The sequence below is a fragment of the Sphingomonas sp. 1F27F7B genome (genome assembly GCF_005503355.1).
Taxonomy (GTDB): Bacteria; Pseudomonadota; Alphaproteobacteria; order Sphingomonadales; family Sphingomonadaceae; genus Sphingomonas.
This window is the reverse complement of record NZ_SCMK01000007.1, coordinates 170913-218302: the sequence shown is the minus strand read 5'-3', so window position 1 is coordinate 218302 and position 47390 is coordinate 170913. Positions and strand designations below refer to the sequence as shown.

General features: G+C 64.1%; 47 protein-coding genes and 1 pseudogene (1 of these 48 only partly in view). 29 read left to right on the top strand and 19 right to left on the bottom strand.

The window, feature by feature from the left end:
• Window positions 1-378: 378 nt before the first annotated feature.
• On the top strand, window positions 379-858 hold the full coding sequence (locus FFS08_RS09200; protein ID WP_137863016.1) for a hypothetical protein: 480 nt from the start codon (window positions 379-381) through the stop codon (window positions 856-858).
• A 222-nt stretch (window positions 859-1080) separates the two neighbouring features.
• Here FFS08_RS09200 and FFS08_RS09195 read toward each other — a convergent pair whose 3' ends face one another.
• From FFS08_RS09195 to FFS08_RS09180, 4 genes are all read right to left on the bottom strand, one after another.
• Window positions 1081-2142, bottom strand: coding sequence for an AI-2E family transporter (locus tag FFS08_RS09195; protein WP_137863015.1), 1062 nt, complete (start codon window positions 2140-2142; stop codon window positions 1081-1083).
• A gap of 295 nt (window positions 2143-2437) precedes the next feature.
• Complete coding sequence (locus tag FFS08_RS09190; protein WP_137863014.1) at window positions 2438-4402, bottom strand: oleate hydratase; 1965 nt, start codon at window positions 4400-4402, stop codon at window positions 2438-2440.
• A 222-nt stretch (window positions 4403-4624) separates the two neighbouring features.
• Window positions 4625-5257 (bottom strand): trimeric intracellular cation channel family protein, encoded by a 633-nt coding sequence (locus tag FFS08_RS09185; protein ID WP_137863013.1) that lies wholly within the window; start codon window positions 5255-5257, stop codon window positions 4625-4627.
• Between the two features lie 497 nt (window positions 5258-5754).
• Complete coding sequence (locus tag FFS08_RS09180) at window positions 5755-6480, bottom strand: SDR family oxidoreductase (RefSeq protein WP_137863012.1); 726 nt, start codon at window positions 6478-6480, stop codon at window positions 5755-5757.
• A gap of 149 nt (window positions 6481-6629) precedes the next feature.
• Between FFS08_RS09180 and FFS08_RS09175 the strand changes: the two genes are divergently transcribed.
• Window positions 6630-7526 carry an AraC family transcriptional regulator gene (locus FFS08_RS09175; protein ID WP_137863011.1) on the top strand — a complete coding sequence of 299 codons (897 nt, stop codon included), beginning with the start codon at window positions 6630-6632 and terminating at the stop codon, window positions 7524-7526.
• Window positions 7527-7767: 241 nt separating this feature from the next.
• On the opposite strand, the gene FFS08_RS09170 is transcribed toward FFS08_RS09175, so the two are convergent.
• The 5 genes from FFS08_RS09170 to FFS08_RS09150 all read right to left on the bottom strand — a co-directional run bounded on the left by FFS08_RS09170 (window position 7768) and on the right by FFS08_RS09150 (window position 10986).
• Entirely contained in the window at window positions 7768-8556 is a 789-nt protein-coding gene (locus tag FFS08_RS09170) for an HvfC/BufC N-terminal domain-containing protein (RefSeq protein ID WP_137863010.1), read from the bottom strand.
• A complete protein-coding gene (bufB, locus tag FFS08_RS09165) occupies window positions 8553-9383 on the bottom strand; it encodes an MNIO family bufferin maturase (RefSeq protein WP_137863009.1) in 831 nt (276 codons plus the stop codon). Before bufB ends, FFS08_RS09170 begins: the two co-directional genes overlap by 4 nt.
• A 63-nt stretch (window positions 9384-9446) precedes the next feature.
• Window positions 9447-9725 carry a BufA2 family periplasmic bufferin-type metallophore gene (gene bufA2 / locus FFS08_RS09160; protein ID WP_137863008.1) on the bottom strand — a complete coding sequence of 93 codons (279 nt, stop codon included), beginning with the start codon at window positions 9723-9725 and terminating at the stop codon, window positions 9447-9449.
• An 83-nt stretch (window positions 9726-9808) separates the two neighbouring features.
• On the bottom strand, window positions 9809-10450 hold the full coding sequence (locus tag FFS08_RS09155) for a DUF1109 domain-containing protein (RefSeq protein ID WP_137863007.1): 642 nt from the start codon (window positions 10448-10450) through the stop codon (window positions 9809-9811).
• Entirely contained in the window at window positions 10447-10986 is a 540-nt protein-coding gene (locus FFS08_RS09150; protein WP_137863006.1) for a sigma-70 family RNA polymerase sigma factor, read from the bottom strand. The genes FFS08_RS09155 and FFS08_RS09150 overlap by 4 nt, the downstream gene beginning before the upstream one ends.
• 208 nt (window positions 10987-11194) lie before the next feature.
• Here FFS08_RS09150 and FFS08_RS09145 point away from each other — a divergent pair, with 208 nt between their 5' ends.
• Window positions 11195-11473 carry a BufA1 family periplasmic bufferin-type metallophore gene (locus tag FFS08_RS09145; protein WP_137863005.1) on the top strand — a complete coding sequence of 93 codons (279 nt, stop codon included), beginning with the start codon at window positions 11195-11197 and terminating at the stop codon, window positions 11471-11473.
• 56 nt (window positions 11474-11529) lie between these two features.
• A complete protein-coding gene (locus FFS08_RS09140) occupies window positions 11530-11994 on the top strand; it encodes a DoxX family protein (protein WP_137863004.1) in 465 nt (154 codons plus the stop codon).
• Here the strand turns inward: FFS08_RS09140 and FFS08_RS09135 are convergent.
• On the bottom strand, window positions 11954-12763 hold the full coding sequence (locus tag FFS08_RS09135) for a Crp/Fnr family transcriptional regulator (RefSeq protein ID WP_137863003.1): 810 nt from the start codon (window positions 12761-12763) through the stop codon (window positions 11954-11956). The genes FFS08_RS09140 and FFS08_RS09135 overlap by 41 nt on opposite strands.
• A gap of 177 nt (window positions 12764-12940) precedes the next feature.
• Between FFS08_RS09135 and FFS08_RS09130 the strand changes: the two genes are divergently transcribed.
• The 3 genes from FFS08_RS09130 to FFS08_RS09120 are packed head-to-tail and all read left to right on the top strand — an operon-like array spanning window position 12941 to window position 16259.
• The gene (locus FFS08_RS09130; protein ID WP_137863002.1) at window positions 12941-13891 is read left to right on the top strand and encodes a ferritin-like domain-containing protein; all 951 of its coding nucleotides are present in this window, start codon (window positions 12941-12943) and stop codon (window positions 13889-13891) included.
• Between the two features lie 25 nt (window positions 13892-13916).
• Window positions 13917-14909 carry a ferritin-like domain-containing protein gene (locus FFS08_RS09125; RefSeq protein WP_137863001.1) on the top strand — a complete coding sequence of 331 codons (993 nt, stop codon included), beginning with the start codon at window positions 13917-13919 and terminating at the stop codon, window positions 14907-14909.
• A gap of 3 nt (window positions 14910-14912) precedes the next feature.
• Window positions 14913-16259, top strand: a complete 1347-nt coding sequence (locus tag FFS08_RS09120) for an Nramp family divalent metal transporter (RefSeq protein ID WP_137863000.1) — start codon at window positions 14913-14915, stop codon at window positions 16257-16259.
• 240 nt (window positions 16260-16499) lie between these two features.
• Here the strand turns inward: FFS08_RS09120 and FFS08_RS09115 are convergent, their stop codons facing one another.
• From FFS08_RS09115 to FFS08_RS09085, 7 genes are all read right to left on the bottom strand, one after another.
• Window positions 16500-17060, bottom strand: a complete 561-nt coding sequence (locus tag FFS08_RS09115; protein ID WP_137862999.1) for a fasciclin domain-containing protein — start codon at window positions 17058-17060, stop codon at window positions 16500-16502.
• Window positions 17061-17140: 80 nt separating this feature from the next.
• A complete protein-coding gene (locus FFS08_RS09110; protein WP_137862998.1) occupies window positions 17141-17842 on the bottom strand; it encodes an anti-sigma factor in 702 nt (233 codons plus the stop codon).
• Window positions 17835-18401: a sigma-70 family RNA polymerase sigma factor gene (locus FFS08_RS09105; RefSeq protein WP_137862997.1), complete on the bottom strand. Its 567-nt coding sequence runs from the start codon at window positions 18399-18401 to the stop codon at window positions 17835-17837. The genes FFS08_RS09110 and FFS08_RS09105 overlap by 8 nt, the downstream gene beginning before the upstream one ends.
• Window positions 18402-18982: 581 nt before the next feature.
• Window positions 18983-19375, bottom strand: coding sequence for a hypothetical protein (locus FFS08_RS23815; RefSeq protein ID WP_212741978.1), 393 nt, complete (start codon window positions 19373-19375; stop codon window positions 18983-18985).
• A gap of 36 nt (window positions 19376-19411) precedes the next feature.
• Window positions 19412-20329 (bottom strand): pentapeptide repeat-containing protein, encoded by a 918-nt coding sequence (locus FFS08_RS09095; protein WP_137862996.1) that lies wholly within the window; start codon window positions 20327-20329, stop codon window positions 19412-19414.
• Window positions 20326-21597, bottom strand: coding sequence for a hypothetical protein (locus FFS08_RS09090; protein ID WP_137862995.1), 1272 nt, complete (start codon window positions 21595-21597; stop codon window positions 20326-20328). The genes FFS08_RS09095 and FFS08_RS09090 overlap by 4 nt, the downstream gene beginning before the upstream one ends.
• A gap of 14 nt (window positions 21598-21611) precedes the next feature.
• On the bottom strand, window positions 21612-22700 hold the full coding sequence (locus tag FFS08_RS09085; RefSeq protein WP_137862994.1) for a hypothetical protein: 1089 nt from the start codon (window positions 22698-22700) through the stop codon (window positions 21612-21614).
• Between the two features lie 471 nt (window positions 22701-23171).
• Here FFS08_RS09085 and FFS08_RS09080 point away from each other — a divergent pair, with 471 nt between their 5' ends.
• From FFS08_RS09080 to FFS08_RS09065, 5 genes are all read left to right on the top strand, one after another.
• The gene (locus tag FFS08_RS09080) at window positions 23172-23540 is read left to right on the top strand and encodes a BlaI/MecI/CopY family transcriptional regulator (RefSeq protein ID WP_167301600.1); all 369 of its coding nucleotides are present in this window, start codon (window positions 23172-23174) and stop codon (window positions 23538-23540) included.
• The gene (locus FFS08_RS09075) at window positions 23540-24934 is read left to right on the top strand and encodes a M56 family metallopeptidase (protein WP_137862992.1); all 1395 of its coding nucleotides are present in this window, start codon (window positions 23540-23542) and stop codon (window positions 24932-24934) included. The genes FFS08_RS09080 and FFS08_RS09075 overlap by 1 nt, the downstream gene beginning before the upstream one ends.
• A 72-nt stretch (window positions 24935-25006) precedes the next feature.
• A complete protein-coding gene (locus tag FFS08_RS09070; RefSeq protein ID WP_137862991.1) occupies window positions 25007-26389 on the top strand; it encodes a serine hydrolase in 1383 nt (460 codons plus the stop codon).
• Between the two features lie 564 nt (window positions 26390-26953).
• Window positions 26954-27133 carry a hypothetical protein gene (locus tag FFS08_RS23425; RefSeq protein WP_137862990.1) on the top strand — a complete coding sequence of 60 codons (180 nt, stop codon included), beginning with the start codon at window positions 26954-26956 and terminating at the stop codon, window positions 27131-27133.
• Between the two features lie 76 nt (window positions 27134-27209).
• Window positions 27210-27647 carry a hypothetical protein gene (locus FFS08_RS09065; RefSeq protein ID WP_137862989.1) on the top strand — a complete coding sequence of 146 codons (438 nt, stop codon included), beginning with the start codon at window positions 27210-27212 and terminating at the stop codon, window positions 27645-27647.
• A 233-nt stretch (window positions 27648-27880) separates the two neighbouring features.
• On the opposite strand, the pseudogene FFS08_RS09060 reads toward FFS08_RS09065, so the two are convergent.
• Together FFS08_RS09060 and FFS08_RS24005 are read right to left on the bottom strand one after the other, a co-directional pair.
• Window positions 27881-28830: pseudogene (locus FFS08_RS09060) on the bottom strand (IS481 family transposase).
• A 36-nt stretch (window positions 28831-28866) separates the two neighbouring features.
• On the bottom strand, window positions 28867-29337 hold the full coding sequence (locus FFS08_RS24005) for an SWIM zinc finger family protein (RefSeq protein ID WP_249341103.1): 471 nt from the start codon (window positions 29335-29337) through the stop codon (window positions 28867-28869).
• A gap of 207 nt (window positions 29338-29544) precedes the next feature.
• On the opposite strand from FFS08_RS24005, the gene FFS08_RS09050 reads away from it, so the two are divergent.
• The 17 genes from FFS08_RS09050 to FFS08_RS08970 form a co-directional block, all read left to right on the top strand.
• On the top strand, window positions 29545-30372 hold the full coding sequence (locus FFS08_RS09050) for a hypothetical protein (RefSeq protein WP_137862988.1): 828 nt from the start codon (window positions 29545-29547) through the stop codon (window positions 30370-30372).
• Complete coding sequence (locus FFS08_RS09045; RefSeq protein WP_137862987.1) at window positions 30369-31607, top strand: hypothetical protein; 1239 nt, start codon at window positions 30369-30371, stop codon at window positions 31605-31607. The genes FFS08_RS09050 and FFS08_RS09045 overlap by 4 nt, the downstream gene beginning before the upstream one ends.
• The gene (locus FFS08_RS09040) at window positions 31604-32497 is read left to right on the top strand and encodes a glycosyltransferase family 2 protein (protein ID WP_137862986.1); all 894 of its coding nucleotides are present in this window, start codon (window positions 31604-31606) and stop codon (window positions 32495-32497) included. The genes FFS08_RS09045 and FFS08_RS09040 overlap by 4 nt, the downstream gene beginning before the upstream one ends.
• Entirely contained in the window at window positions 32494-33663 is a 1170-nt protein-coding gene (locus FFS08_RS09035; RefSeq protein ID WP_137862985.1) for an AMP-binding protein, read from the top strand. The genes FFS08_RS09040 and FFS08_RS09035 overlap by 4 nt, the downstream gene beginning before the upstream one ends.
• 301 nt (window positions 33664-33964) lie before the next feature.
• The gene (locus FFS08_RS09030; RefSeq protein ID WP_212741977.1) at window positions 33965-35158 is read left to right on the top strand and encodes a TetR family transcriptional regulator; all 1194 of its coding nucleotides are present in this window, start codon (window positions 33965-33967) and stop codon (window positions 35156-35158) included.
• A gap of 63 nt (window positions 35159-35221) precedes the next feature.
• Complete coding sequence (locus tag FFS08_RS09025) at window positions 35222-36541, top strand: MFS transporter (protein ID WP_137862983.1); 1320 nt, start codon at window positions 35222-35224, stop codon at window positions 36539-36541.
• 227 nt (window positions 36542-36768) lie between these two features.
• Window positions 36769-39036, top strand: coding sequence for a TonB-dependent receptor (locus FFS08_RS09020; RefSeq protein WP_249341102.1), 2268 nt, complete (start codon window positions 36769-36771; stop codon window positions 39034-39036).
• A gap of 67 nt (window positions 39037-39103) precedes the next feature.
• The gene (locus FFS08_RS09015) at window positions 39104-40318 is read left to right on the top strand and encodes a Ca2+-dependent phosphoinositide-specific phospholipase C (protein WP_137862982.1); all 1215 of its coding nucleotides are present in this window, start codon (window positions 39104-39106) and stop codon (window positions 40316-40318) included.
• Between the two features lie 502 nt (window positions 40319-40820).
• On the top strand, window positions 40821-42512 hold the full coding sequence (locus FFS08_RS09010) for a phage tail sheath C-terminal domain-containing protein (RefSeq protein ID WP_137862981.1): 1692 nt from the start codon (window positions 40821-40823) through the stop codon (window positions 42510-42512).
• 18 nt (window positions 42513-42530) lie between these two features.
• Window positions 42531-42929 carry a hypothetical protein gene (locus FFS08_RS09005; protein WP_137862980.1) on the top strand — a complete coding sequence of 133 codons (399 nt, stop codon included), beginning with the start codon at window positions 42531-42533 and terminating at the stop codon, window positions 42927-42929.
• Between the two features lie 39 nt (window positions 42930-42968).
• Window positions 42969-44183, top strand: coding sequence for a hypothetical protein (locus FFS08_RS09000; protein ID WP_137862979.1), 1215 nt, complete (start codon window positions 42969-42971; stop codon window positions 44181-44183).
• Complete coding sequence (locus tag FFS08_RS08995) at window positions 44183-44854, top strand: hypothetical protein (RefSeq protein WP_137862978.1); 672 nt, start codon at window positions 44183-44185, stop codon at window positions 44852-44854. Before FFS08_RS09000 ends, FFS08_RS08995 begins: the two co-directional genes overlap by 1 nt.
• Window positions 44851-45864 carry a hypothetical protein gene (locus FFS08_RS08990; RefSeq protein ID WP_137862977.1) on the top strand — a complete coding sequence of 338 codons (1014 nt, stop codon included), beginning with the start codon at window positions 44851-44853 and terminating at the stop codon, window positions 45862-45864. Before FFS08_RS08995 ends, FFS08_RS08990 begins: the two co-directional genes overlap by 4 nt.
• The gene (locus tag FFS08_RS08985) at window positions 45861-46520 is read left to right on the top strand and encodes a phage baseplate assembly protein V (protein ID WP_137862976.1); all 660 of its coding nucleotides are present in this window, start codon (window positions 45861-45863) and stop codon (window positions 46518-46520) included. The genes FFS08_RS08990 and FFS08_RS08985 overlap by 4 nt, the downstream gene beginning before the upstream one ends.
• Window positions 46520-46915, top strand: a complete 396-nt coding sequence (locus FFS08_RS08980; RefSeq protein WP_137862975.1) for a PAAR domain-containing protein — start codon at window positions 46520-46522, stop codon at window positions 46913-46915. Before FFS08_RS08985 ends, FFS08_RS08980 begins: the two co-directional genes overlap by 1 nt.
• Window positions 46915-47367 carry a DUF2634 domain-containing protein gene (locus tag FFS08_RS08975; RefSeq protein ID WP_137862974.1) on the top strand — a complete coding sequence of 151 codons (453 nt, stop codon included), beginning with the start codon at window positions 46915-46917 and terminating at the stop codon, window positions 47365-47367. The genes FFS08_RS08980 and FFS08_RS08975 overlap by 1 nt, the downstream gene beginning before the upstream one ends.
• Window positions 47364-47390: the 5' end (the start) of a baseplate J/gp47 family protein gene (locus FFS08_RS08970; RefSeq protein ID WP_137862973.1), read on the top strand. It continues 1692 nt past the right edge of the window; 27 of the gene's 1719 nt are visible here — the first part of the coding sequence; the start codon lies at window positions 47364-47366; its stop codon lies off the right edge, out of view. The genes FFS08_RS08975 and FFS08_RS08970 overlap by 4 nt, the downstream gene beginning before the upstream one ends.

The window sequence follows — 47390 nt, the reverse complement described above, 5'->3', positions numbered from 1 at the left end:
GGCAATCCGCCGCCCACGAACGCGCAACAGGATCTCGCCGCCAAAGACCTCGCCGCCGCTCAGATGGCTCGGGGAACGGCTCGGATCGGCGCCCAGGCCGGTCATTCAGCCGCCGCGATGAGGCCGTTTCCGGCGCCAGCATCGTCGGAAGGGCGGAACTCGCCCAGCTCCTGTCGGACGCAAGTTCGCATCGGCGTCCGAAATGGCCGGGAAGCCCGATCCCTCGGCCTCACCGCAGCGCCCTCCAACTTCCATCGCCTGCTGACATGCGGGCAGTGTGGCGGAGATTTCTGCCACACGGGGCGCGAGCGATATGGCTGTGTGGAACATTATCGCCGCAAGTCGTGCAGTAACGGCAGAACGGTACGGCGACGGGCGATGGAGAAAGCTGTCCGGGATGTCCTCGACGAAGCGGCTGCCCAGATAATCCGGCACGAAGATGCATTTCTTGACGACGAGCGGAGGACCACCGACGCGCAGCGCCGTCAGATGGAGGCAGACCGGCTGCAGTTGGAGGGTATCGACCGGCGGCTTCAAGGGCACATGTCTGCGATCGAAGACGGTCTGTACACGGCAACCTTGAAGGCGCGCTTCCTGCAACTGGAGGACCAGGCCGAGAATCTCCGGGCGAAGCTACGGATCAACGGAAGGGCGATGGAGAACGCACGAGAGCAGCCCGCCTCGCGCAGGAATCACCTGCGGCTGCTCATCGCCAAACTACGGACCGGCGATATCGAGGAGGACATCCTGCAGTTCCGCCGGATGCTGGGCGCGATAAATGTCCTTCCCGAACCGTCCCGCGATACTTGCAGCTTCTCCCCGACCTGGCGCCCTCCTGGAAAGCGAGCAAGGGATTAGCTGGTTCGCCATCGCCTGCATCGGGCTGCCACATCGTCGCAGACAGGAAGAGATCTTCTTCTCCTATGACCGCAATGCGCCCTAATAACAGTCGTTCAGCGCGTCGAAGCTTTGCCCGAAAGCCGCAGTTTATTCATGGCTCGTCAATATTCGGCTTTCACGGCTGATGTCGGGCTGCCCCACTGCCCGATCTTGGACCACCCCGCGTCTTATGTGTTGTGATCAAACATCGGCTGGCGCGTCCAGCGACCCCTCGTGGAGAGCTCGGCCCAACGTGTCCTTGACGTAGAGGTGGCGGACCAGGACATAGCCGGTCACCACAAGCGGACCGCCCAGAAGCACGCCGGCCGGGCCCAGCAGCGCGCCGATCGCGAACAGCATGAACAAGGTCATCGCCGGCGGCAGGTTCACCGTGCGCTGCATGATCAACGGCTTGATGACGGAGCCGACAAACTGCTGGACGACGAAATAGAGTGCAACCGCCAGCACCATCTTCTCGCCACCGACCGTCAGTGCCACCAATATGCCTGGCAATGCCCCGAGCAATGGTCCGATCAGCGGCACGAAGGCCATCACTCCGGCGATCAGGCCCAGCGCGAGCGCCGTGGGTATGCCGATCGCTACCAGGCCTGCGGTGATTGCGATGGCGGTGATTGCCATCGCGAAAAGCTGCCCGACCAACCATGCCCTGAGCGCCGTGCCCGTCGCATCCATCGCCTCTTCGATGCGACTGCAATAGCGATCGGGAACCAGCAGCAGGAAACCGCGCCGATAGACTTGCGGCTGTGCGGCCAGGTATATCCCGCCGAGAAGGGCAAGCCCGATGCCCGATACCGCGCTTCCGATTCCACTCAACAGGAAGCGGATCGCGCCGAATATCGTTCCGCCGGCTGGGAGTGCCCTCCCAAGCTGTTCGTGAAATTCGGCGCTGATGCCCGCGGCATCCGCTTCGCGTTCCAAAGCTCCCCAGGCGGTGGGAAGCTGGCCCAATAATTGTCGAAGCTGGATCGTGACTTCCTGACCGAAGACCCAGATCACCGCCCCGGTGATCGCCAGGATCAGTACCGAGGCGATCACAAGCGACGCACCGCGCCCTAGTGAACTTGTCTTCCGGACCGAGTGTGCGGCCGCATCCAAGATGATGGCGGACAATATTCCAGCGTAGATTAGCAGCAATACTTCACGGAGCTGCCACAACATCAATGTTGCGGCGATGAGTGAGAGCGTGATCAGCACGCGCCCAACGAAGCGCACGGCATCGGCTCGATCGGAATCGCCTGTCACCACCTGATGTCCAGAGAACCTCTCCGTCCGGACGTGTCGCTCATCACGATCTCTCCCGATTCATTGGAAAATCATGCTAGTGAACGCGAAAACCTCCGGAAAGGAAATAGCATGAGCCGCGGGTTGTCATTCACCATCGTCAATCCGGATACGCTGAAGGGTAGCGGTTGCCTGATCGGCCGGGTTGGTTGCAGATCCCAGATCTGGACGCGGATCGAGTAGATCCGGTTCGCATCGTTCGAGGGCACGCCGCGAGAGAGCGGTTGCCTTCAAATGCCCAAGCCAGCGATGCCCATCAGGTCTTGCGATCGATCAAACTTTCCCGAACCTTCTCCAGCCAGCCCAGGACCGCGGCAAGCGCCTGATTGCCCTTGCCCAAGAGGCTTGCAAGTTCTTCCTCGGCCGTTTTGCGCCTTGCGGAGGAAGGTTCGGGCAGTGGCGGCAGGATGTGGGCGAAATAGGTCTTGTCCAGCAGTCGGTGCAACAGGCGCTCGCCCGGGAACGGTTCGCCGTTGTTCAGCGCCCTGGCGGCCTTCAGCAAGGTGCGGATGTCATATTGCACCGGGCTGATGTCCGGCACCTGCTTCCGCAGATTCAGCAGCGTGTAGACGCCGACCCGCGCGGTTCGGATCGAGCTGTCCATGGTGAAGATGATGTCGTTCGAGGTTTCGACGAACTGGCCCATCAGGGCGAGGTTGGTGCAACCCGCAGGCACGACATGGGGCCTGTCGCCCGCGGCGCGCGGCATGAACATTGCGGTGATATAGGGCATCAGCGCCAGGCGGGTCTTGGTGTTCGCCACCACCTCGTCGAGCTGGTCCTCGATACCCAGATGATAGCAGAGCTCGGCGAGTATCTCACGGCCGGTGCAGGCCGGCATCGGCTTTTTGACGAAGTTGCCGTCCTTGTCCATCAACAGGGCATAGACCCAGATCACCAGCACGTCGTCGGGCTGGGTCGGGAAGTGCGGCTGGCGATTGCAGGTGAAGCTCATCACCCAGTTCGAGTCAGTGAAGGTGATGATGCCGCCGGTCACCGTCTTGCCCGAATAGGGATCGTTGACCGCAAGCTCCTTCAGCTTCTCGACAAAGGGGGATGGCTTGCAGGTGAGGGTGACCGATTCCCACATCGAGCCGTCGACATCGCCATAGAATTTTTCAGGCTTGCCGAAGACGGGCGACTGCTTCGCCAGATTCTTCCATAGCGCCCAGTCGCTCTCGTCGCCCGGATCATTTTTGCCGCGATCGAGTATTGGGGGATTGTCCATGTCGCCATAGGCAGTGCCCTCGGTCATCGAACCGGTCAGCGCAAAGACCACATCCTTCGGATCGACGGAAATGGTCGTGGCAACGCCTTTGACCTTGGCGCGGATCGCGGTGACCGTGCGGGTATCGCCCTCGACGCGCATGTCGAGATCATAGGCGCGCGTGTCGAACTGCACCTTTACGCCGCGCTCGCGAAGATGCGTCACCAGGGGGCGGACGAAGCTGTCATACTGATTGTACTTGGGGAAAACCAGCGCCGACAGATCCGTCAGCCCGTCGATCGCATCGAGGAAACGGTGCATGTAGAGCTTCATTTCGAGAAGGCTCTGCCAGTTCTCGAATGCGAACATGGAGCGCCACAGATACCAGAAGTTGGTCTCGAGAAAGCCGGGGCTGAAATATTGCTCGATGGTGAGGTCGTCGAGATCCTCCTTGCGCTTCAGCATCAGGCGGATCAGTTCCCATTGCTGTGATTTCGACAGACCCAATGTCGAGAAATCGCGGATCTGGCCCTGCTTGTGCATGAGCCGCGCCTTGGAGAAATTCGGATCATTGTCGTTGACGAGACGATATTCGTCGAGAACGCTATAGCCCTTGGGCAGTTCTAGTGCCTGGACATCCTGGAACATGTCCCACAGATTGTCGTAATTCCAGTTCATCTCGCGGCCGCCGCGAATGATATAGCCGTCCTCCGGATTGCCCGCGCCGTCGAGCGACCCGCCCTCGATATGCATCGCGTCCAGGATGGTGATGTCCTCACCCGCCATGCCGCCGTCCCGGATCATGTAGAAGGCGGCGGCTAGGCCGGCGATGCCGCTGCCGATGATCCAGGCCCTACGGCCCTCGACAAGATTGTTGGGAACCGGACGGTTGCGCATGTACGCGCCCATCATGTCGGGCGGCGGGAGGGTGTTCTGGGCGCTATGGTGCCAATAGCCGGCGGTGGCGTCGGTCTCGACCCTGAATGTCTTGCCGGTTTCGGTGGTATCGGTCATGGCGGTCTCCAGAGTTACAGGCAGCCCGGTCGTTCCGAATTATGATGGCCGGCATCATGTGCCAAAGGAAATCAAAGCTAAATAGTTCTTTCCCTTTTCCAGTCGGGTACCGCGTCGGTGATTGACGGCACACATATGCTGTTCGATGGAAATCCGCGAAGCCCGGCGGGTCAATTGTGGTCAGCCTATGCTCGGTCTGTGCACCGGCCGAGGCTTTGATGATCAGCTGCCGACGAGGTGCGGGAGTTGCCAGTTAAAGGCGACCGCGGCAATGCGTAGAACAAAGCAAGCGCTCGCCGCGAGAATCGCACCCAGTCTGGGATCGCGGTGGGTAGCATGGGTGAGCGCGACCATGGCCGCGGCAAGGAAAGCGGCGCTCGCGTAAATGTCGACATGCAGGATGCGCGGCACATCGCCTAGAAGCACGTCGCGCATGGCACCGCCGCCCACTGCTCCGACCGTGCCAAGGAAAATTGCCGGCAGCGGATGAACGGCATGATCGAGCGCCTTCTGCGTCCCCGCAACCGCGAACAGCGCGAGGCCCGCCGCGTCGAGCGCGATCATCAACCAACCCTGTGTCGCTCCAAGGAGCGAGTAGCCGATCCAGGCAGCCGATGACGCGCCGAGCACAATTGCCGGATAATGCCAATCGGCGATAGCAGCCGGTCTCGCCGCGCCGATCAGTACATCGCGGACCATACCGCCGCCAACCGCGGTGAGGAAGGCAAGAGTGAGGACGCCGACCGGGTCAAACCCCGCACGAATTCCGGCGAATGCACCTTCCACTGCGAAGACGAAGGTCCCCGCAAGATCGGCGACCCGGACGATGACTCGTCCATACCCTCCGTTGTTCATACGGGCTTCGCTCCATGCGTCGCCATGCGCAGGTTGCGGGGAGAACGCTTCGCCACCGCTTTGGTCTGCCATCCGAAACGGGCGGCGGCAAGCAGCGCCGGTCTCGCCTTCGGGGGCTGGGCTGTCTCTGCCGTTTCAGTGCTTCTAGATGCGCTTGGGCTAACCAGGAGCGTGTCCTACCGCTTCCAACCGCTCGGCGCTTTCCGTACGCGTTCCCTGCCAACCCCAGGCTGTGGCCCGGAAGCCGTCCGCTACGCCTATCAAGCTGCCGAGGGAATCGGCCTAGGCCATCATAGCGGGCGTGATAATCAGTTAACTACGAGCAGCCGCTCGAAGGCGGCGCCCAGTCGCGACGACTGCCCTTTGGGTCTACGAGCTAAAAGCGGACCAGCCACTTACGGCCCAAAATCGGTCCGGCAGCTACGCGCCCTAAGTTCCGAACTTTCGGGTAGCCGTCCGGCGCACCCGAAAGCCGACATTGTCGATTGCTCGCGAGCCTACATGTTGGCAGCGGTCGGCCGCACGATCACTTCGTTGACGTCGACGCCCTCGGGCTGTTCCAGAGCATAGCGGATCGCCCGCGCGATCGCATCGGGCCTGAGCGATTTCCGGCGCCATTCCTTGAGGGCGGATGCCACCTGCGGATCGCTGATGTCATCGCCCAGTTCGGTCGCGGTGACGCCGGGCGAAATGATCGTCGAGCGGATCTCGTCATGCTCCTGCCGCAGCCCTTCGGTGATCGCCCACACCGCATATTTGGTGCCGCAATAGACTGCGGCGGTCGGCAGGACGAGGTGCGCCCCCACCGAGGCGACGTTGACGACATGCCCTCGCCCTTGCGCGACGAAGCGCGGCAGCACCGCGGCGATGCCGTTGAGCACGCCGTGGATATTGACGTCGATCATCCGCCTCCATTCGTCGCGCTTCAGCGCGGCGAGCGGTGACAGCGGCATCACGCCGGCATTGTTGACGAGCGCGTCGATCCGGCCGAAGCGCGTGGCGGCCGCCTCGGCGAACGCGTCGAAATGCATGCCGTCAGTCACATCGAGCTGCCGCCATGCGACCGCCTCGCCGAGTTCCGCGGCCAGTGCAGCCAGCCGCTCGCCGCGGCGCGCGCCGATGAAGAGTTTTGCGCCGGTTGTGGCCAGTTCGCGCACGGTCGCCTCCCCGATGCCGCTCGATGCGCCGGTGATGAGCACGACCTTCTCGTTAAGTCCCGTCATGGTTGAGTTCCTTCTGTTTGGATGACGGATCAGGAAATGGGCCTGCATGATCTGCGAACGGTAGCGCGATCGACCGATCTGATTGCACGATCCTCCAATATTGGTCATCGAGCCTTGCCCCATCGCCGCGTATCGGCAATCGGGGCAACATGGAGAGGATTGTCCAACTCGCGCAGCTTATCCTGCGTCACGGCCCGGAAACCGGCATGTCGAGCACCGCGGTGCCGCGCCTCACGCTAATCCGCGCCGACCAGCCGAGCATGCCGACGCCCGCCGTCTATGAGGCATCGCTTTGCCTGATCGCCCAAGGTTCCAAGCGCGTCTCGATTGGCGACCACAGCCTCGTCTACGATGCATCCCACTATCTGCTGGTGTCGGTCGACCTGCCGCTCGTCGGCCATGTGCTGGAGGCGAGCCCCGACGCGCCCTATCTGTGCTGTAAGATCGACCTCGACATGGCGGCGCTCGCCGATCTGCTTGTGGCCGACGGACGCGGTCCGCCGCGAAACGACCTGCCCGTGCTCGCCACTTATCCGGGCGACCCTGATCTGATCGATGCTGCCTGCCGGCTGGTGAAACTGCTCGACCAGCCGGAGAGCATCGCCACACTCGCGCCGCTGATCGAGCGCGAGATTCTCTATCGCCTGCTCACCGGTCCGCACAGCGCGATGCTGCGTCACATGGCGTCGGGGGACAGCCATCTCGTGCAGGTCAGCCGGGCCATCGCGACGATCCGCAAGGGCTTCCGCGCGCGACTGCGGATCGACGAGATCGCTGCGGCGGCGGGGATGAGCGCTTCTTCACTCCACGCGCATTTCAAGACGATCACGCGGATGACGCCGCTCGAATATCAGAAGCAGTTGCGGTTGCAGGAAGCACGGCGACTGATGCTCGCGGGCGCGGCGAGCGCAGGCTCGGCCGGGTTCGCGGTCGGCTATGACAGTCCCTCGCAGTTCAGTCGCGAATATCGCCGCCTGTTCGGCGCGCCGCCGCGGCAGGATATCGCGCGGCTGCAGGAGGCGGGTGACTATGTCGGGGCGGTCTGAGGCATTCTCGGCAACTTCGTGCGCCATTTGTCGTCATTCGGTGTCAGGATCGTTGATCCCGAAACCTGCCGCTTGTTAAAATCGCGGCTTGGTGGGTTTGAATGGCCGGGCTTGGGACTCAACTGCCGGTCGGCGTCGGAGAAGCGGATCGCGATAGCTGCCGATCCAGCTCCACTCGCGATCGCAGGCCAATCAGGCCGCCCGATATCGACATTGATTTCCATCTTGAGTTCAGGGTGTTCTAGCAAGAGTTGGGACGCCGACGCGCTCCATCAACTGAATCGAACACGTCGACGATCAGGCCATCCGCGATCCATCGGCCAAGCATCCCGCCGGCGCGCGCGATCCCGTCTTCCTCGCCCAGCACGTCGACTAGCCCCGCGCACAGATCAGCGAAGGGCACGCCGACGCGCGCCGCGAGAAGCGCCTGTTTCTCCATCTGGTCGATCGCGCGGAATTGCGCGGCCTCGCCCTGACGCCAGATCAGGATCGCGCCGGCCTCGGGCAAGAGTGCGACGGCCGGCGGCTCGATACCGTCTGCCAGCGCCGACCAGATCGCCGGCGCGTTGGTGGTCAGGTCGAAGAGATCCAGCGTCGGGGTGAGTTGCAGCGCCGCCTGGTCCCAATCGACTTCCCGGAGAGCCGCGGCGGCCAGTGGCGCTGCATCGGGGCCGACAAAGGCTTCGGCGAGCGCGAGATCGATCCGGGCCAGCTCGGCGACCTCGGGATCGCCGGGATAGAGCAGCGCCAGCGTGGCCGGGAAGTCGCGCGGATAGGCGTCGAGCGTCCAGCTGCTCGGTGGTACCCGCTCGACATGGGCGGCCACGGCGTGGGCAAATGCGTCATGGCCGATCCAGTCGCGGGTGCGGGTGAAGCTCTCCTCCAGGCAGGCGGCGAGCGACGCGCGGAAGTTATTCCGATGGATATGGAGGCCCGCGGCCGCGTCCTCGCCGCCTAGCCGGATCGCGGCCGCGCCGTCCTCGCGCGTCAGCCAGGCGCGCATGTCGCGCTGGAGATCGATCAGGCTCATGCAGCGGCACGCGCGGTTCGGCCGGCAATTCTCCGGGCGATGCCCAGCTCCGCGAGGAGTTCGTGGAGCGGCGGGATCGCGTCGTCGCGCTCGATCATGGTCGCGACCGGGCCGAGTTTCGGGAGGACATGCGCATAGAGGCGCCACACCGGATCGGGCACCGGTTGATCATGGGTATCGATCAGCAGCTCGCTGCCCTGGCTGTGGCCGGCAAGGTGGATCTGGCGCACCCGAGCATGGGGCACGCCGTCGAGATAGGCGATGGGGTCGAAGCCGTGGTTGCTCGCGCTGACGAAGACGTTGTTGACGTCGAGCAGCAACCCGCAGCCGGTGCGCGCGCACAGCGCGTCGAGGAACGCCCATTCGGTCATGTCGGCCGGCGCGAAGTCGATATAGGTGGAGGGGTTCTCGACCAGGATCGCCCTGCCGAGCGCTTCCTGTGCGCGGTCGACATTGGCCGTGACCAGATCGAGTGCCTCGCGCGTATAGGGCAGGGGCAGCAGGTCGTGCGAATTGAACCCGTCGATCCGGGACCAGCTGAGATGGTCCGAGACGAACAGCGGGTCGGTCTCGTCGATCAGCGCGCGGAGGCGCGCGAGATAGGCCCCGTCCAGCCCATCGGCCGAGCCCAGCGACATCGAGACGCCGTGAAGAGCCACCGGATAACGCTCGCGGACTTCGCGCAGGATGCGGCGAGGCCTGCCGCCCGGGATCATGAAATTCTCCGAGATCACCTCTACGAAATCGACGGCGACCCGGGTCTCGAGGAACTCGGCATAATGGGGCTTGCGCAGACCCAGGCCGAAGCCGGCAAAGGGAGCGATCATCGAAATTATCCTCGATTGGAACGGGTCCGGCCCGGCGGTGGGGACGCCGGGCCGGGCAGACGTTCACTTCGGCGCGGTCAGGCTGCCGCCGGCAGCCTTGCATGCCTTGGCGGTGACTTCCTTGAAGCCCTGGCCCTTGCAGTCGTTCTGGCCCTTGCAGTCGTTCTTCGCGGTCTTGCAGTCTGAGGTGCCCTTGCAGGTGTTGATGCCATAGCAATGGACGACCTTCGCCGCGGTCGTGCCCATGCCGGCCTTGGCGATGGCGGCGGTCGGCGCGGCGGCGCTGATCGCGATGACGGCGGCGGAGGCGGCGATGCTGGCGCCGGTGCGGATAAGGGTCATTGGGATACTCCGAAAAGGGGTTCAGCCGATTTGGCATCCCCAGTTCGCAGGCTCTGGCCGCTCGGTTACAGGCCTCCGCGAATTTACCAGCGCAGCAGGCGCGGCCCGAGCAGCGCGCCGATCGAGGCGGCGAGCAGGATGCCGAGCGAATACCAGGTCAGCACGAAGATCGCCGAAACCTCGGGGCAATGGATGCAATAGACAGTCGCCGCAAAGGCGCCCGCCGCCAGTCCGGCTGCGGCGCCCGCCGCGCGCAGCCGCGTCGGCGCCAGGCGGCGGAACGACCAGAGCAGCCCGACGAAGATCGGCATGGCCAGCGCCAGCACCAGCCAGGGGCAGATCATCCAGCTATGCCCCAGCCACATCGCCAGCCACAAAGCGGGCGGCGTTCGCGCCAACTCCGCGACGCCGAGCCCGGTGAGCAGCACCACCGGCACCGCCAGCAGCCAGGTCCAGCGCAATCGGGCGCTGTCGGGGCGCGCCAGCTGCACGGTCATCACGATCGCGGCGAGGGCGAGCGAGAAGGTATAGCCCCATTTGATCCAGAAGGCGGTCCCGCGCATGGCGAGACCGAGATCCGGGCGGATGCCGAGCGCCAGCACCACCACCGTAGCCGAGACCAGCGCGCCAAGCAGGATGCCGAGCGCGAGCCGCATGACCGTGGCGCCTCGGCGCACCGGCGGCACATCCTTGGCGAGGCGGGTGATGAGATCGTCGGTATTCATCGCGCGCCTCCCTGGATCCGCGCGATCAGCATCTTCAACCCCCTATGCACTGAAACCTTCAGGTCGGATTCGCCGATGCCGCCGGCCTTTGCCGCCTCGGCGACGCTCAGGCCTTCGATACGCGTTGCCCGGATTGCGCGGGCCTGTTTGGGCGGCAGCGTCGACAGGAGATCTTCGATGTCCAGCCGGGCGGTCGTGGCATCTTCGAAGTCCTCTGCGAACAGGGTTTCCTCAAGCCCCTCGATCGGCTGGAGGCGTCGGGTACGGCGGAAATGATCCACCATCTTGTAGCGGGCGATGGCGAACAGCCATGCGGTGAAGGGGCGTTCGCGGTCGTAGGTCGCGCGGCGGGTGTGCACCGCGATCAGGGTTTCCTGCACCAGATCCTCGATATCGTCGTCGGAGCCGTTCGCGCGGCGCCGGTAGAAGCCGCGCAGCAGGGGCACGAGCAGGCGCAGCAATGCCGCATGGGAGGCGGCATCGCCGGCCAGCCCATCGATCATCAACCCGCGCAGCGCTTCCTCGTTCGCTCGCATTCCTGCTCCTCGAGCAAGAGTTCGGCATGGCCGGGCCGAAGGTTACACGCTTTCGCGGAAAATTTTCGAGGGCAATCTGTAACGCCGCAGCCGTCCGCGCCGAATTGGCGATGTGACCCGGGCTTCCGCCTCCTCCCCGGTCACCGCGCGGTTCGGCGCCCCCGGCCGGGCCGCGCGCTGGAGGCACCGCTTTCAAAGGATCACAGACATGCGTTCGACCAATGCCACCCTTGCCGCCACGCTAGCCATCGCCGCCGCCGGTGCCGCGCTCGCTCCCGCCGCCTCGGCCCAGACAAGGCCGGCCATGGAGAAATGCTATGGCGTCGCCCTCGCGGGCAAGAACGACTGCAAGGCCGGCGCCGGCACCAGCTGCGCCGGCACATCAAAGATCAACTATCAGGGCAATGCCTGGAAGCTGGTCAAGGCGGGCAGTTGCACCACGATCAAGACGCCCAAGGGCAATGGCTCGCTGACCCCCAGGGCCTGACGTGTCGGCCGGGGTCCGCCCTGCGTGCCCCGGCGCCGTTTCAACGGAGACATTCGATGACTTCCCCGCTCGCGATCCACGATCGCTTCGTTCGCCGGGTTTCGGCGCTGGTGCCCGACGCGTTTCTCCTGCTTGTCGCGCGCCTCGGCATTGCCGGCGTGTTCTTCCTGTCGGGGCGCAGCAAGGTCGATGGCATCCTCCACATCACCGATGGCACCTACGAGCTCTTCCGCACCGAATATGCGCTGCCGCTGATCCCGCCCGAGATCGCGGCGGTGGCGGCGACCTGGTCCGAGCATGTCTTCTCGATCCTGCTGGTACTGGGGCTCGCGACGCGCTTCTCGGCGCTGGCGCTGCTCGGCATGACTTTGGTGATCGAGATCTTCGTCTATCCCGATGCCTGGCCGACTCATCTGAGCTGGGCGGCGATCCTGTTGCCGCTGATCTTTCGGGGCGGTGGCGCCTGGTCGCTCGACGCGATCATGCGCCGACTCCGCGTGGCTGGAGAGGCGAGGGGATAAAGGCGCTGGATGCGCGCGGCCCACGGCCGACGATCGCCTTTCCGAAGGGCGCGATTTCCGTTCTGTAACGCGCTTCGACGGAACCATAGGCGCATCCGGCGACGCGCTCGAGCCGCGCTCTATCACGAACGACGAGCCGACCGCGCGTGGATCGCACGATCTGGTCACCCTCCAGAACATGAAAGCAGTCGGTGACGCTCGCACGCCGTACATAAAGAGCGCTGGCGATGTGATCGTGAGTCAGGTCGAGCGTGTCGCCCTCGTTGCGATCGTGCAACATCAGGATCCAGCGCGCAATCCGCCGCTCCACCGTGTCGGCTGCGTTCGAGCCGATGGTGGACGCCATCTGCATCATGAAATTACCGGCGTAGCGAAGCAGCGTGCCTCGCAATGTGTCGCTGGCGGCGCTCGCCTCCTGCACGCGGGTCGCCGAGATCGCGAGGGCAGTGCCGCCACGCATTTCCGCAGCCGCCAGGAAGGGCGAGCGTACAGCGCCAAGCAGCGAGCTCCAACCGGCCATCCCTTCCAGGCCGACAAGGCCGAGCGCCGGTTGGCGATCCCCTCGCATCGCATCGCGGACGCAGAGCACGATCGTCTCGGGAAAATAGACAGTGGTGAACGGAACATCGGGCGATACCACAATTTCGCCTGCCCTGAGTTCCACCCGCTTGAGATGCGGCACGAGCAATTGCGCATCGCCGGGCGCAAGCGATCGCAACAAGAGATTCCCGCGAAGGCTGGGCGCATAGATCGAGCTAGTGGTGAGCATGCCCCGAATAATCCTCGCCGGTATAAAGCACTAGCTTCGTCCGCTTCGAGCAAACGGATGCATTCGGCGTGAAATTCTTCTGCGCTGGGTACGACAGCGTACCGTGGCGCTGGCGAAACGGAACATGCGCCGATCGGGCTCTGTTCCCTCCCTGCTTCAACCAGGGAGGCGTGCCCCATGAATCACGACACCGAAGTGCTCGAGGTATTCGAAGCTCGGGCCCAGCGACGCGCAGAGCGCCGCGATTTCTTCAAGGCATTCGCAATGACGGCAGTGACCGGCGGCGGCTTGGCGATGGCGACGCGAATTCCGCGCGCCGATGCCCAGGCGACGCTGACGGACGGAGACGTCCTCAATTTCGCGCTGAACCTCGAATATCTGGAGGCGCAATTCTATTCCTATGCCGCGACCGGTGTCGGGCTGACGCCGGACCTGCTGACCGGCACCGGCCGTCCCGGTGTTGCACTGGGCGGGCGCCAGGTCGCGTTCAGCGACCCCGCGGTTGCGGCCTATGCGAACGAGATCGCTGCCGACGAGAAAGCGCATGTCGCCTTTCTGCGCAACGCGATCGGCGCGACGGCAGTCGCTCAACCGCAGATCGACGTCAGCGTCTCGCCGACCAGTGCCTTCTCCAACGCTGCACGGGCGGCGGGGCTGATCGGTGCCGGCGCGAGCTTCGACCCCTATGCGAGCGACGAGAATTTCCTTCTCGGTGCATTCATCTTCGAGGATGTCGGCGTCACCGCCTATAAGGGCGCGTCTCCGCTGATAACCAACAAGGTGTTTCTCGAAGCTGCGGCGGGCATCCTCGCGGTCGAGGCCTATCACGCCGCGCTCGTGCGCACGACGCTGGATGTAAAGGGCGTTGCCATGCCGGCTCTGATCGACGCGACCGAGGCGATATCGAACGCGCGCGATAGTCTGGACGGCTCGACCGACCTCGACCAGGGCATCCGGGCGATCGGCAACGCGAGCAACATCGCGCCGCTCGACGCGAACGGCCTCGCTTTCAGCCGCTCGGCGGGCCAGGTGCTCAACATCGTCTACCTCAACAAGGCCGCCGTCACTGCCGGAGGGTTTTTCCCCAACGGCGTCAACGGCACCATCGTCACCAGCGCCGCGAATTGAACGCGGGCTCCAACGGGAGGTTCACATGAATCATGACATCGTCCTCGAGGTGCTCGGCGCGTGCGACAAGCGTCGCGAAGAGCGTCGCGCCTTCATGAAGAATGCCGGGCTGGCGGTTGCGGGCGCCACGGTGCTGGCCGCATGCAGCAATAATGATGGCTTCGGCTCGGTCGTCACGCCGACACCGTCACCGACGCCGTCGCCCACACCCGCCCCCACGTCCAGCGATCAGGATGTGCTCAACTTCGCGCTCAACCTCGAATATCTCGAAGCGCAATTCTATTCCTTCGCAGCCAACGGCACCTCGATCCCGATCAGCCTGCTCTCCGGCACGGGTACGCCCGGCGCGCCGAGCGGAGGGCGTCAGGTGACGTTCACCGATCCGGCCGTCGGCCGTTATGCCCGCGAGATCGCCGGGGACGAGCAGGCGCACGTCGCTTTCCTGCGCAGCGTGCTGGGCAGCTTTGCGGTGGCCCAGCCGGCGCTCGATTTGTCTGCGGACGTGAACGGCGCCTTCTCCACTGCGGCGCGCGCCGCGGGGCTGATTGGCGCCGGGCAGGCATTTGATCCCTATGCGAACGACCAGAACTTCCTGCTCGCGGCCTTCATCTTCGAGGATGTCGGTGTCACCGCCTATAAGGGCGCGTCGCCGCTGATCACCAACAAGACGTATCTCGAAGCGGCCGCCGGTATCCTTGCGGCGGAAGCCTATCACGCCGGGCTGATCCGCACGACGCTTTACCGCAAGGGCCTCGCAATGCCTTCGCTCATCGATGCGACCGAGGCGATCTCCAATGCCCGCGACAGCCTCGATGGATCGAGCGACCTCGACCAGGGTGTGCGGAACATCGGCAACGCAAGCAACATCGTGCCGACCGACTCAAATGGTATCGCCTACAGCCGCTCGGCTGGGCAGGTCCTGAACATCGCCTATCTCAACAAGGCGGCGGTGGATCGCGGCGGGTTCTTCCCGACCGGGGTCAACGGCGCCATCAAGCTCAGCGCGGCGAGCGCCTGAACCATGCCGCCGTTCGAGGGGGACGCGGCGCGCTTCGCCGGCCGGGCTCCGCCCGCCAATGTCAGCCTTCCCGGCGCCTTTCGGACCATCGCGGTTCCGAAGGGCGCCGGCCTTTTCTGGCGCAAGCTCGGCGCCTTTGCCGGGCCAGGCTATCTGGTCGCGGTCGGCTATATGGATCCGGGCAACTGGGCCACCGATCTCGCCGGCGGCTCGGCCTTCGGCTATACCCTGCTCTCCGTCATCCTGCTGTCGAACCTGATGGCGATAGTGCTCCAGGCGCTGTCGGCGAAGCTGGGCATCGTCACCGGGCTCGATCTCGCCCAGGCCTGTCGCGCGCATTATCCTCCGCCTGTGCGGATGGCGCTCTGGTTGCTCTGCGAGCTTGCCATCATCGCCTGCGATCTTGCCGAAGTGATCGGCACCGCGATCGCGCTCAACCTGCTCTTCGGCATGCCGCTGGTGGCAGGCGTGATCGTCACGGCGGCGGACGTGCTGCTGATCCTCGCGCTCCAGCGTCGCGGCTTCCGCCAACTGGAAGCCTTCATCGTCGCGCTGCTACTCGTCATCGCCGGCTGCTTTGCGGTCGAGTTGGCCTGGGCGCAGCCGAGCCTGTCGGCGCTCGGCAAGGGGCTTATTCCCAGCCCCGAGATCGTGACCAATCCCGCGATGCTCTATATCGCGATCGGCATCCTCGGCGCGACCGTTATGCCCCACAACCTCTATCTTCATTCCTCGATCGTGCAGACCCGCGCGTTCGAGCGGACCGAGTCCGGCAAACGCGAGGCAGTGAAGCTGGCGACGATCGACAGCACGGTGGCGCTCGGCCTCGCGCTCTTCATCAATGCAGCGATCCTGATCCTCGCCGCTTCGACTTTCCATCGCTCCGGTCAGACCCAGGTCGCCGAGATCGGCGATGCCTTTGCGCTGCTGGCGCCCACGCTGGGCGTGGGGCTCGCCAGTACCCTGTTCGCAGTGGCGCTGCTGGCATCCGGGCAGAATTCCACGATCACCGGCACGCTCGCCGGGCAGATCGTCATGGAAGGATTCCTCGATCTACGCCTGCCGCACTGGCTACGGCGGATCGTGACGCGCGGCCTTGCGATCATTCCGGCCGTGATCGTCGCGGCACTTTATGGTGAAAGTGGCACGGCCAAGCTGCTGGTGCTGAGCCAGGTGGTGCTCAGCCTCCAGCTACCCTTCGCGGTCGTGCCGCTGGTGCGCTTTACCAGCGATCGGGCGATCATGGGCGGCTTCGCCAACAGCGGCTGGCTGCGCGCCGCCGCGATCCTGATCACCTTGACCGTAATCGGCTTGAACAGCGTGTTGCTGTTCCAGGTTTTCGGAGGCTGAGAGATGTCGAAGATCCATGCATATTCGCTTCGCTTCTGGATGGGCGCGGCAATCAATTGTGCCGGAATAGGCATACTGCTGCTTCGGGTGTTCTAACGCACCAGTGGCCGGCAAAAGGAAAGCCACTGCCCGGGCATGCAGGCAGTGGCTTTCACGATGCACTCGCCGGAAGCTGGCCGATGGGAACAGGCCCTCCGACGGGCGCGATCCGGCACGAGGGGGCTCGTGCCGATACCGGCTTCAGGGCATCAGGACGCTGTCGATCACATGGATCACGCCGTTCGACTGGTTGACGTCCGCGATCGTGATCTTAGCCTTGCCGCCCTTCGCATCGACCACCCACCAGGCGCCGTCCGGCCCCTTGGTGACGGTCAGCTTCTCGCCCTGCACGGTGGTCAACATCGCCTTGCCCATATGCTTCTTCGCATTGGCCGCGAGCATCGCCGCACTCATCTTGCCCGCCACGACATGGTAGGTGAGGATCTTGGTCAGCATCGCCTTGTTCTCGGGCATCACCAGCTTGTCGACGGTGCCTGCGGGAAGCTTGGCAAAGGCGGCGTTGGTCGGCGCGAACACGGTGAAGGGGCCGGGCCCCGACAGCGTACCGACCAGCCCTGCGGCCTTGACGGCGGCAACCAGCGTGGTGTGGTCCTTCGAATTCACTGCATTCTCGATGATGTTCTTGGTCGGATACATCGCGGCACCGCCGACCATCGGATAATGCTGGACGGCCGCGACGGCACCGGTGGCGAGCAGCGCCGAACCGGCAATCGTGAGGCTGAGCTTCTTGAGGCTGGGCATCTTGGCTTCCTTCTCCGGCACCCGGAATGCTGGGTGCAGGGAAGCTACGGTGCCGGTTGCCCGGCGGATGCAGTTGAGGCTCAGATCGTCGAGATTTTTCCGGCCGCGATCGGCGCGCTGCTCGGCGCCTGGTGGGGGGCGCCGTCGCGAGGCTCGAGCGTAATCGCCAACGTCGCCCCATCCTTGAGCAGCGTGCGGTGTGGTGCATCTACGGCAACCTTGGTCACGCCATCCGCGGCGACCAGGCCGAGCGAGCGCGGCACGCCATCCGCAGGGATCACCCACAGCTCCGGCGCAAGCTGGCTGGCGGGCAGGCGCATCGCCCGAATTCGCAGGACGCCGCCCTCGGGATCATAGGCCGCGGCAAGCAATGCGGGCGCATCGCCGCTGCCGAGCTGGGCGATGACTGCCCTGTCGGGGGCACGGACGATCTCTACCGGTGCAGGCACCGGGCGCAGCACCAGAATCGCGGCAAGCGAAGCGGCCAGCGCGCCGCTCGCAACCGCGCCGATCCGCCAGCGCTGGAGCGCGCGCTGGGTATGGCGGCTGTCCATACCGACCAGGCGTCGCTGGATAGCCGGCCATAGTGCGGGAGAGGGCTGCGTCTCGAACCGCTCGTACAATGGCTCGAAGCGCCCGTCCCAGGCCTCGACGGCCGCGGCGAAATCGGAGTCGGACAGGCGCAACCGCATAGCCTGGGCTCGCGCATCGCCTTCGAGCAGACCAAGTGCGAGTTCGGCGGCGAGCGCATCGCGCTCTTCGGGAGTCATCGGCTCAGGCATCGCCCAGGCACTCCCTGAGCTGGATCAGGCCGCGGCGCACCCAGCTCTTGAGCGTGCCGAGCGGCACCGCCATTGCCTCCGCGAGCTGCGAATAGGTGAGCCCATCGAAGAAGGCCGCGCGGATCGCGCGACGCGGGCGGTCTTCAAGAGCATCCAGGCATCCGAAGATCCGCGCGCGCAGCGCAACGGCGTCGATCACCTCGGGCGCCAGCGGGCTGTCATCGACGATCGCCGCCGCCGCGCTTTCGGGCAGATGCGCCGTTGCGCTGTTGGCCCGCCGCCAGTCGATCGCGGTGTTTCGGGCGATTGCGCATAGCCAGGTGATCGGGCTCGCGCGTTCTGGATCGAAGCGCCCGGCGCGGTCCCAAACCTTGAGATAGACTTGCTGCAAAACATCCTCGGCGGCTTCGCGATCTCCGGAGATACGAAGGCACACGCCAAAAAGCTTCGCGGCGGTCGCGTCATATACGGCGCGCAGTGCTGCCTGATCGCCTTCGGCGACTCGGGCGAGGCTGGCGACGAGCCTTTCTCTGCTTGCGCTGGCTGCCGTATCGATCATCGCTACAGAGCCTATCCGAGCCCGCGCGGACTGTCAGCCGCGCTTTTCGGCAACCGCGCGCACTGTGAGGCAATAGGCGGGCGGCAGAAATCGCGGTGAAGCGTCCAAGAGCTGCCAGTCCGCAATCGGCCCAATTTCAGGCATTGAGCTGACTACGTCGGAGGGCGCAGCCTAGCCGTTGTGAAGACCGTTGGCATGACCTTGCTCGGATAGGTCTAGGCAGCCGCGCGGAACAGCAAGCTCGTTTGTGGGAACGCACTTATTTTCCTGGCGATTTCCATAACATCGGCTGATCCGAGGAGGCGAGTGCTCGCCCGCAAGTAAAGGTGGTTGCATACTCCTGCAACCAACCGAAACACCCGCCATTCCAGTAGGATGGCGGGTTTTTTGTCACCTGCTGAGCAGCGCTGAAAACAACTCCGGAAGCATATCGGAAGCACTCGGACGGAAACTCCCCCGCGAAATCACGCGGAAACGGCCGCCGTTCTTTCCCGCATCCGACAGCGAGAGAAGGCGAACGGCAATCGGCCGGAGCCCAGATTGAAATCGAACGGCCACATTCTCGGCATAGTGCCGGGAAGTCAGGGCTCCGTGCTCTCGTCAAGACGGCCCTGGCACCCTCTCGTCGCCCGGCCTCCGTCTCGGACAGCTACGCGCCCTAATGGCGGCTGTTCAATCAGCTTCCGATCGATCTGAACGAGTTCCGCTTTGGCTGCCGCCAATTGCGCGCCGCCCTCCACGCGTAGTCTATTCATCTCCTCCGTGGAGGTATCGCAGAACCACGTCTTCGGGATCTCCCAGTAGCGTTTCGCCGAGGTCCAGGCGGGCAAGATACGGCGCCCGGCTTGGAGCCAGGCGCGGTTAGTGTCGGCGTAGGGAAGGCGCACGCGCAGAAACTCGCCCTTGCCGGTCCGGCGTAGAATCACGGGGATCTCGTGCTGGTTCCAGATCCTCGTGAGTGTCTTTCCGTCCATGCGTGATGATCTCGGTATCGATCGTCTGAGCGCTGATTAGCGTCTAATGGTGCTGGCGGCGTCTGGGCATCCAGATCGGCGGGGTGGTTCGCGGCCAGCTTTTAGCTCCGCTAGCGCGAGCATCTCGCGTATCAGAAACAGAACGCGCTCAATCGTTGGACGCGTTAGGAATTCGCGTTTGCTCGCGAGCCTCATGTCGGCGCTTCCTGCCCGAGAATCTCTTAGATCGTCAGGAACAATGTATCGATAGACCCCCGTTGGCATTCGGCTGCCACCGTTGAACGATGCCCCCCAGAAGGAGCAGCCGCGTTGATCGACGTCCTTCAAGTCCACGCTCGTAAACATGACCTCTTCGAACCGGCAGCGCACCAGGTGGGTCGTTGCGAATGATTGCTTGCCATCGTCGACGGTAATAGTCGCGCCACGGAGGTCGCAGCGATCGAGCAGGCAGTTTTCGAAGCGAACATTCATCAGCACGCAGCTTCGGAAGTCTATCGAGGTGAGGTCGCAATCCTTGAAGGTGAGATTGGTCAGCGTCGAAGGGTTCTTTCCCTTGTTGGAGAACTTGGTGCCCGACAGGTCAAGATCCTTGATTTCCAGGCCGGTAAAGGTTTGTCCCCACAGGGGCAGCATTCCGCCGTAGTTTGCAAGTTCCTCAACGAGGTCAATCATCCTGCCGCGCCGCCGACGCCGTATGATGGATTTTCGTTGTCTCTCAACCTCTTGCCAACGCGCTAGCCGGTTTGCGAAAAACCCTGCGATGCCACCGATAAGGACGGCATCAATTCCAGACCCCCCGATCTCCGGTCCCAGATTCTTGAGATAGGCCCAGTTCAGGCCGAGCCAACTCACGACGGTGGGGGCCTCCTCGGAGACGGTGAGCCACTGCCCTGCCAACAGCAACGTAGCGACAAGGGTCAGGGCGAGAACCGCAGTGGCGAGTCCTGCCTTCATTGATCTGTAATGACCTTAAGCGCGGCCGTCTTTCGCTGCCGGTTCAGGATGCCATCTGGTATCGACCAGATCTTCCGAAGCATCTGCTCGCCATATATTGCCTCTATCGCCTTGACCACTTCAGTGAACACGCTCTCTGGTTTCAGCGCGGCCTGCAATTTTTCAGTTTCGGCTTGCGGCGCGGGCGGTGTGATGCCGCAACTCGGGTCGCCTGAGGTTTGCGCGGCGTGAACCTGGTCGATAAGCGCCCCAAGGACCAGCTCGAAGCCCTGCATCCGCTTGAAGGTCTGCCTCGCGCCTGGGTCCACCAGCAATGTCTGGAAGATCGGCGGATGCTTCTGCCAGCCAGCGGCCAACGACGGAGAATCGGGAGTGGCATCCGTATCTCTTTCCAGTTTGGAGATTTCCTTGAAATATGAGGATCTCACGATCGTCGCGAGTAGCGATACGTAATAGATCGAATTCTCGTCGGCTGCCTTCTGTGACCTGCGGAGTAGATCGACGATACTCGTAATCCGCGAGGTCTGGCCGGTTGGTTGTACCACTGGGACACGGCGTCCCTTAACCCTCTGGACGATGTCGTCCTCATCGACCCCAAAGTGAACGTCGATGAATTCGCCGCGGTCCGGCCGCGAACGGGCGGATGTCCATCTCGGATGAAAGTTGCGAAAGAGGTTCTTGCAGCCCTGTGCGTCGAGAATATTCGCGGACTTCTCATCGATCCAGATACCGAAACCCTTGAAAGCGTCTAGGTCGAGCGCGAGCGAAATCTCGTCCTGATGAAATCCAGGCACTCTGTAGGCCTTGAAAAGATTTTTGATTTCCGCGGGTTCATCGGTATTGAAATGCTTGACTAGGGCGATTTTCGCCTTGCTCGCTCTTTGCTGGTCACCGGCATTGCTCGCCGCGAGTATTGGCGTCCAGACTTCGCGGAGGCTCTGAGCGCCAAGCTCCCCATTCGTCAGACAAAGTTTGAACGGCAGCTGCTTCTCAATGAGAAGCGATCGCAGATGCGTAGCGAATGATAATATGTCCTCGGCGTGCGCGAACTGGAAGAGCTTGGCCGCGCCGCCCTGCGTGACGATGCCGCGCTCTAGCATGGCCTTGGTGCGTCGACTTTCCGGTCCGTGGCGCCTCAGCGCTTCGGCGCAGGCGCGGAGAATGAGTTCTTCGAAGGTAATCGCGGCGGCGTGGACGTTGATATAGCCCAGGGGGTTCATGCTCGAGTGGCGTACCGTCAGGTCGACTATGCCGATGAAGTTCGACATCAACTTGTTCCTTCCTACTGCTTCTTGAGGAAGAGACGAATAGGTGTCACTAGCCCATCTCTGACGAGAGGCAGCATCTTGGCGTAACCTTTTTCATCCACGAGCTTGAATTTCTTCGGATTCTTCTCATACGAGTTTCGCCAGTCGAATACGGCGCCGATGCGATCCGCGCTGTCGCCGGGCGCCGTCAGCCAGAAGCAGAGGATGTACGAACCGTCGCTTCGGACCAGTTGATTGTCGTTGAGCGCATCTCTCAGTTGCGCTTCCTGCAGCATGCCGTGCTGATTGCGTGCGTCAGGCCGTCGCCCTGAGTCTGCGGTGAACTCCGGTTTCGAAGTCCTGAACCGCCCCGTCGTCACCAGCTTCACCGCCTCATCGACATCGAGAAAATGGTTGGAGAATTCCTCGATCAGAAATCGCGTCCAGAGCCTCGCGAATCCGGCGCGTTCGCTAGAGCTCATCATTTGTCCGAGGTTGGTGCGAGATATTGCCGCGAAGGAAGCATACGCGTCGGCATCGAACCGATCGAATAAGCCTCCCGCTCGTCCAGCAGCGACTTCGGTCGTAGCAAATGCCGCCTTCTTGGCGAAGAGAGCTGCGTTTGTGCCGCCAGCGGTTCGCCACTTTGACAGAACCGCTTGAACGCTGTCGTCGTTGGCCAGCATGATGTCTTGGAAGATATCCTGGATGGATGCTCCGACCTTGGCCCCGCGATGGTTGTCGTCAACGGTGATGACGGCGTTGACACCGTTTCTCCCGCGCTCCCACCCAAAGTGGCTGCCAGCGGTAATCTCGAGCACGAGGCCGAATGCCGTCGGTGCTCCAGCGGCAAGGGATCCGTTCGTAATAACCAGCCGGCTATCCTTGATGCTGGCGGCACCCTGCTCAAGGCTCACCCATTGCTCGATGCGGGCGAGATCGAGTTGGGCACCTCGTTGCATCAGGACCCCCGAAATGTTGAAGCCCTCATAGTCGAAGGCATGATGGAGACGTACCCCTCGGAGGTTCTCCGAGGCGTTTTGCTTGATATGCTCACCCGCTTTTTCAGGGATCCAGACACCTTCACCGCCACCGTGAACGGTAACGTAATATTTTGTTTTCATGTAACTCGCGTCTCAAAAGTTTGGTTCGCGACTCATGGAGCGCATTGATGTCGTTGCGATCAATAGTGATCGAAATATTCATTCTCGAATAAACTTTGTGGCCGCTTGCATCATGCTGCCCCCCCTCATTCTTGTTCACTACGACTCGTTTGAGGTCGTAATAAGGTAGCGAGCGTAGCGGTCGCCGTTTCCAGCGTCGATAGACACTTTCCATTACTACCGAAATCGATCCTTTTCATCGGGGAGCCTATGTGCGGGTGGCCGATTGTTGCTCGATTGTGGAGCAAACGCATATGCGCCCCAATAGCGGTCATTCCATTCCCGAACGCGCAATCCTGAAAGCTGCCATTCTGGTTGCTCGTACAGCCGCGATTTGCAGGTACCTGTAACAACCCCTGTTGACATGCGACGAGGCGGTGTTAAATTTTTAGCATGTCAGGTCGGGCATCCAGGGTCGCGCGCAAAGGGGGTATGGACGGCTTGAGCCGCCGTGAGCGCGAAATAATCAATGTGCTCTACCGGGTCGGTCAGGCGACCGCCGCGCAAGTCCAGGAACAGCTCGCCGATCCGCCTAGCTACACCACCGTTCGCACCCTCCTGACCATTCTGGAAGGGAAGGGCCATGTGCACCACCGCGTCGATGGCTCGCGCTATGTATACGAGCCTGCCGTGGCGCGCGAGCACATGGGCGCGCGCGCGGTCGAAACCTTATTGTCGACCTTCTACGACAACTCGGTCGAGCTGATGATCGCCGGGATGCTGGACCGCGAGGAGGTGCCGGCAGAGGAGCTGGATCGGCTGGCGGAGATGATCGCCCGAGCCCGTAAGGATGGGCGCTGATGTCGCTCGCGCTTCTCAACGCCTCGCTGTTTGCGGTGGAAGCGCTGGCGGCGTCGCTGATCCTGCCGCTTCTCGCATGGCAGTTATGCTTCCTGCAACGTGAGCGCGCCGCCCTGCGCCATCTGATCTGGCTGGCGGTATTCGGCGCGTTGCTGTTGCTGCCGTTGCTGGCGTTGCTGGTGCCGTCGCAAGTCATCCTGCATCACGGACCGGACGCGGCGATTGGCTACTCGCAGCCGATCGCGATAGGGATGGTGGATGCCGCACCGGCACCCCTCCTAAGCAACTCTCACATCGTGATTGCGCTCGCCGCGGTCTGGGCGGCGGGGCTTTGCTGGAACTTGCTCCGATTGGCCGCGGGTCTGTACGGGCTGCATCGCTTGCGCCGGAGCGGTGTGCCGTTCGAGGCCGGTCTGAATTGCGCGGTGCGACTTGCTCCCACTGTACCGCTGACCTTCGGCTGGTTGAAGCCGGTAATCCTGCTGCCGCTAGACGCCCCCTCCTGGCCGCAGGCAAGGCTGGAGGCGGTCTTGGGCCACGAATGGGCGCATGTGGGTCGGCGCGACAATCTGAGCAACGGATTGGCGCTCCTCGCTTGCGCTGTTTACTGGCCGAACCCGTTCGTGTGGTGGGCCAGGCGGGCGATGTGTCGCGCGGCGGAGATCGCCGCTGACAATCGCGTTCTGGCCGGGGGCATGAGACCATCGCTCTATGCCGCCGAGTTGCTGGCGCTGACGGCCGAATATCGGGGGCGGGCGCCTTTCGCCGCGCTGGCGATGGCGTCGCCGTCCTGGTTGGAAGTGCGCGTAACCACCCTGCTGTCGCCGACCCAGTCGCGCACGGATGCAGCGGCGATCGACGTTGCCGGAATCGCCGCCTTGGGTTCTGCTGCGGCCTTGATGCTGGCCCTCGTCCGCCCCGGTGTCGTGGAATTCCCGCTGTCGGCGGTGCGCCCGCAAGGTTCCACATCGCCGGCAATGGCGGCTCCGCAATCCGATCTGCCGCCGGCGTTCCCCGCTCCGTCGAGCATCGCGTCCGAGCTTCCGCCGGTGTCGTCCCGTGCCGGGGACGTCCTGCCAAAAGGTATTCGGCCGGTCGAAACGGGGGCAGCCGCGGTCGATACGGCATTGGGCGAGTCGCCTCCCGCGACCGGCTCCAATCCGCAAGACGTTGACCGCGACAGAGCGAACAGGGACGCACGACTGATGACCGAGCGCATCGAGCGTGAGGATCGGCTGAGGCAAAAGGCGGTGCAGAGACGGATTGCTCTCGATGCGAAGTTCGCGCGGTCAACGGCCGACCGGGAGGCAATGCTTAGTATCAAAGCGGCGGAAAGATCCGCCCGATTAGCTTCGGAAAAGTCGGCAAGGGACGCCGCGCGAGACCTTCTTTAGCTCTTTCAAGACCCGCAGTTGAGACCGCGCTTTGCGGCACGGCGTAGCTTTGCCACAAAAAGGAGAAACCGGATGACCCGTTCGTGGAGAACATTTCGCAAGTCCGTCTGGGCGCTAATCCTTGCCTTGGGCATTGCCACGCTTCCGGCCCGCGCGGCGCCGGTGGATGATTACATCCGGTCCGAAATGCGGAAAATGGGTATCCCAGGCCTATCCATCGTCGTCATCAGGGACCGGAAGATCGTAAAGATCGCGGGATACGGATCGGCCAATCTAGAGACCCGCACTCCGGCCACGCCCGACTCGATCTACAAGATCGCGTCGCTGAGCAAACCGTTCATTGCTTCCGCCATTCTGGATCTCGCGGCCGACAGAAAGATCGGCCTGGATGACAGGATCAGCCAACACCTGACGGGGACGCCGGACAGCTGGAAGGATATCACGATCCGGCAGGTACTGACGCACACTTCCGGTATTCCGCGCGATCCGAACGACTATCATCCCTATCAGGAACAAAAGCCGATGGCTGTCATCGCCTCGGCCTACACGCTGCCGCTTTCCTTCAAACCCGGAGAGAAATTCCTCTATTCCAACGTTGGCTATTACATCCTCGCTCAAATCATCGAGAACGCTACGGGAGCGCCGTGGGAAGGCTTCGTGGCGGCGCGCGTGTTCAAGCCTGCCGGGTTGCAGGTTACCCGCCCATTGACGGCCGCGATCGTGCCGGACCGGGCTGCCGGGTACGATCGAGTAGATGGACGACTGGTCAATGCCGAGAACTGGGTCGCGTCGCGACCCAGCTCCGCCTTCCTCTCCAGCGTTCGCGATCTAGCGCGGTGGGATATCTTTCTGGATGACCAGCGGTCGCGGTCTCCTGCGTTCTGGGAGCAGACGCGCACGCTGCCAATGCTTCCGAATGGCCGAACCGGGCAATACGGGCTGGGCTGGTATGTTGAGACTTATCTCGGCCACGCGCGAATCCATCACGACGGACAATATCCGGGCTTCCGCTCGACCTGGGAGCGTTTCGAGGACGACAAGCTAACGATCATAATCCTGACCAATTCGGGCCAGGCGCCGGTTGAATCTCTGGCGCTCAAGGTTGCCGGCTTCTATGTCCCCGCGTTGGCCGCGCCGACTTTCAATACCAGCGTGAACCTGCCGACCTCCAGCGTAGCAAGCGGATCGCCGGTGACGATCGGGTTCACGCTGCGCGCTGGGAAAGCCGCTCCGAAGTCCGTCCTTGAGCTGGAAATCTGGGATTCCGAGAACAAGGCGGTGTATAAGCAGACCAAGAGCGGCCAGGACTTCGCGGCCGGAGAAGGCCGTCGGATCGATTTCCAGTGGACGCCCGCCAAGCCTGGGAAATACTGGATCAACCTGGGCATTTACGGGCCTAAGTTCACGCCAAATTACGCGTGGGCCGAGCATATCGGAGCTCTGACCGTGAATTGATTGTCCGTCGCACGGGTTACCGAGGATTTTGGTGGCGTGCTTCGGGTAGCCTTCTCATTGCCGAGAGGGCTTTGGGATATTCGCATATAAATTCAGAATCTGGTTTCGCATGGAGTTCGGGTGCCATGACGCGCGAGCGCCGATGTCGGGATCTGGAATGAGGCGCTTTCGAAAATTATTACGGCGCACTCGAATGAATTATCGAGGCGTGTCTTGAAAATCATGATGAAGCGCAAAGAATCTGCATAAATTATCCGGCATTGCCTGCAAAGGCAGGCGGTCATGAGAATTTAATTTGATGAATACTTGGATTGTTGCGCCGAAGGGCGCGCGCCCTTCGGCCTTGACGCTGCGTGCGATGCAAGCCCTTTTCGGGCTCCGTTTGCTGTCGGCCCTGAAATGCCTTTCAACCAATGGGCCGGGCGACATCCGTTCCGCACGCGCTGCTCGTGCCTGGCCCGGGAGCCTCGATCCACCTGCAGACAGCCAATCTCCGGATGGTCGAATTTGGCGGGGCGCCCTGTCTGTCCGACGATCAATCCATAAGCGGGGTGGTGCGGGCCGTTGTTGCGGGCACTGGCGGCCTTCGTCGCCCGGCATTTCGAGCAATATCCGGTGCTGTCCGCGCTCGGCGACGGCGGTTTCCTCATCAAGCTCAGGCGTGCGCTCTATGGCGGCGGAAATGAACTCCAGTACCGGCAGCAGTTTCAACACAAATCGGGACAATCACATCGCGCCAAATGAATATTGGGTATCATCGGTGAACCAGAGCTTTATCCGCGCAGTTCAGCGCCCTGGCTGCAATTGATGGGGATAAATAATGTCTATGATCGCTCTGGCTATGGCGATGGGTGTGTCGACGATCCATCCGACAGTACCAGGTTCCTGTCCTGAAATTCAGGCAGACGTGAGATTGGATCGGCTCGCTGGTCTCCCGGCGGAGATTCGCGACGATTTGAAGCTGATCACTCATAATGACATGGGCGACGGTGGCGGCCCATTATTGAACACGGATGCGCCGACGGCCCGAGACATGAAGCACCCCAATACGCGCTTTTTTCAGGCCATGAGTAGGAAGGGAAGATGGTACGTCCAGTTCGAGGTGGCATTATCCGGGGTTCGGACATTGAGCTATGCCGTCGGGGAAGCTGGTCGATTCTACCGCGTGCCTTCCCAATATTTCGGAGGTCCGCCCTGTGAATCGCTCCAGGCGGCGATGAGTGGTGTATTGTCGCTCGATAGTGTCAAATACAGATGATTGAACCAGCGATGCCTTGATTTGACGCCTGTCACGTTAGGTTGAGAACCCAAACAAGTATCTGATTTTCCGTCGTCATCCCCGCGTAGGCGGGGATCCAGGGCCAGGCGCGGAACGGGTGTGGCGAGTCCTGTCCTCTCCGGACAGCGTTCGCGCGGTGGTGCCGATATCCCGCATTACCCTGGATCCCCGCCTTCGCGGGGATGACAAGGTTTGCTGAACGAGTCTTGACCCTAGGTGTTTGGTCCCGGAGATTGATGGTGCGGGTTTGAGATGAAGCGTTTTGGCTCGTTTGCCCAGCATGTGCAGATGTATTCGTAGGGTGTGAGGCCGCGGAGGGTTTTGAGGCGGCGGCCATAGTTGTAGGCGTTGATGAAGTCGCCGAGGTGGGTCTCGAGCTGACGGTGGCTGTCGTAATGGTAGCGCCTGACGGTCGCCTCCTTGATGGTGCGGTTCATCCGCTCGACTTGGCCGTTGGTCCAGGGATGCTTCACCCTGGTGAGGCGGTGCGTAATGCCGTTCTCGTCGCAGACCCGATCGAAGATATGGCGGAAGGCGTATTGGTGGTGCGCCATGTTGGTGAACTGGATACCGTTGTCGGTGAGCACGGTATGGATGGCGTAGGGAACGGCTGCGACCAGGTTCCTGAGGAACTGGGCAGCGGTCATCTTGCCGGCTCTTTGGTGGAGCTCGACGAAGGTGAACTTGCTGGTGCGGTCGATCGCCACGAAGAGGCGTAGCTTGCCCTCGGCGGTCTGCACCTCGGCGATGTCGATGTGGAAATAGCCGATCGGGTAGGTCTTGAACTTGCGTTTGGGCTCCTTGTCGCCAGCGACATCGGGCAACCGGCTGATCCCGTGGCGTTGCAGGCAGCGATGGAGCGACGAGCGCGTGAGATGCGGGATCGTCGCCTGGAGCGCGTAGAGGCAGTCGTCGAGCGGCAGCAGCGTGTGGCGCCGGAAGGCGACGACGATCGCTTCTTCCTCGATGCTCAGCACGGTCGAATGCGGATCCCTGGGGCCGGTGCGCAGATCGGCCGCCGAGGACCCTTCTTCCACTTGGCCACCGTCTTCTGGTTGATGCCGTAGCGCTTCGCCAGGACCCTCAGGCTCTCTTGACTATGCTGTATCGCTCGACGGACTGCCTCTGTCGTCCGGGCGCTCCCGTGTAGAATCTGGCCCATAGTGCATCCCTCCACTCGCTCGCGGATAATGCACCATCAATCTCCGGGACCAAACAATTCCGGTGTTTCGGCGGCGGGGAAGGGAAGGATTGCCTCAGCATTGAGCCAGAGCAGCGCGAGGACGTGCTTGCACGGGAATTTGCGTGAAGGGCACGTGCACTTATTCCCCATGTCGCGCAGGTCGGCCATCACACGATAGGGATTGGCGCCCGATCCGGCGCACTCGCCCCAGATCAGCGCCGCATCATGGCTGGCGCCGACGCTCGACCATTTCCCGGGCTTGGCGAGGCCCGCCGCGGCCTTGAGCGATGCCTGGTCGGTGGCAAGCTGTTCCACCGCCTTCAAGTCGATCGCCACACCGCCCCCGAACCCTTGCTTCCGGATCGATGATAGGGGGCGATTGTGAAAGCTCAACTCGCTTTGGAGGTTTGTTTCGCCCGGTTCGCCTGCGCCTCCCGGACGATGCCGCGCAGCGCACTCAAGAATCTCCGCTTTGCCGTTGGGCAAGCTTCTGCGTTTTCAGGATATCGCCCACGCACAGGGTGGCGGTTCCGAAACAAATCATTCGACGTCTGATTCGAAAGCCGAAAAGCTCAATGCGCAATTATTGAAGTGGCAAGATGAGTTTATATCAGAATTGTCCATTTTGGGACATATTGTATTACTTCAATTCGCCAGCATCGGATAGACAGTCGAAATCGATGGGGGTGGAAGATGGCGGGCGCTCTACAAGCTATCATATCGCCTGTGCTTCAAACAGTATCGGACTCCCACATCAAGCGCGATCTGGTGCGGTGTTTTTCCGAACACTCCCATTATTTTCGTACCATCGAGGAGGGATTTCGCGCTCTCACCCGGCAGAGGCAAGATCCCGAAGCACTTTGCGGCTTCTTCCACAGTTGGTCGCAGACCAACAACAGTGCGGTGACCGTTGCGGGGATCGGCAATCGTTTGACGCTCATGCTCCATCGCGGGCAGCAGGTCGGCGATGAGCGCGCGTTGCTTCGTACGCTCACCAGTCTCGACCGCATCATCGATGAGGATCTCGCGGTCACGCACAGGGTGCTCCACTCGGAAATGTTCTACCGCATGGCGACCGACATTGTCGGCGATGACCGCTGGCTCCTGCGACGCTACCTTCATCCTGCGGCGAAGGCGTTCAAGGACTGGAAGGATCATAACTCGCTGCGCGATCGCGACCCGGTGATTGCACTGCTCACCACGCTGACGCACGAGATCTACACTCACGGCGAAGTCGAATTCATCCTGCCGCTGTTCCGGCGCTGGCTGGACGAGGAATATGGCTTCACCGATGCCGAGATCCGCCGCACCCTCGCTTGGATCAGCGTCCATACCGGGCCGACCGAACGGGACCATTTCTTTCATGCCCTGAGCGCGCTGGAGCATTTTGCCGAAGCCATGGACGTCGACATCGCCGAATATTCGCTCGACGAGATCGTCGCCACCTATCTCGCAAAAAAGGCTGCGGTGCTCGAGCATCTTTGCCTGAGCGACGCGATCGAGGTCGAGGCGCTCCATTGAGCGGCACTGGCGTCGAGGCGCTATTGCTGCGGATCGCCGAGCGCAGCTTCGCCGAGGACCTGCGCTCGGCGCTGGCGATGCGGCTCGGCGATCCGCCGGTCATCGACAGCGAACAGCTTGCGGCTACGCCCGTGCTGATCACGCCCGCCTATCTGGCCCGGCTCGATCGGCTGAACCAGTTGCTCGACAAGGCGCTGCGCGCGATCGTCGAGCATTATTCCGACGATCCGCGCATCCGCGCCGTCTATGCGTTGCCCGAGCCGATGGAAGCGATCCTGCGGCTGGCGCGCGGAGCGCCCTATCGTGTCGGCTGGTACCGCCCGGACCTCGTCCACGATGCCAATGGCGGGCCGCGCGTCTGCGAGATCGGTGCGCGATATCCGCTCAACGGCTGGATGGTGAGCGAACGTGCGGCCCAGGCGCTCGCGCCGCACGCCGCCGCGACCGGACTGGGCGCGGTGACCGGGCATGGTTTCCTCGACGCGCTGTGCAGCCAGTATCGCCCGGGCGAGACCGTGGCGATGTTGCATGCAGGCGAGGCCGGAACCGAGATATTCCTTCTCGCCGAGGCGCTTCGCGAGCGCGGCATTGGCTTCGCGTCGGTTTCGCCGGCGGCGATCGGGCTGGAAGGCGGCAGGCTGTGCGCCGCGGGGCGGACGATCGACCACGCCATTCTCGAGATGGACCGAAGCGAACTGCCGTTGATCTCCGGCGAGGTGTTGCGCCACCTGATCGACACGGGGCGCTATTTCAACGACGTCCGCACGCTGATCCTGGTCCATGACAAGCGCGTGCTCGCCGTGCTGTGGGACGATGCGATCCGCCGGGATCTTCTGGGGGCGGACGAGGCGGAAGAGCTGCGTGCCTTTCTGATTCCCTCCTGGACGATCACCGAGGCGGGCGGCTGCGAAGCGCTGTTCGCGCGCGGCGAGGACATGATCGCGAAGCGGAGCAGCGGCGGTCGCGGAATCGACGCGCTGGTGCGTCGCGAGTGCGGCGAGGCGGCGTGGCGCGCGCGCGTCGAGCGCGACTGGCCGAGGGACATGTACCAACACTATCTTCCGCAACGCGATTTCGGCGCGCCCGGCGACGCCCGCGCGACGCATCTGATCGGGTTGCAGCTGTGCCGTGACGCGACCAGCTATGGCCCGGGCATATTCCGCGGTTCCAGCGCGTCGGTGATCAACCTCCATGGCGACCGCGGCCTGATCTACCTCCCGCTGATCGCACAATGATCAGCCTTGCGGTCGTGATTCCGCTGTTCGACAAGCGGGAGTTCATCGGCGAGGCAATCGCGTCAATTGCCGGCCAGGACGCTCCGCCCGATGCGTTGATCCTTGTCGACGATGCGAGCACCGATGGCAGCGCGGCGGCGGCCGAGCGGGCGCTTGCCCTCCATGCCGCGGCGCTTGACGGTACACGGGTCGACCTGGTGCGGCGGTCGGAGAATGGCGGCCCGGGCGCGGCCCGCAACAGCGGCATCGAGCGTGCCGACTGCGAACTGCTCCTCTGCCTCGACGCCGATGACATGCTGCGCCCCGGTGCGCTGCGGCATATGCGCGAGGCCATGGACCTTCATGGCCTGGCGATGGCGGTGATCGGCTATGCGAGTGAGCCCGCGGGCGAGGTCTTTCCGGAGCTCGAACTGCTCGCCGACGAGCTCCAGCCGATCGAGGAAGGGCTGTTCCTGCTTGCCGAGCCGCTGCGTGCCGCCGCACATCCCGAGTTCGTGATGGGGCGTGCCAGCAACGTCGTCGTTCGGCGCCGCTCGCTCGGCGCACACCGTTATGGAGACGCGCAGCTCAACGAGGGCGTCGATCTCTGGTATCGCGTGCTCAAGGACGTTGCCGCTGCGGGCGGGCGCGTGGGCCTGATCGCGGCGCCGCTGATCCGCTTCCGCGTTTCGCCCGGCAGCCTGTCGCACCGCCGCTGCGATGATTGGCGCGCGCTCGAGGTTCCGCCGACGGTGTTGCGCTATCGCTGCAGCGACGATCCCGGCGACCGCAGGATGGCGGCGATGCTCGCCGCGCGCTGGCGCGACCACGCGCTTGCGACGCTGCCCGAGGAACAACGGCCCCTGTTCCTGGCCTATCATCGCGACCTGCTCGGAGCGGCCGCTTCATGACCATTACCGGCGATGAAGCGTTGCTGCGCGATTGTTTCGCCCGAGCGCGCGCGCACATCTTCTACCGCGACCATTTTGCCGGGGTCGCCGACCATCACATGGCGCCGGCAGTCGACAAGGCGGTGCTGAAGCCGCATCTCGACCGTTTCGCGCCCGGCTCCGAGCCGCGCGGCGTGTACCTGGTTCGATCGGGCGGGAGCACGAGTACGCCTTTGGTGTTTCCGGTCGACATCGAGGAGAATCATGCCCAGCGTCATGCCCTGGCCGGCATGTTGCGCGCCGCAGGGATGTTCGATGCGGGGACGGTGGCGCTCAATCTGTTCGGCTATGCCGACCTGTATCGTACCGCGGCGATCCTCGATGACCTGCTCGAGCGCTGTGGCGCCACCTCGCTGCCGATGAGCGCGCACGCCCGCTACGAGGACATTCTGACGGCCGCGCGGCGTTTCGCGCCGTCGCATCTGCTCGGCACGCCCTCGAAGCTCCAGCTGTTCGCCGAATTTCTCCGCACGGCCGGAGCGAGCCTGAGCATCCCGCAGTTGCTCTACGCCGGCGAGCCGCTTCCCGCGAGCGCCGTCGAGCGCTTCGCCCAAAGCTTTGGCACGCGTGACTTCTGGTCGCTGTACGGCGGCGCCGAAACAGGCATCTGGGCGTGGTCCGACGTGAGCCGCAAGCCCGGGCTGTTCCGCATCTTGCCGCAGGTCGTCGTCGAGGTGATGTCTCCCGATGCCGAGGGCTTTGGCGAACTCGCGATCACCAACGGCTATCGAAAGCGCTTCCCGGTTTTCCGCTACCTCGTTGGCGACGTCGGCCGTCTGGTCGAGCGCGATGGCGCTTGCCTGCTCGAGTTGCGCGGCCGCAACGCGCGCTCGTTCCTGCTTGCCGAGCAGCATTTTGACCTTGCTCTGTTTGCCCCGCTCGCCGCGGGCGCCGAGGCATTCCAGATTCAGTTGCGGCGGGAGGGGCAGGGCGGCGATCGTCTCGAGCTGCTGCTGATCGATCCGGCGGGGAATTGCTCAATCGATGCTGCCGCAGCGGGGCTCGCGCAACTGATGCGCGACGCGGCGCCGCGAGTTGCCCTTGAGGTCCGGCGTGTCGCGATGGCGACGCTGCATCACGATCCCGTGACCACCAAGGCCCCTCCGATCGCGGATCTCCGGCGCTGATCAGCCGCGTGACTCCGGGAATGTTGAGATTTATCTTTTAATGGCAACTATTAAGGGGCGACGATGTGTTGCGGGCAATGCGCGGGGGTATGTATGCTGCGGCGCGAAATTGACCGTTTGCGGATGTTTCCCCGGGGCGCTGTAAGAGAGTGGTGCTCATGAGATCCGACGGCGTATCTGAGCTGGTTGCGTACTGCAGCGGGGGCAGCGCAATGGTCTCCCGGCTGGGAACATAATCTTCGGCAGGTACTGCACGAGCAATGACCAGCGCGAAGAGATGCGATAGGTGCGTCGCGTGCCCGTGAATCGATCCGTCAGCCCCCTTGGTGTTTCCGTCGATGCGATTGTCGACCAGGCGCTGGACCTCGTGGCAGCCGGAGGGCTTGCCGAGCTGACGCTGCGCCCTCTCGCAACCGGGCTCGGGGTCAGCGTGCCGGTCATCTCGTCCCGGATGGGCAGCAAGGGGCAGTTGCTGGAGGGCGTGACGCGGGCGGCGCACGCGCGCGACCGGGCCTTTTTTGGAAAATGGCGCGATCTTGCGCACGCGGCGGGCGTGATGGAGGCTGCGGCGCGGGCGGCGATCGTGGAACTGGCCCTGCGCGAGTGGGTGACGCGGGAGCGGCGCCAGGCCATATTCTTCATCGAGCTGATCCATGATCGCGCGCTTCGGCCTGACCGATTTCCCGCACTCGAGGATTGGCTCGACGAAGCCGGCGGCTTCTGGTCCGAGCTGCTGTTCGCGGAAACCTCCTTGCCAGATGTCGCGCTGGGCTATGTGCTCGACGAGGCGGGGTTCTCGCTCAGCGCCGACCAGGATCCGAGATACGCGCTGTTGCGTTCCCTGTGCCTCCAGCGCTTTGTGGGTGGCATGTTCCCAGGTGCGAATGCCGTCGAGCCCGATGCCATCGCATTGCTGATCGCGTCCTTCGGCGCGCCGCCCGTCGTCCAGGTCGATGATGCGAAGCGCCAGCTCATCGCTGACAGCGCCGCGAGCGTGATCGTCTCCCAGGGCATCGAGAACGTGACGCACCGTTCGGTGGCGCTTGCCGCGGGCGTTCCTGCTTCCACCGTCGTCTATCATTTCGGAGGGCGCCCGACGCTCGTCGTTGCCGGGCTCCATGCCGTTATCGCGCGCTTCCATAGCCGGCGAAGCGATCTCGGGCCTGATCGCGGCAACGCGCCGCCGGACGACCCCAGCGTGCAGGACCTGATCAAGGCAACATCGATGATCGCGCTTGCCAGTGCACGCGAACCCAGCCTGGTGCCCTATGCGATCGACATGCGGCGCAGGCGCGGGGAGAATTGGCGCGCGAGCGATATGGAGCGACTGGGTATCGGCATCGGGGCGGGCTTCGATCGCGCGGCGGCGCAGCTTCTGTCCATCGCCGCGTTCGGCATGGGCATGATCGGGATGGCGCGCAAATTGCCCGAGCGTGACTATTACGCGCGTGCCCTGGCCGCGTTCGAAGCCTGGAGAGGCCGGCGCGTCGCCTGAGCGCGGCCAGCGTCATCGAAACGGCATGACCCGGTGCTAGGCGCCGGCGGAAGGGCGCGCGGGATGACGGATCGGGAAACATTATCGGCCACGCGCCTAATCGTCCTGTCGCTGCCGTCACTTGCGTTCGCGGGCTATGATCTGTCCCGTCGGGTCTATCTCGCGCCCTACCTGTCCGGGGAGCTCGCGCTCCAGATCGGAACGGTCGGATGGCTGGTCGTGCTCGCCAATTTCGCCTCCATCCCGGCCGAGCTGCTCGCAGGCTCCATGGGCGATCAGGGGGTGTCCCGATTCGGCCGGCGGCGCTTGTGGATGATGCTCGGCACGGCCCTGATACTGATCGGTACCGCCATGTTGCTCGCGCGCGGTTCCGCCGCTTCGATCGCCGCGATCGTGCTCGCGCTGATGGTCCTGGTGATCGGCTGGGCATTCTGCAACGTCACGCACGGCGCCTGGGCGCTCGAGGCTGCCCGGGAGAGTCGAATCCGTGGCCGGATATTCGGCACGCGGACATTGTTCGGCATTCTGGGCGGTATCGGGTTCTCCGTGATCGGGGCGCTTCCGGGTGGCGCCCAGTCGTCGCCCTTTGCCGCGATCATGATCCCGGTCGCCTTTGGCGCATTGCTGCTGCACGCCGCGCTCATCCTCCTTGTGCCCGACCAAAGGCCAGCGCCGGGCCGGTGGCGCTTCGCCGTGCTGCTCGATCCGCTTCGGCTATTGTTCGCCAATCGCGGCAACCGTCGCCTTGCAGCCCTGTTCGCCCTCAACGGAATGCATGCCGCGATCACGACAACGGGCTATTTCTACCTGGTCGACGATGGGCTCGGGTTACCCGGCTGGGCGCCGACCGGGATTCTCGTCCAGACGATTTGCGCTGCGATCGGCATCCTGGGCGCAATCCGGATCGCCGCCGATCTGCCCGCGACCACGCTGTTGAGGCTGGCGCTCTGGGCCAATCTTGTCCTGGCGCTTCTGCTCCCTCTGCTGCCGCCCCGCGCGCCGATCGCGCTCCTGCTATGGACGGTGCCGTTCGGGCTGGTTTCCGCGATCGATTTCATGGCGTTGCGGATGTTGCTGGGAGCGCGTCTGGATGTGGAGGCTGCACCGTCGGGCAGGCGCGCTGCGGCACATTATGCGGGGTTTCACCTTCCCTTCAATCTCTGCGGCGCGATCGCTTCGGGGCTGTTGTTCGCCGGATATCGCGCATGGGGCTTTGATCCTCGCTCGGCGCCGTCACCTGAACAGGCGTTCGTGCCGGTCCTGCTGATCCCGAGCCTTGCTGCGGCGCTCATCACTGCGGCCTCGCTCCGACTGCTCTCGGCGTCCGTCGGGGAAGGCCGTGCCAAGCCGTCGCCACCGGAAGGCCTGAAGTGTAGCGGATAACTGAACATGTGTAATTTTGCTGTCATGCGGCAAGCCTAGGTGCCCCTCATATCCCGCCGAATCGGTGGGGACTTCAGGGGGTATTCGGAATGCGGAACGACCTATTTCGGGCGCTGATGGCGGGTGGGGCCATTATTCTGTGCGGCTTCGGCGCGGCTGAACATGCGTGCGCCCAGGCCATTTCCGATGCGCCTGCGCAGACGGCCGCGGATGCTCCGGATATCGGCTTGGCCGATATCGTCGTCACGGCGCAGCGTCGCCAGGAAAAGGCGCAGTCCGTGCCGATCTCGATCACCTCGGTAAGTGGCCAGACGCTGGAGGACAGCGGCTTCACGTCGCTGACCGATCTCCAATATGTCGTGCCCGGCGTCCAATATGATCCGACCCAGGGCGCGGCCTTTCAGATTCGCGGCGTCGGCAGCACTTCGTTCGACTTTTCCAACGCCAAGTCGGTCAACGTCGTCGTCGACGACGTTGTGATGGACGCCCAGCGCGACAATGGCCTGATCGGGCTCACCGACATCCAGCGCGTCGACGTGCTGATGGGGCCGCAGGGCACCTTGTTCGGGAAGAACTCGACATCGGGCGTGATCGCGATCACCACCAACAAGCCGGTGCTCGGCAGCTTCTCCGGCACGGCCTATGCCAGCTATGGCGAGCGCAACGATCGCAACACCAACGCCACGCTGAACGTGCCGCTCGGCGAGCAGGCGGCGCTCCGCGTTTCCGCCTTCGCCCAGGGGCAGGACGGGAAGGGGCGCTATGTGGTGCTGGACCGCAACCTGGGCCTGGTCAGCGAATATGGCGTGCGCGGCAAGCTGCTGTTCCAGCCCGCGCCGGCGCTCGAACTGGTGCTGGCCGGCGAATACACGCATCATATCGATACCAGCATCCGCGTGCCGGTGGGCGGCCCCGCCGGTTCGGCCTTCGCACCCGCCGCCGCGCTCACCGCGCAGCAGATCGCGCTCGGCGTGGTCCCGGGGCCGGAGAATGCCGACAGCGCCGACGGGTCGCTGGGCCACAATACCACAATCAACAAGGGCGGTTCGCTGCATGTGAACTATGAAATGGGCCGGCATACGCTGACCTCGATCACCGCCTATCGTGAAACCGCGTTCGAGAACGATACGCCGGCCGATCTGCTGCCGGGCAATCTCTATGCCTATATCCCGTATAATTCGGGCCGGCTGAAGACCAACAAGTTCAGCGAGGAGATTCACTTCGCTTCGCCCAGCGGCGGCCCAGTCGAATATCTGATCGGCGCCTTTTACAACAAGCTGAACGCCAGGCAGACCCAGTTGCAATGGGGCACGCTGGGTGCGCCGCTGGTCTCGCCCGCCGGAGTGCGGACGCCGACGCTCTACGCGCTTACCGGCGCCTTCGATCCGATCACCAAGGCGATGCTCGGCAATGCCGTGCAGTTCGACGCGACCAACGAGGCGGCGGCGGCATTCGGCCAGATCAAGATCACGCCGATGCGCCAGTTCAGCATCACGTTCGGCGGCCGCTACAATTACGACTGGAACAGCCAGACCATCAGCTACATCAACATCGATCCGGTGCCGGTCACCGGCTATTCGCCGGTCTTCGTCGCGACGGGTGCCGGACCGACCGAGGCATTCCGTTCGGGATCGAAGAAGGGCGGTCGCTTCACCTATCGCATCGCGCCGCAACTCACGCTCAGCCGCGACGTGATGGTCTATGCGAGCTATGCGACGGGTTACAAGCCGGGCGGCGTCGCCTTTGTCGGCAACCGCTACGATCCCTATAATCCGGAATCCGTGAAGAGCTGGGAGATCGGCCTGAAGAGCGAGCTGTTCGATCGCCGCGTGCGGTTCAACATCGATGCCTTCTCCTCCAAGTTCACCGATTTCCAGGCCACGATCCTTACGCCGGTGAGCACCGGCATCGGCGGCTTCATCCTCGCCTCCGCGATCGGCAACGCGCCCGGGCTGCGCTCGCGCGGTGTCGAGGCGTCGATCGCGGTCAAGCCGGCGCGACAGATCACCCTGGGCGGCTCGGTGACCTACACCGATGCCAAGTTCACCGACTATGTCGCCAGCCCGACCGCCAACTATACCGGCACGCGCCTGACCAACGCGCCGGAATGGCAGGCAAGCGTCACCATGGACTATGCCGACGAGATCGGGGCTGGCCTCAACTTCAAGGCGCATCTCGACTATGGCTATCGCAGCGACACCCAGACGGTGACCGGCGCGATGCTCGGCGACATCCTTGCCCCGCCGGTCAGCAACCCGGACGGCACCAAGACGCCCAATTCCAAATATTCGCTGATCCCCGGCTATGGCTTGCTCAACGGACGGATCAGCCTTGCCAAGCTCGACGGAGCGATCGAAGTCGGCGTCTATGGGCGCAACCTGCTGAACACCTATTATTCCACCGGGTGGCAGATCTACGGCGCGCTCGGCCTGCTCCATTATACTTCGCCGAACGCATACCGGACGCTCGGCGCCTACACCAAGATCAACTTCTGAAGCTCCTTCGCCGCCGTCCCGGGCAGCGACTCGGGACGGCGCGATCCAGCGCATGGGAAATAATGACATGAAGAAGCTCGCCATCGGCCTTGGGGTGATCGCCAGTTGCGCCGCGGCGGCGCTTGCCATCGCCCAGGAAGCGCCCCGCACCGACGAGGTGCGGCTCAACGAGATCCAGGTGATCGGCACGCACAACAGCTATTCGCAGGGTGTCGACCCGCAGCTGCTGGCGATGGTGGATGCCACGCTGGGCCCGAAACTGGCCGCATTCGCCAACAACATGCCCGAGAAGATGAAGGCGGACTGGCAGGAATATCACCCCAACTTCACCAGCATGAGCGAGGGTCTGAATTATCGCTACACCACGCTGGCCGCGCAGCTCGATGCCGGCATGCGCAGCCTGGAGATCGATATCAACAACGATCCCGAGGGCGGGCGCTATGCCCATCCCGCGGGCCTTGCGGCGCTGCGCGCCAAGGGTGTGCCGGACAGCCAGATGCTGCCCCATGACGCCACCGACATGGAAAAGCCGGGCCTCAAGGTCTTCCACGTCGCCGATCTCGACGTGCGCTCGAGCTGCAACCTGTTCACGCGCTGCCTGAGGCAGCTGCGCGCCTGGTCGGACGCGCATCCGGATCACGCCCCGATATTCATCCTCGTGGAGGCAAAGAGCGATGCCTTGCCTGTTTTCCCCAATTCCACGCCGCCGCTTCCCTTCGATCGCGCCGCGTTCGACGAGATGGACCGGTCCATCTTCAAGGAGATCGGCCGCGACAAGCTGGTGACGCCCGATGATGTCCGCGGCACCTATCCCACGCTCGAGGCCGGAGTGCTCGCGCATAATTGGCCGACGTTGCGCCGGTCGCGCGGCAAGTTCGTCTTCCTGCTGCTCACCGCGCTCGATCCGGGGGCGCTCGCCGCCTATCATGCCGGGCATGAGAATCTCGAGGGCCGCGCGGCCTTCCTGCGTGCTACCCCAGGCCAAAGCTATGCCGCGTTCCTGCTGCTCGACAACGCCAATGTCCGCGCGAAGGAGATCCCCGAGCGCGTGAGGCAGGGCTATCTCGTGCGCGCGCGCGCCGATATCGAGACCTATGAGGCAAAGGTGAACGACCTGAGCCGCGCCAACCAGGCCTTTGCCAGTGGTGCGCAGATTGTCTCGACCGACTTCTACAAGCCAGGCAATGCATATGGCACCAGCTATGTCGTCCGGCTGCCGGGTGGCGGTGAGATGCGTTGCAATCCGATCAACGCGCCCAAGGCGTGCAGGCTGAAGCGCTAGCCGATACCCGACGCGAATCCGGGGCTCCGACGGCACGGTCAGGGCGCGATCTGCGCCCGGCTCGTGGCGCGCGCCGAAATACCGTGACGGCGAGCTCCAATAGGGCGTCTCGGTGCGTTCGAATTCGGGCGCGATATTCTCGGCAGTTCGCCCGACAAGCGGAGATTTGGCTGAGGCCGGGCCCAATGGAGGACCCGGCCGCCATGACATAGGCCAGGGCGTCATGACGTCGACGTGCCAGATTGCGATCTCTACAAAGTGTCATTTCATCACAATAGCATAGCGTATAATCTGGATAGATCTTCACCATTTGAAGTCGGTATCAAGAAGTATGCATATTGTATGATCCGTAGAATAAATCGCAAAATGGATATGATTTGGATATTTCATCCTATTGTGCGCACATCGCAGCTGTTATATTGCCATCATCAATCATAAAAAGCGGTCGCTCTTTCGGATTCGGCATGCCGGCAAAAATCGGCACTGGCGGGGAAGATTAGCTATGGCTGCTTTGGTAGTTCCTGGTGTGCGCGTCGAGGCTCGCTTCGATGTCTTGCCGCCCTTGCCCGTTCCATCCGGCATCATCGGCATTGTCGGGATCGTTGATCGTGCGCCGCCGGACGGCGAACTGGTCGGAGTGACCAAGGCCACGGAACTGCGCCAGCTGCTCGGCCCGGGCACTGCGATGAGCATGCCGGAGGCCGGTCATGCACTCGGCAACGGCGCGGCCGAAGTCGTCGTCTCCGCCGTCGCGGGCGGCGCACGCGCCAGCGCTTCGCTGCTCAATGGCGATTCCAAGGCGGTCGTGCTGCTGCGGGCGCGCAGCAATGGCGCGTCGGGCAATGATCTCAGCGCCGAGGTCCGGGTCGTGACGGACTCGACCAATGTGCCGGTCCGCGCCACGCTGCGCCTGCTTCGCCGGGGCAGCGTGCTCGAGACCTTCTCCGACCTCCAGATCGCACCGGGCCATTCCGACGACCTGTTCGAGGCGATCAATTCCGGCTCGGGGCTGGTTGTCGCAGTCGATCCCGGCTTTGCCGGTGTGCTGCCGCGCGAAGGCACTTATGCAATCGCCGCCGACGCCGACACGAAGTTACCCGAGCCGCTGCCCGGGACGCGCGATCTCATGTCGATGCGCGCCGCGCCGGACGTCGATCACGAAGGGCTTTCGGTGCAGATCGCCAATGGCACCGACGGTACCGTGACCGTGCGCGTCTTCCAGCGCGGGCTGCAGGAGGAATTCACGGAACTCACCGTCGACCCGGATGACGAGCGCTATCTGCCCGCCGTGCTCGCCAGCGAAAGCCGCTTCGTGCGCTTCACGCCGCTGTCCTCGCGGACCGACGCTCGCCTGCCGGTGGCGACGGCGGCGCCGGTGGCATTTTCCGGCGGCTCGTCGCCGACCGTCCCGCAATATGTCGAGGCGATCGGTCGACTGGCCGACGATCTCCGCATCGACATCGTGCTGGCGTCGATCGAGCCGGGCCGGGCAGACGCCGACGTCCGCGCGATCCACCAGGCGCTGGGCGCGCATGCTACGGCGATGGCCGATGTGGCGGCGCCGCGCATCGCCTTCGGGTCGATCACCGCAGCCGAGGCGACCAAGCTCGACCAGATCCGCGAGCATTCCGCGCTGGTGCGCAACCGGCGCTTCGTGCTGGTTGCGCCGCCGCGGGCGGAGGGCGCGGTGGCGGGGCTGGTCGGGCGGCTCGAGCCGCGCGATTCGCCGACCTTCAAGCCGACGCCGCTGTTCGGCATTCCGCCAGCGCGCTATCGCGACAGCGAACTCAATCGGCTGCTCGGCTCGACAACCAATCTGTGCGTCGTGCAGGATCGCATGGGGCGGGGCGTGATCGTCCTGCGCGGGCTCGATACCTCGGGTGATCAGATTTCGGTGACTCGCGTCGCCGACATCTGCATCCGCGAGACCAGGAATATATCCGAGAACTTCATCGGCGTGCTCAACGATGCCGGTGCCCGGCTCGCGCTGCGCGAGCAGTTGGTCGGCACCTTTACCCGGATGGAGCGCGAGGGTTCGCTGGTGCCGTCGACCGACGGCACATCGCCGGCGTTCACCGTCGATGTCTATTCCACCCAGCTCGACTTCGCTCAGGGCATCGTGCGGGTCGACATCGCCGTGCGGCCGGTGCGGAGCATCGACTACATCTACGCGACGATCCGCGTCCGCAACTGATAGGCACGGAGAAAGAACATGGCGACGATCTTCGCTGCGAATGAAAGCCAGGTGAAAGTGGCCGGCAAGCCGGTGGAGGGCGTGCGATCGCTCGAATATCGCCGCGTCCAGGCCCGCGAGAATGTGTTCGGGCTCGGCACCAACGAGCGCATCGGCATGGTTTCCGGCGGGCAGGTGATCGAGGCGCAGCTGCGGGTCGCGTCGACGGCGCCGGACATCGACGCGCTGGGTGTGGCGGACTCGGTGCAGGTCATCGCCGAGCTGGCCCATGCCGGCCAGCAGATGACGGTGACGTTCGATGAGTGCTTCCTGACCGAGAAGAGCTTCGAGATCGGTGCCGGCGGCCATGGCGAGGCCGTCTATTCCTTCACGGCGACGCGCATGCGCGAGGCCATGGAGGCGCCGGCCGCAAGCTGAACGAAGGGTAGTGCAGGGGCAGCCAATCGGTAGGCGACCATGACAGACGATTCCACCGCGAACCCCGAGGATATTGTCGTGCTTGTGGCCGACCGCGCGGCGCGCTCGGCCCGGCGGGACCGGATTGGCTGGCGGGGGTTCGATGCCGCCACGGCCGTCGCCGCGCTGGAGACTGAGGTCGCGGTCATGGCCGCGCCGGTTGTCGGCGGACCCGACGAGCCGGCCTGGGGCGAGGTGGGGGCCCGGTCGACGGCGCCTTTGCCATCGACCGACGGATGGACGAGGATCTGCTTCGGCGCCGATCCAGGCGGCCAGGAGGAAGTGCCGGGCGAGCCCGATCCGTTGGCGTCGAGTGCCGAGGCGGCCGGCTGCCCGGTGGAGAAGGGCGCGGATGATGCGCCAGGCGGCCTTGTGACGGTGCGGCGGCAATCACCGGACCGACCCGCAGAGACCGGGCTTCGCCCCGCGCTGACGGAAGGGACGGCCGGACACTCGGTGGAGAAGAGCGCCGATCCCTCGCCCGGCGGCCTTGCGACGACGCGGCCGGGATCGCCGGACGGGCCTGGAAGGAGCCGATTTCGTTCCCTGGCGGCGCAAGGGACCGCCGCGCCGGGGAGCGCATTCCCGGCGCCGGTGGCCGCGGTGCCCGAGGCAATCGTCTTGCCGGGCGCCGCCGGGGCTGAATCGCCCGATCGGGCGGGTCCGCCCGAGCCCGCGCCGGCCCCGAAGGGCGTGAGCGCCATGAACGGGGCAAACCGCACCGCGCAGACCATGTTGGCCGCCCAGCAGGGGCCAGGGGGCAATCCACCGGCGCCCGTGCGGTTTCGCCGGCTTCCGGCCGAGGCGCGGCCGGGAGAGGGCGGCGTGCAGACATCTTTGCTCGATACCGGCGAACCGCTCCTTGGCCGTCCCGTCGCCGCGCCGCGGCCGATCGACTCGCTCCAGGCAGATGCCGCTGCGTCGTTCGGTCTCGCCGCATCGCGGACAGTGGCCCAAGCCGCGACGCTTGCGGTGGCATCCCAGGACTTCGCGCGCCCAGACCCGGCTCCGGCGCTCGCGACCCTTGCCGCGCGCCCGGCAAGATGGGAGGCCCCGCCGCGCGAACGCCATTTCCCGTCGCCTGCCGCAACGCCCGAAGCTCCGGCGCGCAGCTCGGTCCTCGACCGTCCGGAGGCGCCGGCGCAATCGGTCGACGTGCTGGCCGGCATCGCACGCGCGCTCGCCGATGAATGCGCGCTGCGGGGCATCGAATAATGCCCGATCGGCCGATCCCGCTCGTCGGCGACATTGCACTGGATGCCGTGCAGACGATCGCCCATCGCCTAGATGCCGGCTTCGCGCCGATGCGTATCGCCGGGCTGGCGGGCGAGGTCCAGCAGCGCGACGGACGGCCTTCGCACCTGATCGCCATCGAGGGGCTGTTGATCGGCGACGGCGCACGCGACACGCTCGGCAAGCTGCAATCGGCTGCCGGCGATGGCAGCGAACTGACGTTTGCGGCCGACATCACCGGCGCGCTCGATCTCTCGAGCGTCGTCATTCATTCCCTTTCCGCGCACGAGACGGCGGGCAATGTCCTGCGCATCTCCTACCGGCTGGAACTGGCCGAGAATCCACCGCTGCCGCCGCCGGCGGAAGTCTCCGGCGGGTTCGGGCTGGATGGGCTGGGGCTGGACAGCTTAGGGCTTGATGACCTTGGCATCGATCCCGGCGTGCTCGGCGAGCTTGCCGATCTTGCCTCTGATGTCGCCGCCGGCGTCGAGCAGGCGATGGGCGCGATTGACGCACTGTCGGCGCTGGCCTCGGGCGGGCTCGATTTCGGCGACCTGTTCGATCCGCTCAACCGGACCACCCAGGCCGTCCCCGCGATCGCGGGCAGATTCAGCGACGCGACTTCGGCGCTCGGCAGGATGTTCGGCGCATGACGCTGGCGCTCGCCCATTCGATGACGCTGGGTTCGCTCAGATACGACACCCATGCGGCGCAGATCGAGGTGACGCTGGCGATGCTGCCGCGCGGCGGCTCGGCGAGCGTCCGCCTGCCTTCGGCCGTGCGCTTCGAAGCCGAGCCGGGCGATAGCGCGGAGCTGAAGCTGGACGGTGGCGAGGGGGCCGCGAGCGTGCTCACCGGGCAGGTCGCCCTGGTGCGCCGTCATGTCGATGCGATCGAAGTCGTGCTCGCCGATGCCGGCGGGATGCTCGGCCGGCTGCGGCCATCGGCCAGCTTCGAGCGCCAGCCCGCGTCGGGCATCATTCGCAAGCTCGCGGGCGATGCCGGCGTGACGCCCGGCAAGCTCGATCTCGATCTCGACCTGCCGGCCTATGCCGCGCATCCGGGCCGGACGGCGGCGGAGCATGTTGCGCGCCTTGCCGACTGGGCCAATGCCATGGCGCTGGTCGATGCCGACGGGACGCTGGCGGTGCAGCCCGTGCCGGAGGGACCGGCCGACAGCGCGTTGCGCCATGGCCGCGAAGTCATTGCGGTCGCCCATGCCAGCAGCGCGCCGCTCAATCCGAAGCGCTTCCGTATCGGCTCGGGCCCGGCCGGCAACATGTCGGCGCCGGATGCGCTACGTCCCTCGACAGGCCCACTGCCTGATTCCGCCGATGCCGGCGGCGCAGGCGTGCACCGCGGATCGGCGCCGGCGCTGCGCACCCCATCGGCGGCGCAGAAGGCAACCGCCGCAGCGAGCGGTGCGGCGGCGCGGGCCGGCGAATGCCTGGAGATGCGCTGTTTCCTGCTGCCCGCCGTGCGGCCAGGCCAGGTGATCGAAGTGCAGGACCTGCCCGCGGGCCTGCCAAGCGGGCCGTTCCTGGTGAACGAAGTCAATCATCGGCTGAGCGCGGGCCGAGGCGAGACCATGGTGCGCGCGCAAATGCTGTCGGCTCCGGATCTGCTTGGCGCGCTGCTCGGTGCCGTCGGAGGGCTCCTGTGAGCGGCGCGCAACTCTTCGAGGGCATCGCGCGTATCGCGCGTCACGAAGTCGCCGCGCGGCCGACGCTGGCCGCGGCCACCGTGACTGCCGTCTTCGCTCATGAAGCGACGCCCGATCATGCCGTGAGCGTCCAGCTGCGCGACACCGGCCTTGTTCTGCTGCGGGTGCCGGTTGCGGTGGGTACCCTGGGCTATGCCGCCATTCCGGCGGTCGGCGACCTTGTCGTCGTCGCCTTCCTCGAAGGGGATTTTGATGCGCCGTTCGTGGTCGGGCGGCTCTATCACCCGGATCTCGATCCGCCCAAGCACAAGCCCGGGCAGATGGCGCTGCGACTGCCGGCTGGCGAAGACAGCCCCAAGCTGGAACTCGAGGTCGAGGGCGATGCGGCGCGCGTGATGCTGAAGCTGCCGGGCGACGTGCAGATCGAAGTCATCGAGGAAAGCATCAAGCTTGCGGTCGGCAAGATCGAGATTTCGTTGACTGCGAAAGGCGGCGGCAGGCTTGAAGCCAAGGCGGGCGGCGCGTCGCTGACCATCAAGGAGGATGGGGACATCGCCATGAAGACCAGCGGAAAGCTGAGCCTCGAAGGCTCGGACGTCGAGATCAAGGGCTCGGGCAAGGTCAAGGTCTCGGCCGCCATGATCGAACTCAACTGATGGGCCAGCCCGCTGCCTCCGGCGCAAGCATGGTAATGGCGATCGACACGCATATCGTGATGATCCCCTCGCCCGGCGGGCCGATCCCGACGCCCTTGCCGTCGCCCTTTCAGGGGCAGCTGAACAGCGGCCTCGTCCCGACCGTCAAGATCGCCGGCCAGCCCGCGGCCGTGGTGGGCTCGGGCGCCGACAATGTCCCCCCGCACATTCCGGCCGGCGGCCCCTTCCAGGCACCGCCGTCGAACAAGGCGACGATCCAGCAGGGGAGCACCAGCGTCAAGTTCGGCGGCAAGTTCGCCGCGCGGAATCTCGATCCGGTCGTGACCTGCGACGACCTCTCGCCAGGTGCGGCAAAGGGGCAGGTGATTGCCTTCGGCACGGTGATGGTCGGCTGATGACCGGATCGCTCGCCTCGGATCTGCTGGTTGCACCGGGCTTTGCCAGTCACGACGCTGCGGCGCTCGACGTGCGCGCGCATGCGCGGCGGCTGCGCGGCGGCGCCAGCGAAGTCCATGATCTCGACATTGTCGATGGCCGCGAGAATCTCGCGCAGGCGCTTCTGCTGAGGCTGTTGACGCCGCGTGGATCGCTCGCCCGCCTCGGCCATGCCGATTATGGCTCGCGGCTGCACGAACTGATCGGGCGCCGCAAGACCGACGAGTTGCGGGCGCTCGCCAAGGCGTTCGTGCTTGACGCCGTGGCGCAGGAGCGGCGCGTCGAGCCCAAGCTGGTCGCGTTCCGCTTCGAGCCCGATCAGGAGCAGTTGGACAGCTTCGCCTTCACCTTGTCGGTGCGCCCGGTCGTCGGCGGCGATCCCGTTGCGCTTGGCCTGGAGGTGGCGCTGTGAGCTATAGCCCGCGCCTCTACGAT

What these genes read in the sequence shown, in the direction of transcription:
- FFS08_RS09130 (WP_137863002.1), top strand. Translation starts at nt 12,941, where the DNA reads ATGAATCACGACACCGAAGTGCTCGAGGTATTCGAAGCTCGGGCCCAG.
- FFS08_RS08980 (WP_137862975.1), top strand. Translation starts at nt 46,520, where the DNA reads ATGGGCCAGCCCGCTGCCTCCGGCGCAAGCATGGTAATGGCGATCGAC.
- FFS08_RS09125 (WP_137863001.1), top strand. Translation starts at nt 13,917, where the DNA reads ATGAATCATGACATCGTCCTCGAGGTGCTCGGCGCGTGCGACAAGCGT.
- FFS08_RS09005 (WP_137862980.1), top strand. Translation starts at nt 42,531, where the DNA reads ATGGCGACGATCTTCGCTGCGAATGAAAGCCAGGTGAAAGTGGCCGGC.
- FFS08_RS09015 (WP_137862982.1), top strand. Translation starts at nt 39,104, where the DNA reads ATGAAGAAGCTCGCCATCGGCCTTGGGGTGATCGCCAGTTGCGCCGCG.
- FFS08_RS09065 (WP_137862989.1), top strand. Translation starts at nt 27,210, where the DNA reads ATGTCTATGATCGCTCTGGCTATGGCGATGGGTGTGTCGACGATCCAT.
- FFS08_RS09115 (WP_137862999.1), bottom strand. Translation starts at nt 17,060, where the DNA reads ATGCCCAGCCTCAAGAAGCTCAGCCTCACGATTGCCGGTTCGGCGCTG.
- FFS08_RS08995 (WP_137862978.1), top strand. Translation starts at nt 44,183, where the DNA reads ATGCCCGATCGGCCGATCCCGCTCGTCGGCGACATTGCACTGGATGCC.
- FFS08_RS09010 (WP_137862981.1), top strand. Translation starts at nt 40,821, where the DNA reads ATGGCTGCTTTGGTAGTTCCTGGTGTGCGCGTCGAGGCTCGCTTCGAT.
- bufB (WP_137863009.1), bottom strand. Translation starts at nt 9,383, where the DNA reads ATGATCGCTCCCTTTGCCGGCTTCGGCCTGGGTCTGCGCAAGCCCCAT.
- FFS08_RS09175 (WP_137863011.1), top strand. Translation starts at nt 6,630, where the DNA reads ATGGAGAGGATTGTCCAACTCGCGCAGCTTATCCTGCGTCACGGCCCG.
- FFS08_RS09200 (WP_137863016.1), top strand. Translation starts at nt 379, where the DNA reads ATGGAGAAAGCTGTCCGGGATGTCCTCGACGAAGCGGCTGCCCAGATA.
- FFS08_RS09070 (WP_137862991.1), top strand. Translation starts at nt 25,007, where the DNA reads ATGACCCGTTCGTGGAGAACATTTCGCAAGTCCGTCTGGGCGCTAATC.
- FFS08_RS09025 (WP_137862983.1), top strand. Translation starts at nt 35,222, where the DNA reads ATGACGGATCGGGAAACATTATCGGCCACGCGCCTAATCGTCCTGTCG.
- FFS08_RS09000 (WP_137862979.1), top strand. Translation starts at nt 42,969, where the DNA reads ATGACAGACGATTCCACCGCGAACCCCGAGGATATTGTCGTGCTTGTG.
- FFS08_RS09050 (WP_137862988.1), top strand. Translation starts at nt 29,545, where the DNA reads ATGGCGGGCGCTCTACAAGCTATCATATCGCCTGTGCTTCAAACAGTA.
- bufA2 (WP_137863008.1), bottom strand. Translation starts at nt 9,725, where the DNA reads ATGACCCTTATCCGCACCGGCGCCAGCATCGCCGCCTCCGCCGCCGTC.
- FFS08_RS09140 (WP_137863004.1), top strand. Translation starts at nt 11,530, where the DNA reads ATGACTTCCCCGCTCGCGATCCACGATCGCTTCGTTCGCCGGGTTTCG.
- FFS08_RS08975 (WP_137862974.1), top strand. Translation starts at nt 46,915, where the DNA reads ATGACCGGATCGCTCGCCTCGGATCTGCTGGTTGCACCGGGCTTTGCC.
- FFS08_RS09085 (WP_137862994.1), bottom strand. Translation starts at nt 22,700, where the DNA reads ATGAAAACAAAATATTACGTTACCGTTCACGGTGGCGGTGAAGGTGTC.
- FFS08_RS09080 (WP_167301600.1), top strand. Translation starts at nt 23,172, where the DNA reads ATGGACGGCTTGAGCCGCCGTGAGCGCGAAATAATCAATGTGCTCTAC.
- FFS08_RS09180 (WP_137863012.1), bottom strand. Translation starts at nt 6,480, where the DNA reads ATGACGGGACTTAACGAGAAGGTCGTGCTCATCACCGGCGCATCGAGC.
- FFS08_RS09150 (WP_137863006.1), bottom strand. Translation starts at nt 10,986, where the DNA reads ATGCGAGCGAACGAGGAAGCGCTGCGCGGGTTGATGATCGATGGGCTG.
- FFS08_RS09135 (WP_137863003.1), bottom strand. Translation starts at nt 12,763, where the DNA reads ATGCTCACCACTAGCTCGATCTATGCGCCCAGCCTTCGCGGGAATCTC.
- FFS08_RS08990 (WP_137862977.1), top strand. Translation starts at nt 44,851, where the DNA reads ATGACGCTGGCGCTCGCCCATTCGATGACGCTGGGTTCGCTCAGATAC.
- FFS08_RS09110 (WP_137862998.1), bottom strand. Translation starts at nt 17,842, where the DNA reads ATGCCTGAGCCGATGACTCCCGAAGAGCGCGATGCGCTCGCCGCCGAA.
- FFS08_RS09090 (WP_137862995.1), bottom strand. Translation starts at nt 21,597, where the DNA reads ATGTCGAACTTCATCGGCATAGTCGACCTGACGGTACGCCACTCGAGC.
- FFS08_RS09105 (WP_137862997.1), bottom strand. Translation starts at nt 18,401, where the DNA reads ATGATCGATACGGCAGCCAGCGCAAGCAGAGAAAGGCTCGTCGCCAGC.
- FFS08_RS09145 (WP_137863005.1), top strand. Translation starts at nt 11,195, where the DNA reads ATGCGTTCGACCAATGCCACCCTTGCCGCCACGCTAGCCATCGCCGCC.
- FFS08_RS09040 (WP_137862986.1), top strand. Translation starts at nt 31,604, where the DNA reads ATGATCAGCCTTGCGGTCGTGATTCCGCTGTTCGACAAGCGGGAGTTC.
- FFS08_RS09170 (WP_137863010.1), bottom strand. Translation starts at nt 8,556, where the DNA reads ATGAGCCTGATCGATCTCCAGCGCGACATGCGCGCCTGGCTGACGCGC.
- FFS08_RS09035 (WP_137862985.1), top strand. Translation starts at nt 32,494, where the DNA reads ATGACCATTACCGGCGATGAAGCGTTGCTGCGCGATTGTTTCGCCCGA.
- FFS08_RS09185 (WP_137863013.1), bottom strand. Translation starts at nt 5,257, where the DNA reads ATGAACAACGGAGGGTATGGACGAGTCATCGTCCGGGTCGCCGATCTT.
- FFS08_RS09075 (WP_137862992.1), top strand. Translation starts at nt 23,540, where the DNA reads ATGTCGCTCGCGCTTCTCAACGCCTCGCTGTTTGCGGTGGAAGCGCTG.
- FFS08_RS09120 (WP_137863000.1), top strand. Translation starts at nt 14,913, where the DNA reads ATGCCGCCGTTCGAGGGGGACGCGGCGCGCTTCGCCGGCCGGGCTCCG.
- FFS08_RS09155 (WP_137863007.1), bottom strand. Translation starts at nt 10,450, where the DNA reads ATGAATACCGACGATCTCATCACCCGCCTCGCCAAGGATGTGCCGCCG.
- FFS08_RS09095 (WP_137862996.1), bottom strand. Translation starts at nt 20,329, where the DNA reads ATGAAGGCAGGACTCGCCACTGCGGTTCTCGCCCTGACCCTTGTCGCT.
- FFS08_RS23815 (WP_212741978.1), bottom strand. Translation starts at nt 19,375, where the DNA reads ATGGACGGAAAGACACTCACGAGGATCTGGAACCAGCACGAGATCCCC.
- FFS08_RS09190 (WP_137863014.1), bottom strand. Translation starts at nt 4,402, where the DNA reads ATGACCGATACCACCGAAACCGGCAAGACATTCAGGGTCGAGACCGAC.